At 68.8% G+C, this 55,794-nt stretch carries 58 protein-coding genes (2 of these 58 only partly in view); 31 read left to right on the top strand and 27 right to left on the bottom strand.

The window, feature by feature from the left end; translation table 11 throughout:
• Positions 1–434: the beginning of an MFS transporter gene (locus ACSHWB_RS09355; protein ID WP_439661691.1), read on the bottom strand. The gene continues 976 nt to the left of window position 1, outside the view; 434 of the gene's 1,410 nt are visible here — the first part of the coding sequence; it begins with the start codon at positions 432–434; its stop codon lies beyond the left edge, outside the window.
• Between the two features lie 76 nt (positions 435–510).
• On the opposite strand from ACSHWB_RS09355, the gene ACSHWB_RS09350 reads away from it, so the two are divergent.
• Positions 511–897: a hypothetical protein gene (locus ACSHWB_RS09350; protein WP_439661690.1), complete on the top strand. Its 387-nt coding sequence runs from the start codon at positions 511–513 to the stop codon at positions 895–897.
• 59 nt (positions 898–956) lie between these two features.
• Here the strand turns inward: ACSHWB_RS09350 and ACSHWB_RS09345 are convergent, their stop codons facing one another.
• Positions 957–1,187 carry an acyl-CoA carboxylase subunit epsilon gene (locus tag ACSHWB_RS09345; protein WP_439661689.1) on the bottom strand — a complete coding sequence of 77 codons (231 nt, stop codon included), beginning with the start codon at positions 1,185–1,187 and terminating at the stop codon, positions 957–959.
• Positions 1,184–2,830, bottom strand: coding sequence for an acyl-CoA carboxylase subunit beta (locus ACSHWB_RS09340; protein WP_439661688.1), 1,647 nt, complete (start codon positions 2,828–2,830; stop codon positions 1,184–1,186). The genes ACSHWB_RS09345 and ACSHWB_RS09340 overlap by 4 nt, the downstream gene beginning before the upstream one ends.
• A 117-nt stretch (positions 2,831–2,947) precedes the next feature.
• On the opposite strand from ACSHWB_RS09340, the gene ACSHWB_RS09335 reads away from it, so the two are divergent.
• The 3 genes from ACSHWB_RS09335 to ACSHWB_RS09325 are packed head-to-tail and all read left to right on the top strand — an operon-like array spanning position 2,948 to position 5,205.
• Positions 2,948–3,751, top strand: coding sequence for a biotin--[acetyl-CoA-carboxylase] ligase (locus ACSHWB_RS09335; protein ID WP_439661687.1), 804 nt, complete (start codon positions 2,948–2,950; stop codon positions 3,749–3,751).
• Positions 3,752–3,764: 13 nt separating this feature from the next.
• Positions 3,765–4,289, top strand: a complete 525-nt coding sequence (locus ACSHWB_RS09330; RefSeq protein WP_439661686.1) for a PH domain-containing protein — start codon at positions 3,765–3,767, stop codon at positions 4,287–4,289.
• Positions 4,276–5,205, top strand: a complete 930-nt coding sequence (locus ACSHWB_RS09325) for a hydroxymethylglutaryl-CoA lyase (RefSeq protein WP_439661685.1) — start codon at positions 4,276–4,278, stop codon at positions 5,203–5,205. The genes ACSHWB_RS09330 and ACSHWB_RS09325 overlap by 14 nt, the downstream gene beginning before the upstream one ends.
• A 42-nt stretch (positions 5,206–5,247) precedes the next feature.
• Here ACSHWB_RS09325 and ACSHWB_RS09320 read toward each other — a convergent pair whose 3' ends face one another.
• Positions 5,248–5,685 carry a MaoC family dehydratase gene (locus tag ACSHWB_RS09320; RefSeq protein WP_439661684.1) on the bottom strand — a complete coding sequence of 146 codons (438 nt, stop codon included), beginning with the start codon at positions 5,683–5,685 and terminating at the stop codon, positions 5,248–5,250.
• A gap of 96 nt (positions 5,686–5,781) precedes the next feature.
• Between ACSHWB_RS09320 and ACSHWB_RS09315 the strand changes: the two genes are divergently transcribed.
• The 4 genes from ACSHWB_RS09315 to ACSHWB_RS09300 are packed head-to-tail and all read left to right on the top strand — an operon-like array spanning position 5,782 to position 9,431.
• Complete coding sequence (locus ACSHWB_RS09315) at positions 5,782–6,270, top strand: YbaB/EbfC family nucleoid-associated protein (RefSeq protein WP_439661683.1); 489 nt, start codon at positions 5,782–5,784, stop codon at positions 6,268–6,270.
• Positions 6,267–6,581, top strand: a complete 315-nt coding sequence (locus tag ACSHWB_RS09310) for a WXG100 family type VII secretion target (RefSeq protein WP_439661682.1) — start codon at positions 6,267–6,269, stop codon at positions 6,579–6,581. The genes ACSHWB_RS09315 and ACSHWB_RS09310 overlap by 4 nt, the downstream gene beginning before the upstream one ends.
• Position 6,582: 1 nt before the next feature.
• The gene (locus ACSHWB_RS09305) at positions 6,583–9,180 is read left to right on the top strand and encodes a TNT domain-containing protein (RefSeq protein WP_439661681.1); all 2,598 of its coding nucleotides are present in this window, start codon (positions 6,583–6,585) and stop codon (positions 9,178–9,180) included.
• Entirely contained in the window at positions 9,177–9,431 is a 255-nt protein-coding gene (locus tag ACSHWB_RS09300; RefSeq protein WP_439661680.1) for a hypothetical protein, read from the top strand. Before ACSHWB_RS09305 ends, ACSHWB_RS09300 begins: the two co-directional genes overlap by 4 nt.
• On the opposite strand, the gene hisN is transcribed toward ACSHWB_RS09300, so the two are convergent.
• Positions 9,412–10,191 (bottom strand): histidinol-phosphatase, encoded by a 780-nt coding sequence (gene hisN, locus ACSHWB_RS09295; protein ID WP_439661679.1) that lies wholly within the window; start codon positions 10,189–10,191, stop codon positions 9,412–9,414. The genes ACSHWB_RS09300 and hisN overlap by 20 nt on opposite strands.
• Positions 10,192–10,223: 32 nt before the next feature.
• Between hisN and ACSHWB_RS09290 the strand changes: the two genes are divergently transcribed.
• Both ACSHWB_RS09290 and ACSHWB_RS09285 read left to right on the top strand, forming a co-directional pair.
• A complete protein-coding gene (locus tag ACSHWB_RS09290) occupies positions 10,224–10,898 on the top strand; it encodes a response regulator transcription factor (protein WP_439661678.1) in 675 nt (224 codons plus the stop codon).
• Complete coding sequence (locus ACSHWB_RS09285; protein ID WP_439661677.1) at positions 10,898–12,172, top strand: ATP-binding protein; 1,275 nt, start codon at positions 10,898–10,900, stop codon at positions 12,170–12,172. The genes ACSHWB_RS09290 and ACSHWB_RS09285 overlap by 1 nt, the downstream gene beginning before the upstream one ends.
• On the opposite strand, the gene ACSHWB_RS09280 is transcribed toward ACSHWB_RS09285, so the two are convergent.
• From ACSHWB_RS09280 to ACSHWB_RS09270, 3 genes are all read right to left on the bottom strand, one after another.
• Positions 12,169–12,684 (bottom strand): GtrA family protein, encoded by a 516-nt coding sequence (locus ACSHWB_RS09280; protein WP_439664552.1) that lies wholly within the window; start codon positions 12,682–12,684, stop codon positions 12,169–12,171. The genes ACSHWB_RS09285 and ACSHWB_RS09280 overlap by 4 nt on opposite strands.
• The gene (locus ACSHWB_RS09275; RefSeq protein WP_439664551.1) at positions 12,632–13,231 is read right to left on the bottom strand and encodes a GtrA family protein; all 600 of its coding nucleotides are present in this window, start codon (positions 13,229–13,231) and stop codon (positions 12,632–12,634) included. The genes ACSHWB_RS09280 and ACSHWB_RS09275 overlap by 53 nt, the downstream gene beginning before the upstream one ends.
• A 112-nt stretch (positions 13,232–13,343) precedes the next feature.
• Entirely contained in the window at positions 13,344–15,563 is a 2,220-nt protein-coding gene (locus ACSHWB_RS09270) for a sigma-70 family RNA polymerase sigma factor (RefSeq protein ID WP_439661676.1), read from the bottom strand.
• A gap of 142 nt (positions 15,564–15,705) precedes the next feature.
• Here ACSHWB_RS09270 and ACSHWB_RS09265 point away from each other — a divergent pair, with 142 nt between their 5' ends.
• From ACSHWB_RS09265 to ACSHWB_RS09235, 7 genes are all read left to right on the top strand, one after another.
• Complete coding sequence (locus ACSHWB_RS09265) at positions 15,706–16,473, top strand: GGDEF domain-containing protein (protein WP_439661675.1); 768 nt, start codon at positions 15,706–15,708, stop codon at positions 16,471–16,473.
• A 113-nt stretch (positions 16,474–16,586) separates the two neighbouring features.
• A complete protein-coding gene (locus ACSHWB_RS09260) occupies positions 16,587–16,967 on the top strand; it encodes a GntR family transcriptional regulator (protein WP_439661674.1) in 381 nt (126 codons plus the stop codon).
• Positions 16,964–17,758 (top strand): ABC transporter ATP-binding protein, encoded by a 795-nt coding sequence (locus ACSHWB_RS09255; protein WP_439661673.1) that lies wholly within the window; start codon positions 16,964–16,966, stop codon positions 17,756–17,758. Before ACSHWB_RS09260 ends, ACSHWB_RS09255 begins: the two co-directional genes overlap by 4 nt.
• Entirely contained in the window at positions 17,755–18,846 is a 1,092-nt protein-coding gene (locus ACSHWB_RS09250) for a hypothetical protein (protein ID WP_439661672.1), read from the top strand. Before ACSHWB_RS09255 ends, ACSHWB_RS09250 begins: the two co-directional genes overlap by 4 nt.
• Before the next feature lie 33 nt (positions 18,847–18,879).
• Positions 18,880–20,076, top strand: a complete 1,197-nt coding sequence (locus ACSHWB_RS09245) for a 5-(carboxyamino)imidazole ribonucleotide synthase (RefSeq protein ID WP_439661671.1) — start codon at positions 18,880–18,882, stop codon at positions 20,074–20,076.
• Positions 20,073–20,561 carry a 5-(carboxyamino)imidazole ribonucleotide mutase gene (purE, locus tag ACSHWB_RS09240; protein ID WP_439661670.1) on the top strand — a complete coding sequence of 163 codons (489 nt, stop codon included), beginning with the start codon at positions 20,073–20,075 and terminating at the stop codon, positions 20,559–20,561. Before ACSHWB_RS09245 ends, purE begins: the two co-directional genes overlap by 4 nt.
• A gap of 78 nt (positions 20,562–20,639) precedes the next feature.
• Positions 20,640–21,803, top strand: a complete 1,164-nt coding sequence (locus tag ACSHWB_RS09235; protein ID WP_439661669.1) for an acyl-CoA dehydrogenase — start codon at positions 20,640–20,642, stop codon at positions 21,801–21,803.
• Here ACSHWB_RS09235 and ACSHWB_RS09230 read toward each other — a convergent pair.
• The 6 genes from ACSHWB_RS09230 to ACSHWB_RS09205 form a co-directional block, all read right to left on the bottom strand.
• On the bottom strand, positions 21,800–22,423 hold the full coding sequence (locus ACSHWB_RS09230; protein ID WP_439661668.1) for a hypothetical protein: 624 nt from the start codon (positions 22,421–22,423) through the stop codon (positions 21,800–21,802). The two genes, ACSHWB_RS09235 and ACSHWB_RS09230, sit on opposite strands and share 4 nt — an antisense overlap.
• A 66-nt stretch (positions 22,424–22,489) precedes the next feature.
• Positions 22,490–23,254 (bottom strand): GntR family transcriptional regulator, encoded by a 765-nt coding sequence (locus ACSHWB_RS09225; protein WP_439661667.1) that lies wholly within the window; start codon positions 23,252–23,254, stop codon positions 22,490–22,492.
• Positions 23,255–24,080: 826 nt separating this feature from the next.
• On the bottom strand, positions 24,081–28,775 hold the full coding sequence (locus tag ACSHWB_RS09220; protein WP_439661666.1) for an eIF2A-related protein: 4,695 nt from the start codon (positions 28,773–28,775) through the stop codon (positions 24,081–24,083).
• Positions 28,775–29,260, bottom strand: coding sequence for a toll/interleukin-1 receptor domain-containing protein (locus tag ACSHWB_RS09215; RefSeq protein ID WP_439661665.1), 486 nt, complete (start codon positions 29,258–29,260; stop codon positions 28,775–28,777). Before ACSHWB_RS09215 ends, ACSHWB_RS09220 begins: the two co-directional genes overlap by 1 nt.
• Before the next feature lie 116 nt (positions 29,261–29,376).
• The gene (locus tag ACSHWB_RS09210; protein ID WP_439661664.1) at positions 29,377–29,859 is read right to left on the bottom strand and encodes an SRPBCC family protein; all 483 of its coding nucleotides are present in this window, start codon (positions 29,857–29,859) and stop codon (positions 29,377–29,379) included.
• The gene (locus tag ACSHWB_RS09205) at positions 29,856–30,182 is read right to left on the bottom strand and encodes an ArsR/SmtB family transcription factor (protein ID WP_439661663.1); all 327 of its coding nucleotides are present in this window, start codon (positions 30,180–30,182) and stop codon (positions 29,856–29,858) included. Before ACSHWB_RS09205 ends, ACSHWB_RS09210 begins: the two co-directional genes overlap by 4 nt.
• Before the next feature lie 312 nt (positions 30,183–30,494).
• Between ACSHWB_RS09205 and ACSHWB_RS09200 the strand changes: the two genes are divergently transcribed.
• The 3 genes from ACSHWB_RS09200 (at position 30,495) to ACSHWB_RS09190 (ending at position 33,050) form a co-directional block, all read left to right on the top strand.
• Positions 30,495–31,427, top strand: a complete 933-nt coding sequence (locus ACSHWB_RS09200; protein ID WP_439661662.1) for a trypsin-like serine peptidase — start codon at positions 30,495–30,497, stop codon at positions 31,425–31,427.
• A gap of 85 nt (positions 31,428–31,512) precedes the next feature.
• Positions 31,513–32,274 carry an META domain-containing protein gene (locus ACSHWB_RS09195; RefSeq protein WP_439661661.1) on the top strand — a complete coding sequence of 254 codons (762 nt, stop codon included), beginning with the start codon at positions 31,513–31,515 and terminating at the stop codon, positions 32,272–32,274.
• An 8-nt stretch (positions 32,275–32,282) separates the two neighbouring features.
• Positions 32,283–33,050 carry an META domain-containing protein gene (locus ACSHWB_RS09190; RefSeq protein WP_439661660.1) on the top strand — a complete coding sequence of 256 codons (768 nt, stop codon included), beginning with the start codon at positions 32,283–32,285 and terminating at the stop codon, positions 33,048–33,050.
• 61 nt (positions 33,051–33,111) lie between these two features.
• Here the strand turns inward: ACSHWB_RS09190 and ACSHWB_RS09185 are convergent, their stop codons facing one another.
• Positions 33,112–33,618: a hypothetical protein gene (locus tag ACSHWB_RS09185; protein ID WP_439661659.1), complete on the bottom strand. Its 507-nt coding sequence runs from the start codon at positions 33,616–33,618 to the stop codon at positions 33,112–33,114.
• A gap of 161 nt (positions 33,619–33,779) precedes the next feature.
• Between ACSHWB_RS09185 and ACSHWB_RS09180 the strand changes: the two genes are divergently transcribed.
• Positions 33,780–34,196 carry a DoxX family protein gene (locus tag ACSHWB_RS09180; protein WP_439661658.1) on the top strand — a complete coding sequence of 139 codons (417 nt, stop codon included), beginning with the start codon at positions 33,780–33,782 and terminating at the stop codon, positions 34,194–34,196.
• Here ACSHWB_RS09180 and ACSHWB_RS09175 read toward each other — a convergent pair.
• The 3 genes from ACSHWB_RS09175 to ACSHWB_RS09165 all read right to left on the bottom strand — a co-directional run bounded on the left by ACSHWB_RS09175 (position 34,177) and on the right by ACSHWB_RS09165 (position 37,670).
• Entirely contained in the window at positions 34,177–34,860 is a 684-nt protein-coding gene (locus ACSHWB_RS09175; protein WP_439661657.1) for a TIGR03089 family protein, read from the bottom strand. The two genes, ACSHWB_RS09180 and ACSHWB_RS09175, sit on opposite strands and share 20 nt — an antisense overlap.
• Positions 34,861–34,869: 9 nt before the next feature.
• Positions 34,870–36,057 (bottom strand): LCP family protein, encoded by a 1,188-nt coding sequence (locus ACSHWB_RS09170; protein WP_439661656.1) that lies wholly within the window; start codon positions 36,055–36,057, stop codon positions 34,870–34,872.
• A 68-nt stretch (positions 36,058–36,125) separates the two neighbouring features.
• Positions 36,126–37,670 carry an LCP family protein gene (locus ACSHWB_RS09165; RefSeq protein ID WP_439661655.1) on the bottom strand — a complete coding sequence of 515 codons (1,545 nt, stop codon included), beginning with the start codon at positions 37,668–37,670 and terminating at the stop codon, positions 36,126–36,128.
• 129 nt (positions 37,671–37,799) lie between these two features.
• Here ACSHWB_RS09165 and rfbB point away from each other — a divergent pair, with 129 nt between their 5' ends.
• A complete protein-coding gene (gene rfbB, locus ACSHWB_RS09160; RefSeq protein WP_439661654.1) occupies positions 37,800–38,786 on the top strand; it encodes a dTDP-glucose 4,6-dehydratase in 987 nt (328 codons plus the stop codon).
• Between the two features lie 5 nt (positions 38,787–38,791).
• Positions 38,792–39,640 (top strand): dTDP-4-dehydrorhamnose reductase, encoded by an 849-nt coding sequence (gene rfbD, locus ACSHWB_RS09155; protein WP_439661653.1) that lies wholly within the window; start codon positions 38,792–38,794, stop codon positions 39,638–39,640.
• A 237-nt stretch (positions 39,641–39,877) separates the two neighbouring features.
• Here the strand turns inward: rfbD and ACSHWB_RS09150 are convergent, their stop codons facing one another.
• The 4 genes from ACSHWB_RS09150 to ACSHWB_RS09135 form a co-directional block, all read right to left on the bottom strand.
• A complete protein-coding gene (locus tag ACSHWB_RS09150; protein ID WP_439661652.1) occupies positions 39,878–40,969 on the bottom strand; it encodes a glycosyltransferase family 4 protein in 1,092 nt (363 codons plus the stop codon).
• Positions 40,970–43,456 (bottom strand): glycosyltransferase, encoded by a 2,487-nt coding sequence (locus ACSHWB_RS09145; RefSeq protein WP_439661651.1) that lies wholly within the window; start codon positions 43,454–43,456, stop codon positions 40,970–40,972. It abuts the gene before it with no gap.
• Between the two features lie 3 nt (positions 43,457–43,459).
• Positions 43,460–44,011, bottom strand: coding sequence for a hypothetical protein (locus ACSHWB_RS09140; RefSeq protein ID WP_439661650.1), 552 nt, complete (start codon positions 44,009–44,011; stop codon positions 43,460–43,462).
• A gap of 70 nt (positions 44,012–44,081) precedes the next feature.
• Complete coding sequence (locus ACSHWB_RS09135; protein ID WP_439661649.1) at positions 44,082–44,984, bottom strand: glycosyltransferase family 2 protein; 903 nt, start codon at positions 44,982–44,984, stop codon at positions 44,082–44,084.
• A 20-nt stretch (positions 44,985–45,004) separates the two neighbouring features.
• Between ACSHWB_RS09135 and ACSHWB_RS09130 the strand changes: the two genes are divergently transcribed.
• The 3 genes from ACSHWB_RS09130 to ACSHWB_RS09120 all read left to right on the top strand — a co-directional run bounded on the left by ACSHWB_RS09130 (position 45,005) and on the right by ACSHWB_RS09120 (position 48,084).
• Positions 45,005–45,976 carry a glycosyltransferase family 4 protein gene (locus ACSHWB_RS09130; RefSeq protein WP_439661648.1) on the top strand — a complete coding sequence of 324 codons (972 nt, stop codon included), beginning with the start codon at positions 45,005–45,007 and terminating at the stop codon, positions 45,974–45,976.
• Positions 45,977–46,056: 80 nt separating this feature from the next.
• Positions 46,057–47,184 (top strand): glycosyltransferase family 4 protein, encoded by a 1,128-nt coding sequence (locus ACSHWB_RS09125; RefSeq protein WP_439664550.1) that lies wholly within the window; start codon positions 46,057–46,059, stop codon positions 47,182–47,184.
• A gap of 48 nt (positions 47,185–47,232) precedes the next feature.
• The gene (locus ACSHWB_RS09120) at positions 47,233–48,084 is read left to right on the top strand and encodes a glycosyltransferase family 2 protein (RefSeq protein ID WP_439661647.1); all 852 of its coding nucleotides are present in this window, start codon (positions 47,233–47,235) and stop codon (positions 48,082–48,084) included.
• Between the two features lie 341 nt (positions 48,085–48,425).
• Here ACSHWB_RS09120 and ACSHWB_RS09115 read toward each other — a convergent pair whose 3' ends face one another.
• Entirely contained in the window at positions 48,426–48,833 is a 408-nt protein-coding gene (locus ACSHWB_RS09115; protein WP_439661646.1) for a hypothetical protein, read from the bottom strand.
• Between the two features lie 101 nt (positions 48,834–48,934).
• Between ACSHWB_RS09115 and ACSHWB_RS09110 the strand changes: the two genes are divergently transcribed.
• From ACSHWB_RS09110 to ACSHWB_RS09100, 3 genes are read left to right on the top strand one after another with little or no spacing between them, the layout of a single operon-like run.
• Positions 48,935–50,002 (top strand): sugar phosphate nucleotidyltransferase, encoded by a 1,068-nt coding sequence (locus ACSHWB_RS09110; RefSeq protein WP_439661645.1) that lies wholly within the window; start codon positions 48,935–48,937, stop codon positions 50,000–50,002.
• The gene (locus ACSHWB_RS09105) at positions 49,995–50,876 is read left to right on the top strand and encodes a DNA-3-methyladenine glycosylase family protein (protein ID WP_439661644.1); all 882 of its coding nucleotides are present in this window, start codon (positions 49,995–49,997) and stop codon (positions 50,874–50,876) included. Before ACSHWB_RS09110 ends, ACSHWB_RS09105 begins: the two co-directional genes overlap by 8 nt.
• A gap of 8 nt (positions 50,877–50,884) precedes the next feature.
• Positions 50,885–51,073, top strand: a complete 189-nt coding sequence (locus ACSHWB_RS09100) for a hypothetical protein (protein WP_439661643.1) — start codon at positions 50,885–50,887, stop codon at positions 51,071–51,073.
• 110 nt (positions 51,074–51,183) lie between these two features.
• On the opposite strand, the gene ACSHWB_RS09095 is transcribed toward ACSHWB_RS09100, so the two are convergent.
• The 4 genes from ACSHWB_RS09095 to ACSHWB_RS09080 are packed head-to-tail and all read right to left on the bottom strand — an operon-like array spanning position 51,184 to position 54,765.
• The gene (locus tag ACSHWB_RS09095) at positions 51,184–51,711 is read right to left on the bottom strand and encodes an NUDIX hydrolase (RefSeq protein WP_439661642.1); all 528 of its coding nucleotides are present in this window, start codon (positions 51,709–51,711) and stop codon (positions 51,184–51,186) included.
• Positions 51,708–53,087 carry a coenzyme F420-0:L-glutamate ligase gene (locus ACSHWB_RS09090; protein WP_439661641.1) on the bottom strand — a complete coding sequence of 460 codons (1,380 nt, stop codon included), beginning with the start codon at positions 53,085–53,087 and terminating at the stop codon, positions 51,708–51,710. The genes ACSHWB_RS09095 and ACSHWB_RS09090 overlap by 4 nt, the downstream gene beginning before the upstream one ends.
• Positions 53,023–53,976 (bottom strand): 2-phospho-L-lactate transferase, encoded by a 954-nt coding sequence (gene cofD / locus ACSHWB_RS09085; protein ID WP_439661640.1) that lies wholly within the window; start codon positions 53,974–53,976, stop codon positions 53,023–53,025. The genes ACSHWB_RS09090 and cofD overlap by 65 nt, the downstream gene beginning before the upstream one ends.
• A gap of 33 nt (positions 53,977–54,009) precedes the next feature.
• Positions 54,010–54,765: a site-2 protease family protein gene (locus ACSHWB_RS09080; RefSeq protein WP_439661639.1), complete on the bottom strand. Its 756-nt coding sequence runs from the start codon at positions 54,763–54,765 to the stop codon at positions 54,010–54,012.
• A 245-nt stretch (positions 54,766–55,010) separates the two neighbouring features.
• Here ACSHWB_RS09080 and ACSHWB_RS09075 point away from each other — a divergent pair, with 245 nt between their 5' ends.
• Both ACSHWB_RS09075 and ACSHWB_RS09070 read left to right on the top strand, forming a co-directional pair.
• Positions 55,011–55,316 (top strand): WhiB family transcriptional regulator, encoded by a 306-nt coding sequence (locus ACSHWB_RS09075; protein ID WP_051784712.1) that lies wholly within the window; start codon positions 55,011–55,013, stop codon positions 55,314–55,316.
• A gap of 31 nt (positions 55,317–55,347) precedes the next feature.
• Positions 55,348–55,794 carry the 5' end (the start) of a glycosyltransferase gene (locus tag ACSHWB_RS09070; RefSeq protein ID WP_439661638.1) on the top strand. Its footprint extends 2,745 nt past the window's final position, so only the first 447 of its 3,192 coding nucleotides appear in the window; its start codon is at positions 55,348–55,350; its stop codon lies off the right edge, out of view.

The raw sequence follows: 55,794 nt of genomic DNA, 5'->3' as shown, positions 1-55,794 counted from the left end.
ACCCCGCCGAGCAACGGCCCGGAGACCGTCGCGAGCCCCGCCACCGACCCCCACATGCCGAGCGCCGCGCCCCGCTTGTTCGCCGGGAACAGGTGCGTGATGAACGCCATCGTCTGCGGCGTCATGGCCGCGGCGCCCAGGCCCTGGAAGACGCGGGCAGCGATCAGCGTCTCCGCGCTGGTGGCGAGCCCGCAGGCCAGCGACGCCGCCAGGAACAGCACCAGCCCGATGCCGTAGAGCCGCTTGGGCCCGTACCGGTCGCCCAGCCGTCCGGTCAGCAGCAACGGCACCGCGAACGCGAGCAGGTAGGCGCTGACGACCCAGATGACGTCGTTCAGGGAGGCGTTCAGATCGGTGATCATCGACGGCAGTGCGACGTTGACGATGGTCGTGTCGAGCAGCGTCATGAAGAAGCCGACGCACAACGCGTACACGGTCCGCCAGTTCGCACGGTCCGTTTGAGTAGTACTGCTGATGCGCGATCACCTCTTCAGTCGGCACTCTCGCAGAGTGAAGCGCTGGGTGCTTGTCCTCACCGAACGCGGCTCCGATCGCGAAGGCAGGCGCAGACGGATCGCGGCACTGCTCGTCGTGCTCGGCGGGCTCATTGGATCACTCGGAGTTGGAAGCGTGCTCGCGAGTGACCCGATCGGCTACGGAGTACCCGTCTGGCCGTTCGCCGACACCGTCGACCGCGCGGAGAACGCGCTGCTCACGTCGGTCGTGCCCGCGGTGCGCGGAAACCTGCCCCTCGACCAGGCAGGCGTTGAGGTGCTGCGCAGGACCTCGGCCTACGGCAGCGCGTTCTGGACCCTGAAGCTGGAGGTCGACGGCGAGACCCGCTGTCGCGAGGTCGCCGTCGGCCTGAACGTCACCAGCCGCCGCATCCCCTGCTGACTCGTCGCACGCGGGGACCTTTCGTACCGACATGCAGTACGAAAGGTCCCCGCGTGCGGTCAAGCAGGGGGGAGACCTGAGGCGCGCCAGGCGCCTGGCCCGTGCTGGAGAGGCCTGCGGACCCGGCGTGCCGGGTTCGCCCACTCCGAACGCCGCTTCGGCTGCTCCTGCGCCGGGGCGGCCGAGGCCAGCCCGGCGATGACGGCGGCCAGCGCCGCCAGCTGGTGGTCGTCCGGAGTGCCCTTGACGATCTTCAGCAGTGGCTGGGGGTTCTCCTCCGGCGCGGTCACAGCGGGATGTTCCCGTGCTTCTTGGGCGGCAGCGTCTCCCGCTTGTCCTTCAGCATCGCCAGCGCCCGCGCCACGTAACCGCGGGTGTAGGACGGCGGGATCACCGAGTCGACGTAGCCGCGCTCGGCCGCGACGTACGGGTTGCACAGCGCGTCCTCGTACTCCTGCTGGAGCTTCGCACGCAGTGCGTCGACGTCCTCGCCGTTCTGCCCGGCCGCGGCGAGCGTCTTGCGGTGCACGATGTTCGCCGCGCCGGACGCGCCCATGACGGCGATCTGCGCGGTCGGCCACGCGAGGTTGATGTCCGCGCCGAGGTGCTTGGAGCCCATGACGTCGTACGCGCCGCCGTACGCCTTGCGCGTGATGACGGTGACGAGCGGGACGGTGGCCTCGGCGTAGGCGTAGATCAGCTTGGCGCCGCGCCGGATGATGCCGTTCCACTCCTGGTCGGTGCCGGGCAGGAAGCCGGGCACGTCGACGAACGTGAGCACCGGGATGTTGAACGCGTCGCAGGTGCGCACGAACCGCGCGGCCTTCTCGGAGGCGTCGATGTCGAGGCAGCCCGCGAACTGCGTGGGCTGGTTCGCGACGACACCGACGCTGTTGCCGTCCACGCGGCCGAAGCCGACGAGGATGTTCGGCGCGAACAGCGGCTGCACCTCGAGGAAGTCGCCGTCGTCGAGCACGCGGTTGATGACCTCGTGCATGTCGTACGGCTGGTTCGCCGAGTCCGGGATGAGCGTGTCGAGCTCGCGGTCGGAGTCGGTGATCGAGTCGGAGATCGACCCCTCGGCCAGCGTGCCCTCGAACGCGGGCGAGTCGCTGAGGTTGTTCGACGGCAGGTAGCTCAGGAGCTCCTTGACGTACGCGATCGCGTCCTCCTCGTCGCTGCCGAGGTAGTGCGCGTTGCCGGACTTGGTGTTGTGCGTGCGACCGCCGCCCAGCTCCTCCATCGTGACGTCCTCACCGGTGACGGTCTTGATGACGTCGGGGCCGGTGATGAACATGTGCGAGGTCTGGTCGACCATCACCACGAAGTCGGTCAGCGCGGGGGAGTAGACGTGCCCGCCCGCGTTCGAGCCCATGATCAGCGAGATCTGCGGGATCACGCCGGAGGCCTTGACGTTGCGGGAGAAGATCTCGCCGTAGAGGCCGAGCGAGACGACGCCCTCCTGGATGCGCGCGCCGCCGCCCTCGTTGATGCCGACGATCGGCCGGCCGGTCTTGATGGCCAGGTCCATGATCTTGACGATCTTCTCGCCGTACACCTCGCCGAGCGAGCCGCCGAAGACCGTGACGTCCTGGGAGAACACGCACACCGGACGGCCGTCGACGGTGCCGTAGCCCGTCACGACGCCGTCGCCGTACGGGCGGTTGCGCTCCTGGCCGAAGTTCGTCGAGCGGTGCCGCGCCAGCTCGTCCAGTTCGACGAACGAACCGGGGTCGAGCAGGAGGTCGATGCGCTCGCGGGCTGTCTTCTTGCCCTTCGCGTGCTGCTTTTCGACCGCGCGTTCCGAGCCGGCGTGAACCGCCTCGTCGTTGCGCCGGTAGAGGTCAACGAGCTTGCCCGCGGTGGTGTGGACGTCCGGGACGCCTGAAGCGTCGGCTGGGACGTGCCCGATCGGCTCGGTCGCACTGCTCATGGGCTCGCAGCCTAACGAGACCATTGCTGAACTGCCTCGTGCAGTTGTCCAGGTCACGGCAATCTGTTGGTCACCTCTCAACGCACGTACTCTCTTCCGTTCCAATAGCCTGGCGCGATGACCACCGCACTCGACGCCGAAGAGCTGCGCTCACGGCTTGTCGCCCCCAACGGCCCGTACGCCGCCCTCGACGTCGTCGAGACCACCGCGTCGACGAACGCGGACCTGGCAGGCTCCGGCGCCGCGGATCGCACCGTGCTGATCGCGCTCGAGCAGAGCGCGGGCCAGGGCCGTCGCGGCCGCTCCTGGTCGTCGCCAGAGGGTGGGCTCTACCTGAGCGTGCTGTTCCGTCCGGCCGGCGTGCCCGCCGCGCGGCTGCCGTGGCTGAACCTGATCGCCGGACTCGCCCTGGCGCGCGTCGCCTCCTCGGTCGGTGTCGAGGCGACGTTGAAGTGGCCGAACGACCTGCTGCTCGGCGCGGACGCGGGCAAGGGCGCCGGCATCCTGTCCGAGATCACCGCCGACGGCTCCGTCGTGGTCGGCATCGGCCTGAACGTGGCGAAGCTGCCCGCCGACGTCGAGCCCGCGCCGGGTGGCCTCGCCCCGACGTCGCTGGAGGACCAGGGCGCCGCCGAACTGGACCGCGGCGAGCTCGCGTTCCGGCTGCTGGTCGAACTGGCCGGCCTGGAAGGCGTGTGGCGCAAGAACGACGGCGACGCGGTCGAGTCCGGCCTGCTGGAGGAGTACCAGGAGCACTCGTCGACCCTCGGCTCGACCGTCCGCGTCGAACTCTCCGGCGGCGTTCAGCTTTCCGGGGTGGCGCAGCGCATCGAGCCCGACGGCACGCTCGTCGTGCGCGGGGCCGACGGGGTGGACCACGGCGTGTCCGCAGGTGACGTGGTGCATTTGCGCCCGGCGTAGTTAGGGTTGCTCCATGGCCTATCCCGACGACCTGCTGAGCTCCGGCGAGCACGTCGTGATCCACAAGCACCCCCACTGGAAGATGCTGATCTTCCCGGTGTTCTGGCTGCTGGTGGTGGTCGCGCTCGGCACCTATCTGGCGGGTCTCGTCGGGGACCAGTCGTGGGCGGGGATCGCGTGGATCGCCCTCGCCGTGATCGGCGTGGTGCTGGTCCTGTGGCTGACGGTCGCGCCGGTCGTGCGCTGGCGGACGACGCACTTCATCATCACGTCGGACCGCGTGATGTACCGCGAGGGCGTGTTCAAGCGCACAGGCCTCGACATCCCTTTGGCTCGTGTGAACAGCGTCCGCTTCGAGCACAGTCTGATGGACCGCGTGCTCGGCTGCGGCACCCTGATCATCGAGTCGGCCTCGGACGAGCCGCTCGAGTTCGACGACATCCCGTCCGTGGAGAAGGTGCACACGATGTTGTACCGAGAGGTCAACGACAACCCTGACGACGACTTCCTGCCTGGAGTGGTCGATGGGCGCGCGTGAGGTCGGGCTCCCGGATGTTGTCGGCTCCGGGGGTTTGCCCGCCGCCGTGACCATCTGGGAGGTCGGGGCTCGGGACGGGCTGCAGAACGAGTCCGTTGTGGTGCCTGTCGCGGTGAAGCTGGAGTTCTTGTCGCGGTTGGCTTCTGCTGGGCTGTCCGTTTTGGAGGCCACTTCGTTCGTGCACCCCAAGTGGGTGCCTCAGCTGGCTGATGCTGCTGAGTTGCTGGGTGGGTTGGAGCATCGTCCTGGGGTTGTCTACCCCGTGCTGGTGCCGAACGAGCGTGGGTTGGATCGGGCGCTCGAGGCCGGGGTCACGCACATTGCGATCTTCGCTTCGGCTACGGAGACGTTTGCTGCTCGGAACTTGAACCGGTCGTTGGAGTCTCAGTTCGAGATGTTCGAGCCGACTGTTTCCCGGGCCCTGGCTGCCGGGTTGGATGTTCGCGGGTACGTGTCGATGTGCTTCGGGGACCCGTGGGAGGGGCCGGTGGCCCGGTCCCAGGTTGTGGCCGTGGGCGAGAGGTTGCTGGAGATGGGGTGCTCGCAGCTGTCGCTGGGGGACACCATCGGGGTGGCCACGCCGGGGCAGGTCGAGGCGTTGATCGGCGGGTTCGGGGACGTTTCCCGGCTGGCCGTGCACTTTCACGACACCTATGGGCAGGCGTTGTCCAACACCCTTGCGGCTTTGCGGTGCGGGGTCACGACTGTGGACTCGTCGGCTGGTGGGCTGGGTGGGTGTCCGTACGCGGAGTCCGCTACCGGGAACCTCGCCACCGAGGACCTGGTGTGGATGTTGGACGGGCTGGGGATCGAGACCGGGGTCGACCTGGACAAGCTGGTCGAGACCTCGGTGTGGATGGCCGAGCAGTTGGGGCGGCCTTCGCCTTCCCGGGTTGTTCGGGCGTTGAGCAAGTAGCCGCCTTCGGCGGGTGCGCTCGTTTCGTAGGTGGTCGCTTGATCAGTCGCGTGCCGTGAACATGCCCGTCGCGATGAACTTGAAGACCATGTCCTCGCCCTTGTGCGCCGTCCCCGCGAACTCCACCAACCCCAGCTCCGGCCGCTTCTTCGACCGGCGGGCCGTCAGCACCTCGGCGGCGAACGTCAGCGTGTCACCGGGGTAGACCGGGGCCAGCCACGAGAGTTCCTTGCCGCCCGGCGAGCCCTGCGAGGTGGAGTCGGCGAGGACGACGTCCACCCAGCGGCGCATCCAGAGGGACGCCGTGTACCAGCCTGAGGCGGACAAACCGCCGAAAATCGAGTTCTTGCCCGCTTCCTCGTCCAGGTGGAACGGTTGCGGGTCGAACTTCTTCGCGAAGTCCAGCATGTCGTCCCGGTCGACGGTCAGCTCTCCGAGCGGGATGATGCGGCCTGCGGGCAGATCCTCGAAGGCGATCATCTCGTTGATTCTAGTAACTCAATCCGCTGGGAACCGATCTATGGGCGACGGCGTCCTAGAGCCCGAGCCCAGGGCTATGCGTGTGAGGGGGACTCGGTGGACGACCACCGTGCGCAGGTCGAGGAGTTGCTCGCCGACTATCGGCGCAGCCGTGAGCAGCTGGCCGGTGTCCAGCGCGAGCTGGCCGCTGTGTCCGGGCAGGCTTCCAGTCCTGACGGGACGGTCGTGGCGACCGTCGGGTCCGGCGGGAAGCTCGTGGCGCTCGAGCTCTCCGAGATGGCCTATCGCAGGCATCGGCCCGAGCAGTTGGCCGAGTTGATCGTGCGGACTGTCGCTGCTGCTGCGGCCAGTGCTGCTGAGGACACTTATCAGGCGTTGAGTGCTGTGTTGCCCTCCGCCACGGATCCTGCCGCGTTGGTGGCCGGGACCGCTGATCTGATGCCCTCGGAGTACGCGGCGGGCGACGAGTACGAGACCGTGGATCTGGGGCAGCAGGGTGTTCGTCGTCGTGTTGACGACGACGAGGACAACGAGCAGCGGGAGAGCTGGCTCGACTCCGAGCTCATCGACAGGAGGGTCCGATGACCGGGTACTCGGCCGACCTCGAGCGGTTGGACGCCGGGGCGCGTGAGCTCAAGGGGTTCGCCGGGCAGGCCACCGAGATCGCGGGGTCGCTCGAACGGGCGCTGGCCGCTTTCGGTGCCTGTTGGGGCGACGATGCGGTCGGGCGGAGTTTTGCCGCCTCGCACGAGAAGCCTGCTGGTGACGCGAACGGGGCGTTGTCCGGGCTTGCCTCGACGTTGGGGGACGTGAGCGACAAGCTCGCGGCCACGGCGTCGACGTACCGGCACGTTGAGGAGAGCAACGCGTCCGCGATGAGAAGGTTGGACGGCTGACATGGGCATCGAGCTTCCCGCCGAACTCGCCGCCGTCGCGGCCAAGGCCGGTGTCTCGTGGCCCAAGGCCGACGAGGACGCCATGCGGTCCAGCGCCACTGCCTGGCGCGAGGCCGGCGACAAGATCAAGAGTTTGGGCACCTCGTCCGACGGGGCCGCGTCCCGTGCGCTGCACGGCGTGTCCGGCGCTACCGGGGACGCCGCGCGTGGTCGATGGGCCAAGGTCGTGGCTCCTGACGGCGACTTCCACCGGGCTGCCCGCGGGTGTCATGCCGCCGCTGACCGGCTCGACCACGCCGCCAAGCAGGTGGGGGCGGCCAAGGTCGAGATCGTGCGCGAGCTGGTGACGCTCGCCAAGAACAACGACGCCGCGACGGCGTCTGCGAGTGCCGGCAACCCCAACGCGCTGCTCGGGCTGGACACGTTGACGAAGGGGGCCGCGGCCAACGTCGCGAACCTCCAGAACACGTTGAGCTCCGCCATCCGGCTGGACAGCGGCATCGACATGAGCCAGAGCACGCCGCCCGTCAACACCGCGCCCGGCTCCCACGGGGCCGGCGGTGGCGGTGGGCTGCTGAACCTCGTCGGTGGTGCGGTCGCACCGGTGGCGGGCGTTGTCGCTCCCGTCGTCGAGCCCGTTGCCGCTGTGGTCGCGCCGGTGACTGAGGCGGTGGCACCCGTTGTGGGTGCGGTGACGGCTCCGGTCGCGCCTGTTGTCGGAGCTGTGACGGCACCGCTGGCGCCTGTTGTCGGTGCTGTCACTGAGGTTGCCGCGCCGGTCCTTGACGCTGCCGCGCCCGTGACCGCGCCTGCTGCCGCTGTGGTGGCGCCGGTGCTGGACGCGGTGCCTGGTGGTCGTGACGCCGCCGGTCCGGTGTTCGACGGTCGTGGTGACGGCGACGGTCCCCGTGGTGACAACCAGGGCCAGGGGCCTGGGAACGGGCACGGTCGTGGCGGCGAGGGCAAGGGCGGTTTTGTGACCGGCATCGTCGCGGACGCCGGTCATGCGGTCGGACAGGTCGTCGCGCCCGTCGCGCAGCCGGTGGCCGACGTGATCCCGAGCGTTCAGGGCCACCTCGGACCCGTTGCCGACAACACGACGCAGGCCTCCGGTGCCGTGCTCGACCCGCCGATGGTGCGCGGGTCTGAAATGCCCGGTCAGGCTCCTTCCGCACCTCAGGCCGCGGCACCCGCCGCGCCGGCCGCACCCGCGGGTCCGGCGATGGCTGCTCCGGCCGGTGGGCCGATCGGTGGCGCCGTGGGTGCTGTCGGCGGTGCCGTGGGTGGCGCTGTCGGTGGTGTTCCGGCTGCGGCCTCCCAGGTCGGTGCCGTGGTGGGACAGCAGGGCCCGCAGGCGCCCGGCCAGCAGGGACAGGCTGGGCAGGCCGCTCAGCAGTCCCAGCAGGCCGCCAAGGCCACGGAGGCGAAAGCCGCCGAGGCGAAGGCAGCGGAAGCCAAGGTCGGCGAGGCCAAGGCCGGCGAGGCGAAGCTGGGCGACGCGAAGGCGGGGTCGCAGGCGGTGGCCGGCAAGACCGGCATGCCCGGCGCCGTGCCCGCCACCGCACAGCCCACCCAGTTCGGCGGCCAGGCCGGTACCCAGTCGAGCCAGGTGCAGGGGCCGGGGCAGAGCCAGTCCGGCACGCACACCTCGGCCCAGAGCTCGCAGGGTCCGGTGACGGCCAAGGACGCCGCCGCCAAGGACCTGTCCAAGGACGCCGCGGAGGCGTTGCTGGACGGCGACCTCGCGACCGTGGACGAACGCGGCGAGCGGCAGGTCGGCGACACCATCGCCACCCCGGCCGCGCCGGGTGCCGACGTCGACCTCGGCGCCGGGACCACGACCTCGGGGCCGCTGGCGACCGTCGACTCCGGCGGTCACCCCGGCTCGCACGCGCTCAGCGACCGCCTCGACAACCGGGTCGAGGCCCTGGGCGACCCCGGCCTCGCCGGCGAGATCCTCGGCCACACCTACACGGCGGCTGCGGCCGGAAGCTGGTTCATGGCCGTCTTCCTGAGTGCGGGACGGGCTCCGCGCCTGGCCCCGAAGCCCGCCCGTCAGCTCCCGCCGCCCCCGCAGGTGCAGGAGCAGGTCGTGCCGAGGTTCGCCCCGGACGACCACCCGCAGGCGGTCGACCTCTCCTCCGCGACGCCGTCGGTCCCGTCAGAGGGCCTCGGCAAGGATCACCCGATCGTGCAGGAGCTGCTGGAGGGCCACGACCCGCTCGCGGGCATGCACGAACGCGACTGGGAGAGCCTGTTCCAGCACGAGGACGGCACCCCGCGCTGGCCGGCCGAACGCGAGGGCGGCTACGAGGACAGCCGGCCGGAGGTCCTGGAGGCAGGCGCCGAACTGGACAGGTTCGGAACCCCGGAAGGCCGCGTCCTGAGCGCGGCGGGCACCCCGTTCGCCCAGCGTTCGCTGCCACCCCAGGCGGCGGAGGAGGGCTACCGGCGGTACCGCGTCGTCAGGGACCTGCCCGTCCACCGCACGATCAGCGCACCCTGGTTCGGACAGCCCGGCGGTGGCAGCCGGTACCGCACCACCTACCCCGTCGCGGACCTCGTCGCGCTCGGCTACCTCACGGAGATCACCGCATGAACGTCGAGTCGCTGCCCGAGTGGCTGACCAGGATCGGCGTGCCGGACGACGTCGTCAGCATCGGCGAGGAGGCGGAGGGGCGCTGGTGCCTGCTCGCCGACGAGACCGGGCACGAGGTCTTCTGGCAGGAGCAGGGCAACCGCTACGACTGGGCCCGGTTCGACGACGAGAGCGTGGCGTGCCACTACCTCTTCGGCCGGCTGGCCTGGGCCCAGGTCGCGCGCGGAAGTCTCAGCGTGCCAACAGCTTGAGCGCGGGCTCGTGCAGGTGGCCGTTCGACGTCAGCACGCTGCCGCCGTCGTAGCGCTCCTCGCCGTCGAGCGAGGTGAAACGGCCACCTGCCTCGGGCACCAGCACCTGGAACGGGGCGATGTCCCACGGGTTCGCCACGCACTCCGGTGCGAGGTCGATGGCGCCCTCGGCGACCAGGCAGTGCTGGTAGAAGTCGCCGAACGCGCGGCTCTCCCAGGTCGCGTCCACGAGCCGCAACCACGCCTCACGTGAGTGGTACTCCACCCACGACTTGATGTCCGTCGTGGACACGTAGGCGTCTTCGAGAGAGCGCACACCGGACACGGAGATGGCGCGCTCACCGGAGGCGTCGGACGCGAACGCGCCACCGCCCGCAGCAGCCCACCAACGGCGGCCCATGGCGGGCGCGGACACGACACCCACGACCGGCACGCCGTCCTCGACCAGGGCGATCAGCGTCGCCCAGATCGGCACGCCGCGCAGGAAGTTCTTGGTGCCGTCGATCGGGTCGAGCACCCAGACGCGCGCCGCGTCCAGCGTGCCGCCGCGTTCCTCGCCCATGACGACGTCGTCGGGGCGTTCGGCGGCCAGCACGGCGCGGACCGCGTCCTCCACCGCGACGTCGGCATCGGTGACGGGCGTGCGGTCCGGCTTGCGCTCCACGGCGAGGTCGTGGGCGCGGAACCGGGTCGCGGTGATCGCGTCGGCGGCGTCGGCGAGGCGGAGGGCGAGTTCGAGATCAGCATCGTGGCGTGACACGCGGCGATCGTTCCACGAATACGCTGGGGCCCGTGAGCGTGGTGTTGCTGGCCGAGGACGACCCGGCCATCGCCGAACCGCTTTCCCGCGCTTTGACGCGGGAGGGCTATTCGGTGCAGGTCGTCAGTGACGGGCCAAGTGCCTTCGAAGCCGCCATCGCCGGGGGAATCGACCTCCTGGTGCTGGATCTCGGCCTGCCGGGGATGGACGGACTGGAGGTGTGCCGCCGGCTTCGGCAGAGCGGCAGGAGCGTGCCCGTGCTGATGCTCACCGCGCGAGCGGACGAGGTCGACTTCGTGGTCGGGCTCGACGCGGGCGCGGACGACTACGTGGCCAAGCCGTTCCGGCTGGCCGAGCTGATGGCCCGCATCCGGGCTCTGCTGCGCCGCCGTGCACCGGGGACGCTGGAGGTCAACGGCGTGCGCGTCGACCTGGCCGCCCGCCGCGTCACGGTCGACGGCGGCGAGATCCAGCTGGCGAACAAGGAGTTCGAGCTGCTCAAAGTGCTGATCCAGCGCGCGGGGCAGGTCGTGAGCCGCGACGAGATCCTGTCCGAGGTCTGGAACGACCCGGACCTCAAGGGCAGCAAGACGCTCGACATGCACATGTCGTGGTTGCGCAGGAAGCTCAGCGACGGCACGCCGAACTCCGCGGAGAAGCGCATCGCGACCGTCCGCGGCCGCGGCTTCCGCTTCAACGCCGACTAGTGCGCCGCCGGATCCTGCGGGCGATCCTGCTCGCCGTCGCCGTCACGGGGATCGTGCTCGGTCTTCCCCTCGGCTACACCGCGCTGCAGCTCGTCGAGGACACGGCCCGCGGCGACCTGAGCGAGAGCGCCCAGCGGATCGCGACGACGTTCGACGACCAGCTCGCCAAGCAGCAGAGCCTCGACGTCGAGGCCGTCCGGATCGCCATCCCGACCGACGGCCGCCTCACGGTCACGTCGTCGGGCAGCACCAGCACCACCGGCCCCTCGCCGGGGGACGACCCGCTGACCGTCGAGCTGCCGATCGCGCAGCAGGGCACCGTCCGCCTGGAGATCCCGTCCGGGCCGATGCACACGCAGCAGGCCCAGGTGGCAGGCCTGGTGCTGCTCCTGCTGGCGCTCTCGGTGGGTACGGGCACCGTCGTGGCCCTGGTGACGGCGCAAACGCTTGCCAAACCGCTGGGGCACGTGGCCGCCCGCGCCTCCAGACTGGGCGCAGGCGACTTCCGCGCGGACGAACAGCGCTACAACATCCAGGAGCTCGACGCCGTCTCCGAGGCCCTCGACACCTCCGCCACGGCACTGGCGAGGCTCGTCCAGCGTGAACGCGAGCTCGTCGGCGACGTCTCCCACCAGCTCCGCAGCCGTCTCACGGCGCTTCAGCTACGTCTGGAGGCCCTCGCGGAGCACCCGGAACCGGAGACGGCCGCTGAGGCCCGAGCGGCCCTGGAACAGGCAGAACGCCTCGCCGCCGTGCTCGACGAGCTGCTCGCGGCGGCCCGTGCGGCCCGAGCCGTCGGCGCCGAACCGCTGGAGCTGCGGCCCGCGCTGACCCTGATCGCCGACGAGTGGCGTGAGCAGGTCAGGAGCCAGGGCAGGGCGTTGCGCGTCCGCGTCCCGGACGGCCTGCTGGCCCGCGCCACCCCCGCCCGCCTGCGCGAGGCCATCGGGGTGCTGCTGGACAACGCCCTGCGCCACGGCGAGGGATCGGTGGTCGTCTCCGCGCGCAGCGAGGAGGGCACGGTCGTCGTGGAGGTCAGCGACGGCGGAGCGGGTGTGCCGGACGACCTCGCGGCGCACATCTTCGAACGCGGCGTCTCCGGCGGTGGCTCGACCGGTGTGGGGCTGGCGCTGGCACGGGCGCTGGTCGACGCGGACGGCGGCAGGCTGGAGCTGTCCACGGCGCGGCCGGCGACGTTCGCCGTGTTCCTGCCGGTGCCGAAGGCGCAGGACGTGGTGGGCATCTCCTGGAAGACGCCGAACACACCGCGTTAGCTGTGGCCGAGCTCCTTCTCGTCGTCGATCGACCGGCTGTTGCGGGCGTTCTCCTCGGGGAAGACCCAGTTCTTGTAGCCGTACCACCGGAACGCCATCGCGATGAGCGTGCCGACGATCTGCGCGCTAAGGAAGTCCGAGATCTCCTCGGTGAGCCGCGACACGTGCGGTTCCTGGAGGTGGAACGCGTATCGCGCGATGTACAGCGGTGCCGAGTTCAGCACGATGCCGATGCCGTTGACCAGGAAGAACAGCAACGCCTCGTGGTGACGCTCGCGCCCGCCACGGGTGCGGAACGACCACTCCCTGTTCAGGATGTACGACACGATCGTGGCGACGAGCGTCGCGATGATCTTCGCCGTCACCGGGTTGTTCGGCAGGACCACGGTCTTGATCCCGAAGAACAGGACCGTGTCGATCACGAAGCAGGTGCCCCCGACCAGGGCGAACTTGACTAGTTCACGATGCTTCAGCGCGATCGACCGAATCGGTTCCGGGAACCGCGAGACCACTGTTTCGGCTAGGGACACGCGACGAGTCTACGGAGATCGGGTGAACGCGCCGGTCCGGTCGCGCGTCGGCGTCCGGGAAGACCCAGCGCCGCATCGCCCAGAACTTGAAGCCGGTGGCCAGCAGCATGCCGATGATCGAGCCGGAGACGAAGTCCGCGACCTCCTCGGTCAGCACCGAGACGAACGGGGCCTGCAGGCCGAAGAGGTGCCGCGAGAGCCACAGCGGCAGGATGTTGATACCCACACCGAGGCCGCTGACCAGGAAGAACAGGGCCGCTTCGTGGTGACGTTCGCGGCCGCCGCGGGTGTGGAAGGACCACTCGCGGGACAGCACGTACGAGGCGATGATCGCCACCAGCACGCCGATGACCTTCGCCGTGACGACCTTGTCGGTCAGCACGGTGAGCTTGAGCGCGTACCAGACGCCGTTGTCGATGAGGAACGTCGTGCCACCGACCAGGGCGAACCTGATCATCTCGCGGTGCTTGTGCAACAGGAACTGAAGCGGCTCTGGCATCCGGCTCATGGCGCGGCGAACGACTGGCAGCACCGGATCAGCGTACTGATCAAGGTAACGACGCCGGCCTCCGGGTGTTACATTCCGCCACCCTGAGGCGCGTGACCAGCACGTTCAGTGACGATCAAAGATCAACTTTTGATCAACTTCGCGGTGGTTCGCAGGACGGCTGCCCCAGCAGACCGCCGATCAGCCCAGGCAGCAGGCCGCTCGGTTCGCACGGTTCCTCCCGCGTCGGGGGCGTGGTCGACGGCGGTGTCGTCGGAGGCACTGACGGCTCCGTCGAGGACGGCGGCGACACGTCCGGGGTCGTCGTCTCCACCGGTTCGGTCGGCTTCGTCGGGACGGTCGGAGTGCCCGGCTTCGTCGGCTCGGTCGGCTGCGTCGGCCTGGTCGGCTGCGTGGTCGTGGTCGTCGGCGGCACCGTCGTGGTGGTCGTCGGCGGGTTCGGCGGTTCCTCGCCCGGCGGCTTCTCCGGCCAGCCCTTGAGCGGCACGGTCACGGACTTCGTCGCGTTGCCCAGCGTGGCCGTGACGCTGACGTTGCCGCCCTTGCGCCCGAACGCCCAGAAGGACATCCGGTACCGGTCGCCCTTGTCCAGGTCGGCGATGCAGCGGATCGACGTCTTGCTCGTCTGCGCGCACTGGCGGTACGGCGCGAAGATCACCAGGTCGTCGGTCGAGGAGATGTCCAGCTTCAGCGTGCCCGCGCGCGGGCCGTTGTTGCGCACCCCGACGTCCGCACGCGGGTGGTGCCACCACACGTCCTGCCACGTCTTCACGGTGAGGTCGATGTCGTCGTTCACCGGCGGCACGTTGACCTCGACGCTGATGTCGACGGAGATCGACGTGCCCGCGCTGATGACGCCCGTGATCCTGCCGGGCACCGCGCTGTCGGTCGCGCGCAGCTGGAAGCGGAACGTCGCCTGCCCGCCCGGTGCGATGCCCTGCGGCGTCACGCACGTGATCGTGCCGGTGCCCGCGGGGCAGTTCACGATCTGCTCCGCCGCGCCGTCCGGCTGCAGCAGGCGCGCGGCGCCGAACCCGGCAGGGGCGCCGGTCGACACGACGCCGGGAGGCAGGTTCAGCACCATGCTCGCGGGCGGTGCCGCGGTGCCACCGGTGTTCCGGATGGTGATCGGGAAGTCCTTGGGCTCCTCGCCCGGCGTCAGCGTGTACCCGCTCGGCGTCGTCGGCGTGAGCAACGGCGGTGCGGGCGCGGGCGGCTCGGGGGCCGGGGGTTCGGGAGCAGGGGCCGGCGCCGGCGGGGTCACCGAGGGCGGCGGCTCCGTGGTGGTGGTCGTCGGCGGTTCCGTCGTGGGGGTCGGGGCAGGCGGCACGGGCGCGGGCGGGACCGGCCGCGGCGTCTGGACCTGCGTCTGCGCGGGAGGCGGCTGGACGGCCTGGACCGCGGGCGCCTGCTGTTCGCCACCGGCGGCGGCCAGCGCGATCGCCACGGCGGCGGCCACGGCGGCAGCGGAGCCACCCACGGTCACCAGCTGACGGGGGATCGCGGCACCCACGGCGCCCGCGCCGCCCGCGGCCGCTCCGGCACCGACGACGGCCGTCGTCGTTCCGGCGGCCACCAGGTACGTCGTGGCACCGATGCCCAGCACCAGCGGGGCGACGAAGATCCGCAGCGCGCCGTTGACGTCCGCGAGCTCGGCGGCCAGCGCACGGCACCGCCCGCACTCGTCGAGGTGCGCCTCGACCTGGGTCGCCTCGCGCTTGGACAGGCCCGCGCGGGTCCAGGCGCCGAGCCGGTCGACCGTCGCGCGGCAGCGTTCGGCCTCCGTGTCGGCCAGGTGCATCTGCAGGTACTGCTGCTTGAGGCCCTCACGGGCGCGGTAGGCGAGCGCGGACACGCCGTTGGCCGTCAGCCCGAGCAGCGGGGCGACCTCGGCGGGCGACTGGCCCTCGATCTCGGTGTGCCAGAGCACCATCTGCCAGCGCTCGGGCAGTGCGGCGAACGCGCGGGCGGCCATCGACTTCTCGAGTCCGGCCACCGCGGTGTCGCTGAACTGCACGGCCGGCGCGACGTCGGTCATGTCCTCGGTGAGGTCGACCTTCTTGTCGCGGCGCGTCTTGTCGTACGCGGTGTGTCGCAGCGCCGTGAGCAGGTACGCGCGGAACGCCGAGTCGGGGCCGCGGCCACCGCGGAGCGTGTCCAGCACCTTCGCGAACGCCTCGGAGACGAGGTCGTCGGCCTCCGCCTGGGAGCGGGCCAGCTGGCGGGCGAGGTTGTAGGCCGCCGAGACGTGGCGTTCGTACAACTGGCCGTAGGCGTCGATGGTCCCACCGCGCACGGACTCGATGAGTTCCGCGTCGCTGGGCCCCTGGACGTCTGCAGGAACGATTGCCACAGTCTTCGTTTCCCTCCCTCGCGGCGCTCAGTGTGACTTACGGCGTGTGGAGGAGTCATCTCAATCCCCCGCGCGGGTTGCGTCACGAATCAGCGACGGACGCGTCTCCCACCTGGAATCGGGCGAACTGAAGGGAGACCGGGTGGGTGTCGCACAAGCGGAACGCCTGCTGAAGTCGAGGTGGCGGACCGCCACCATGGCTGCCGGCTGGGCGTTCCCCGCAGACTGGCCGCTCGCCGAGGTCGACGAGGTGTGCGCGGCGATGCTGGACGACGCCGACCCCGGCGACGCGCTGGTGCGGCTCGGCCGCGCCCGTGCCGAGGCGGGGGCGGGCCTGAGCGAGACGCTGCTGGACCTGGCCGCGCTGCACGCCGTGCTGACCGAGATGTCGCACATGGTGTCGCCGGACGTCGACGCGCTCCCTTCCCGGATGGTGCGCATGACAGCGCTGGGTTGGGCGGACGTCGTGACGAAGCAGGCGGGCGAGTGCTCGGCCGAGGACCCGTTGACGGGGCTCGCGACCGCCGCCTACCTGCGGACGCGGCTGGGCGAGGTGTACCGGGAGACCCCGGTCGCGCCGCTCGACTACGCCCTCGTCCTGCTGCGGCTCGACGTGCACCGCGCCACGGGCTGGTCCCGTGTCGTCGCGATGACGCTCGTGTCCGACGCGCTGCGCACCGTTTTCGACGGTGGCGAGACGGTGGCGACCCTCGGTCCGTGCGTGGCCGCGGTGCTGGTCAGACGCGATGGGCTGCTGGCGCGAAGAGTCTCGAACCTGCGGGTCCTGGCGGCCGACCGGCTCGCCGACGACCCCAACGTCCGGCCGGTCGGACCCGCCAAGGTCTGGGTCGAGCAGTTGCCGGACACGCACGCCGAGGCGCGTGCACTCCTCACCTCGCTCGGGCGCTGAACCCCCTGTCCCGCGCCCAGCGGATCTCCCCGTTTCCCCACCGGGGGTCTCTTCACAGCACGCTCAGAAGTGTTCTATTGTCCTAGTCCACTAGAACAATCTGGGGAGCGTGCGTGGTCGAGTTCCACGTTGACCGCGGCAGTGGCTATCCCGCGTACCTGCAGCTAGGGCAGCAGGTCAGGGAGGCTCTGAGGCTCGGCTGGTTGCAGCCGGGTGATCGCCTGCCGACGGTCCGCGACGTCGTCGCCACGAGTGGCGTGAACGCGAACACCGTGCTCAAGGCCTACCGCGAGCTCGAGCTCGCCGGCCTCGTCGAAGCCCGCCAGGGCTCCGGCACCTTCGTCAAAGCGTCCTTGGGGTCCGCCGCCCCCGAGGACCTGGACCCGTTGCGCGTCAAGCTCGCCGCATGGGTCGCGGAGGCACGCTCCGCCGGGTTGGAGGACGAGGACATCTACGCGCTGATGCGCGAAGTGCTGAGTGGGGGAGCGCAATGAGCGTGGTTGCGGCCGAAGTGTCGAAGTGGGCGTTACGAGACGTCTCCTTCGAGCTGCCGCCGGGCAGCGTCACCGCGATGGTGGGAGCCAACGGCTCCGGCAAGACGACGCTGCTCAACGTCCTGGCAGGGCACCTGATGCCCGAGTCGGGCCGCACGGCGATCGCGGGCAGGGTGGCCTATGTGCCCCAGCACAAGCCCATGTACAAGTCGTTCAAGGTCTCGGACGTGCTGGAGTTCGGCCGCCGCATGAACACCGTCTGGGACCACGACCGGGCGAACCAGTGGCTCAACCGCTTCCGGATCCCGCGCAAGCTCCACGTCGAGGACCTGTCCGGTGGTGAGCGCACGCACGTGGTGCTCGCGCTGGCGCTGGGGTCCCGCCCCGACGTCCTGATGCTGGACGAGCCGCTGGCCGAACTCGATCCGCTGGCGCGCAGGAAGGTCATGCGGGAGTTGCTGACCGAGGTCAACGACAGGGGCACGACGCTGATCTTCTCCACGCACGCCGTGGGGGAGATCGCCGGTGTGGCCGACCGGTTGCTGGTGCTCTCGCGCGGCCGGCTGCTGGTGGACGGCGACGCCGACGAACTGCTGGAGGAACACGTCCTCTACACCGGTCCGCACGCCTCGAAGTCGCCCGTGGACGGGCACGTGGTGCTGGCGAAGCACGGCAGGGCGCAGTCGTCGTACCTGGTGAGGTCGGGCGGCACGCGGATCGACGAACCGTGGACGGCCCGGTACGTGACGCTGGAGGAACTGGTCGTGGCGCACCTGGAGCGTGACCTGTGAAGCTGAACTCGCTCATCTGGCTGACCTGGCGCCAGCACCGCTGGGCCATCTCCGGCCTTTCGGTCGTCGCGCTGATCGCCATCTGGAACCTGTGGTCGATCGAGGCGATCACGTTCGCCGAGTCCTTGATGCCGATCGGCGGCTTCTACGCGTTGATCGTGCAGGTCGGGTTCGGCGCGTTGGTCGGCGCGTTCTGGGGTGCCCCGCTGATCGCTCGCGAGCTGGAGGAACGCACCTACTTCGTGGCGTGGGGCCAGGACGTCACGCCCGTGCAGTGGTTGCGCGGCAAGCTGATCGTGCTCGGCGGCCTGGCCGTGCTGCTGGCGGCGCTCATCGGCGGCGGCGACGGCTACTTCGGTTCCGTGCGGACGTGGAACAGCTTCGAGGCCAACTCGCTCGTGCAGGTCGGTTACGCCGCGCTCGGGCTCTCGATCGGCGTGCTCATGGGTTTGCTGAGCAGGAACGTCGTGACGGCGATCGCGGTGACGACGGTGCTCTTCGTGGCCGTGCGCGTCGTCCTGTCCGTGTTCGTGCGTTCCTTCTACTGGCCACCGGCACGCGTGATCGCCCGTTGGGAGGACACGGCGGTAGTGCCCGAGCGAGGCCTGGAGCTCGGCCACGGCTACGCCGGGGCAGACCTGGAACCGGTGTCTTCCCTGGGCGCCTGCCTGACGGCCATCAACGAGACCAACTGCATGCGCCGTACGAACGCCGCCATCGGTACGTACGTCGAGTACCAGCCGATCGAGCGGATGGTGTGGTTCCAGATCGCCGAGTTCGTGGTGTGCGCGCTGATCACGGCGGCCCTGCTGTTCGTGGTCTTCCGGCTGATGAGCAACGGCGGTGGGTGGAAGCCCTCCCGTGCGCACCGCCGCCTCGGTCCGCCGGTGCCCGAGCCTCAGCCGGTCCCGGAGGCCGGTTCGCCGACCGAGACCGAGACCGAGGCCATGGCCGAGTCCGCGCCCGAGCCTGCGGTCGACGAGGCTCCTGACCCGGACTCCGATCCCGCACCCGGCCCTGACCCTGACCCCGACGCCGATCCCGCCCAGGTCACCCAGGAGAGCGCCACCGCCAAGACCGAGGGATAGCGTGCAAGAAGCCGCAGGTAGAATGCCTGAACCGTGGACTCTCGTACCCGTCTCCCCGTCGTCGGAATGATCGGCGGCGGGCAGCTCGCCCGCATGACGCACCAGGCCGCGATCCCCCTCGGGCAGTCGCTGCGCGTGCTCGCAGTCTCCGAGAACGACCCCGCCGCGCTCGTCGCGCGGGACGTGGTGCTCGGCACGCACACCGACCTGGACGCGTTGCGCGCGTTCGCGAAGGGCTGCGAGGTCGTCACGTTCGACCACGAGCACGTGCCGCAGGAGCACCTGCGCGCGCTGACCGCCGAGGGCGTGAAGGTGTACCCCGGTCCGGACGCGCTGCAGTTCGCGCAGGACAAGCTGAAGATGCGCGTGCGGCTGGCAGAGCTGGGGCTGCCGGTGCCGCCGTTCGCCGAGGTGCACGAGGTGCGCGACGTGCTGAAGTTCGGCGCCTCGAACGGCTGGCCGTGCGTGCTGAAGGCGATCCGCGGCGGTTACGACGGCCGTGGCGTGTGGATGCTGAACACCCCGCAGAGCGCCGAGCGCGTCGTGCCCGAGCTGCTGGAGTCCGGCACGCCGCTGATGGTCGAGCAGTGCGTGCCGATGCGTCGCGAGCTGGCGGCCGTCGTGGCGCGCTCGCCGTTCGGGCAGGGCGCGGCGTGGCCGGTCGTCGAGACCGTGCAGTCCGACGGCATCTGCGTCGAGGTCCTCGCACCCGCGCCCGCGCTGGACGGCTCCGCTGCCCAGGAGCTGGCGCTGAAGGTCGCCGACGCGCTGGGCGTCGTGGGCGTGCTGGCGGTCGAGCTGTTCGAGACCGCGGACGGCGTGGTCGTGAACGAGCTCGCGATGCGCCCGCACAACTCCGGCCACTGGTCGATCGAGGGCGCGCGCACGTCGCAGTTCGAACAGCACCTGCGCGCCGTCCTGGACTACCCGCTGGGCCGCACCGACCTGATGGCGCCGGCCGTCGTGATGGCGAACGTCCTCGGGGCGACCGATGTGCCCGCGATGGGCCCGGACGAGCGCGTGCACCACCTGTTCGCCCGGTTCCCGGACGCGCACGTGCACCTGTACGGCAAGGAGGAACGGCCGGGCCGCAAGGTCGGGCACGTGACGTTCCTCGGCAAGGACATGACCGAGGTCCGTCAGCGCGCGCGGCTCGCCGCGGACTGGCTGTCCACGGGCGTGTGGTCAGACGGCTACGACATCCACGGCGAGAAGCGGAGTGCGGAGTGACTCAGGTTGGCGTGATCATGGGCAGTGACTCGGACTGGCCGGTGATGAAGGCGGCCGCCGAAGCCCTCGCCGAGTTCGACGTGGAGTACGAGGTCAGCGTCGTCTCCGCGCACCGCACCGTGCAGCGCATGATCGACTACGCGAACTCCGCCGCGTCACGCGGTCTGCGCGCGATCATCGCGGGTGCCGGCGGCGCCGCCCACCTGCCCGGCATGGTCGCCTCCGCCACCGTGCTCCCGGTCATCGGCGTCCCCGTGCCGCTCAAGTACCTCGACGGCATGGACTCGCTGCTCTCGATCGTGCAGATGCCCGCGGGCATCCCGGTGGCGACCATGGCCATCGGCGGCGCCCGCAACGCGGGCCTGCTGGCCGTCCGGATCCTGGCCGCGTCCGACCCGGCCCTGCAGGAACGCATCGCGCGCTTCCAGTCAGAACTCGAGCAGCTCGTACTAGACAAGGACGCGGCCCTGCAGAAGTCCCTCTGAGTGCTCAACAGCACAGCAGCGCCCGACGTGAACGGGCGCTAACATCGTGCCGAGTACTCGCTACTGGGAGGTAACAAGGTGAACCCGAGCTTCGGCACCTATCAGCTCGCCGAGGAGCACGAGGCGCTGCGAGAGGCCGTCCGCTCGCTCGCCGAGAAGGAGATCAAGCCGTTCGCGGCCGAGGTCGACGAGAACGAGCGCTTCCCGGTAGAGGCACACAACGCACTGGTCAAGGCGGGCTTCGCGGCCGTCCACGTGCCAGATGACTACGACGGCCAGGGCGCGGACTCCGTGGCCACCTGCATCGTCATCGAGGAAGTGGCCCGCGTCTGCGCGTCGTCCTCGCTGATCCCGGCCGTGAACAAGCTCGGCACCATGCCGATCCTGCTCTCGGCCTCCGACGAGCTCAAGCAGCTCGTCATGCCGTCCATCGCCTCGGGCGAGGCCATGGCCTCCTACGCCCTGTCCGAGCGCGAGGCGGGCTCCGACACCGCGTCGATGCGGACCAGGGCTTTGCTGGACGGTGACCACTGGGTGCTCAACGGCACCAAGTGCTGGATCACCAACGCCGGCGAGTCCACCTGGTACACCGTCATGGCCGTGACGGACCCCAACGCGCCGAAGAAGTCCCAGGGCATCTCCGCGTTCGTCGTGCACAAGGACGACCCGGGCTTCTCCGTGGGCCCGAAGGAGCGCAAGCTCGGCATCAAGGGCTCGCCGACCCGCGAGATCTACTTCGAGAACTGCACGATCCCGGCCTCCCGGATCATCGGCGAGCCCGGCACGGGCCTGAAGACGGCCCTGAAGACGCTGGACCACACGCGCCCGACGATCGGCGCGCAGGCGGTCGGCATCGCACAGGGTGCCCTCGAAGCGGCGGTCGCGTACGTCAAGGACCGCAAGCAGTTCGGCAAGTCCATTTCGGACTTCCAGGGCGTCCAGTTCATGCTCGCCGACATGGCGATGAAGATCGAGGCGGCCCGCCACATGGTCTACGTGGCAGCGGCCAAGGCCGAGCGCGGCGAGCCGAACATCGGCTTCATCACCGCCGCGGCCAAGTGCTTCGCCTCCGACGTGGCCATGGAGGTCACGACGGACGCGGTGCAGCTGTTCGGCGGCGCCGGCTACACGCGTGACTTCCCGGTCGAGCGGATGATGCGCGACGCGAAGATCACGCAGATCTACGAGGGCACGAACCAGGTGCAGCGCGTGGTCATGTCGCGCGCGGTCCTGAACGGCTAGAGGCTTCGCGTCATCGTCCCGCTCAACTCTTCGAGCGGGACGATGACACAGCCACGCAGTTCGCGGATAAGCGCGGAGGCGACAACCCTTCTTGTCGCGGGATCGTCGTAGGCGAAGTTCCCGGCCGTAGCGGCTGTAGGTGCCAGCAAGCTCTGCTTGTAGAACACGCCACGCACGCCCGCAATCGGGCAGTCCCTCACACGAACCGTCACAGCTCCTCGTTGCAGCGCAGGACACATGCGCGCCGCGATGGGCACACACGGCAGGCATATCGGCGGCTCGACCGAAGCCATCCCCTCAGGCCACTGCTGCCAGTCGTCGCGGTAGTCCCGTTGAAGCCATAGGACGCCGTCGTCGTTTCGATCCGCCGGCCCGCCGCAAACCTGACACAGCAACAGTTCCATCGCACGCCGCTGCCGCAACGGGTGAACCCGAGCGAACTCGGGCTGTCCGACCTGATGGCGCAGGGTTGTCTGGCGCCACAGCACGCCGTGCCGATCGCGATCGCTCAGCAACTCGTTCGCGTATCCGATGCTGCGGTCGGGCTGCTCCACCAGCGCGCACGGCAGATCCTGCTCGGCACTCCACGCGGTGATGTATGGCGCGATCCTGCTCGACATGTCGCCACCTGTTCTGTACAGAACTCTCGCGACGCAGTGAAGCGCAGTTCTGTATAGAAGCGCAAGTCAGTCTTGAGACGTGAACTTGTACTCGAGGACGTACGCAGCCGAGTCGAGGACCATCTCGTTGACCTCAACCGCCTGGTCATCGGCCGTGTAAGCCGTCCGAACGATCAAGATCACCGGCGTGCCCTGCGTCAGATCGAGGGCCTGGCGCTCGGCGTCTCGCGGCATCCGGGAGCGCAGCTCTTCGCGGAACCTGACAGGTTCGTGCCCAAGCTCCTTGAGCCTGGCGTACGCGCCGCCATCACCAGTGTCGATCTCGGTGATCGCGGACCCCGCGACGAGTGCCGCCGGATAGTAGGACGTCGCCAGCTGCACCGGCTTGGCGTCGACCACGTACGTCCGCCGTCGGGTCACGACGTGGGTTCCGTCGTCCAAGTTCAGCACCGCCGAGACGTACACCGGCGGCAACTCGACATCAACGGTGACGCTCTCGGTACGCGGGCGTGTACCGACGTCCGTGGTCCAGATCGGGCGGCCAGATCCCCACGACGTGCTGGCTTGCAACCGGTCTGGCGTCACGCGCCTGATCGGCCTGAACTCGCGGACGAACGTTCCGGAGCCGCGCTTCGCGACGATCAGGCCTTCGTTCTTCAGCACGTCCAGCGCGCGGCGAGCGGTCGGCTGCTCGACACCGTATTGACTCGTGAGGTCGTTCTCGCCTGGAATTTTGCTGCCAGGAGGCAGCTCGCCGGAGTCGATCTGCCGCCGCAGGTCGTCCGCGATCTCGCGATAGCCAACCCGCCCAGGCTGGGCGTTGCCGGTCACGAGCTACCTCCTTACCGGCGTGGTCCTGTGATGCGACCAAGCTACAGGGAGCTTGATCAGCACTCGTCGAGCGAACCGGTCCCCAAGCGCGAAGTCCGCGACGGCAAATCCGCCGATCTCCGCGTGTACCGCCCCGGACCCGCTGCCGAACATCCGCATCCGCCAGCTGTCCACCACCAGCCCACCCGTGTGCGCGACCACTGCACCGAGCCTGCGAGTCCACGGCGATGCCGAGCGCGGCCGCACGCACCGGGTCAGACTCCAGCACCGTCACCCGATACGGCGACTCCGCTATGGACCGAGTCACCGTCTCCCACGCCGTTCTCTTTATGCAGGGGAGTCTCGCAGGCGTCACGGCCTCCGTCGCCGAACTTTGTGAGCCGCTCGTCCTGCTAGACGGCCACGCAGGTGCAGCCAGCCTCGTCCACAGCGCTCTTCGCATCCCAGCACGCACGGCGATTCCGGAATGACCGACCTGTCGGATCGTTGCTGTGGGTAGGCAATAGCCACGCTCATCATCCGCGTCGGGCTGCCGCTGTCCACGGCAGCCTTCACCGCGGCGGAACGAGTTTCCTCAGTCGTGCACGAGCTCTCGATGCCGAAGCCCTTCACGCGCGGTAGCCACAGGCCTTCGTGCCAGCCTCGGGGGAGCGTGACCTGCCACCGGGTTGCCTTGAAGGCCTGGCTGGCAGGAGCCGACAACACCGCGAAACCGCTCATGATGGCCACAGCCAAGAGGAACGCCCCAAAGGTCCAACGTAACCCTGATCGTGGTCCTCGACCGAGCGAACCGTTGACACCAAAGGTGATCACGCTGACAGCGTGTTCACGGTGGACTGTCCTTGCCTGAATCACTCGGCTGCGCGCGTTGGACTGGAAGTGGGCCGAACGTCTCGGCTGGCAGGCGATCGATCCCATGCTCGTCGATGACGTTCCAGCCGATCCACCGCCACGCATCCGCGCCGCACTCGATCACCTTGTCCCTCTGCCTGTTGAACACGGCGAAGTCCTTGCCGGGAAGCAAAACGATGAAGGGGGCCAATGGCTCGCCAGTCGTGGCGTCCCAGACGCGGGCGGTGCCGTCGTCGCCGCCGGTGAGGATGCGGGTGTTGTCGGGTGACCAGGCGACGGATCTCACCCAATCGTCGTGTCCGGTGAGTTTGTGGAGTTGTTTGCCGGTGGTGGCGTCCCAGACGCGGGCGGTGTTGTCGTGGCTGCCGGTGAGGATGCGGGTGTTGTCGGGTGACCAGGCGACGGATCTCACCTCGTCGTCGTGTCCGGTGAGCTGGAGGAGTTGTTTGCCGGTGGTGGCGTCCCAGACGCGGGCGGTGTTGTCGTCGCCGGCGGTGAGGATGCGGGTGTTGTCGGGTGACCAGGCGACTGCGTTCATCTCGTCGTCGTGTCCGGTGAGTTTGTGGAGTTGTTTGCCGGTGGTGGCGTCCCAGATGCGGATGGTGTTGTCGTGACCGGCGGTGAGGATGCGGGTGTTGTCGGGTGACCAGGCGACGGATCTCACGTGGCCGTGGTGTCCGGTGAGCTGGAGGAGTTGTTTGCCGGTGGTGGCGTCCCAGACGCGGATGGTGTTGTCGTCATCGGCGGTGAGGATGCGGGTGTTGTCGGGTGACCAGGCGACTGCGTTCATCTCGTCGTCGTGTCCGGTGAGTTTGTGGAGTTGTTTGCCGGTGGTGGCGTCCCAGATGCGGATGGTGTTGCCGTGGCTGCCGGTGAGGATGCGGGTGTTGTCGGGTGACCAGGCGACGGATCTCACCCAATCGTCGTGTCCGGTGAGCTGGAGGAGTTGTTTGCCGGTGGTGGCGTCCCAGACGCGGATGGTGTGGTCATTACCGGCGGTGAGGATGCGGGTGTTGTCGGGTGACCAGGCGACCGCGTTTATCCAGTTGCTGTGCTTGGCGAGTTGGTGGGGCCGTTGGCCGGCGACGGCGTGCCAGAAGCGAGCAGCGCCAGCGGTGAGGATGTGAGCGTTAGCGCGAGAGTAGACAGCTGCATTGACGCCGTCACCACTACTGGACAGTTTGTGGAGTTGTTTGCCGGTGGTGGCGTCCCAGACGCGGATGGTGTTGTCGTCGCCGGCGGTGAGGATGCGGGTGTTGTCGGGTGACCAGGCGACGGATCTCACCCAATCGTCGTGTCCGGTGAGTTTGTGGAGTTGTTTGCCGGTGGTGGCGTCCCAGACGCGGATGGTGTTGTCGTGGCTGCCGGTGAGGATGCGGGTGTTGTCGGGTGACCAGGCGACGGATCTCACCTCGTCGTCGTGTCCGGTGAGCTGGAGGAGTTGTTTGCCGGTGGTGGCGTCCCAGACGCGGGCGGTGTTGTCGTCGCCGGCGGTGAGGATGCGGGTGTTGTCGGGTGACCAGGCGACTGCGTTCATCTCGTCGTCGTGTCCGGTGAGTTTGTGGAGTTGTTTGCCGGTGGTGGCGTCCCAGATGCGGATGGTGTTGTCGTCGCCGGCGGTGAGGATGCGGGTGTTGTCGGGTGACCAGGCGACGGATCTCACGTGGCCGTGGTGTCCGGTGAGCTGGAGGAGTTGTTTGCCGGTGGTGGCGTCCCAGACGCGGATGGTGTTGTCGTGGCTGCCGGTGAGGATGCGGGTGTTGTCAAGGGAGCAGTCAATTGCGTTGATGCCGCTGCCATGTCCAGTCAAGCGGTGGAGTTGTTGGCCGGTGGCGACGTCCCAAACGTAAGCAACGTTGTCGTTGCCCCCGGTGAGGAGCCGCAAGTGGTCAGGTGACCACGTGATGACGTTCACCGGTCCCGACGGCCCCGAGAAGTAGTTGAGCTTGGCGCCTGATGGCGGCTGTCCACTTGAGAATTCAGGTGACGGCGCGATCTGGAAGTCTGCGTGCAGGTCCGGCGACGGTGTGCAGCAGAGCAACTGAGTTCGGTAGGCGTTCGATCGGTCGAAGTCGGCATCGGTGATCTCGCAGTGTCTGAAGATCACCCCCCTGATGTTCGCGCTCTGCCACTTCGACTGCGCCAGTAACGATTTGTGGAACTCGGCGTTGCTGACGTCAGCTTGTGTGAAGTCGGCGCCGGTCAGATTCACGTCGACGAAGGACACTTGCGACAGATCCGCGCTGCACATGTTCGCTTTTGCCATCGAGAGCCCTGTGAAATTCCATCCAGCCAAGGCCGCACCGACCAGGTTCACCCCGATCAGCGACTGGTGCGGGTAGCCAGCGCGGGTGGCCTGAAGGGCGTAAGCGACCGCCAATTCCGAGACCTGGGGCCGGTACTGGCGTCCGATGAGTTCGAGGGTGGCGCAGGCTGCGTCAGGGGCGGCCGCGATGGACTGTCCGAGGAAGTCGACGGTCTCCCTGCTGGGTACCGGCATCGCGAGGGGATCGAGGTGGCCTTCGTTGAGCTGCCTGAACAGGTAGCGCGCCAGGAAGTACTCGAAGAGCGAGCGGTGAGCGAACTCGAAAGTGTCGCCTTCGCGCTTGAGGAACGTCGCGGTGCGGAAGTCCGCCGTCCACAGGTCGGGTACGTGCTGACGGTAGTGGCGGCGGAGGTCCGGTCGCTGGTCGAGCAGTTCGAGCAACCAGTCGTCGAGCTCGGCCGGGTCCCAGGCGTTCTTGCCCGAACGCCAGAGCGCCGCTGCGATCTCCTCCATGAGCAGGCGTTTGTGGTCCGCGGTCAGCGTGTGCTTGCCCTCGTCCCTCGTGATCCAGCGGTTGACCACCTCGGCGTAGATGTCGACCGAGCGGAGTTCTGTGCCTTCGAGTTTCGCGTTCTCGATGAACTCGACCTGGTCGGAGATCAGCCGGAGCGTGATCGGGCGCTGTGCCAGCTCGGTCAGGTTGTGGACGGCGCGGATGGTGTCGAGGAAGCGGTCGACCCATTCGGTGTCCCGGTCGAGGTTTCCTTCCAGGTACTCGCGGATCTGCGCGTTGGTGAACGGCAACATCAGCAGCGCGAGGTAGTCGCCGCTGCGCAGGCCTTGCCTGGTGTGGCCGTGGAAGAAGTCGGCTTCGTCTCGGATCGTGCGGAAGTACTGTGTGCGGCAGGTCAGCAGCATCCGCGCGTTCGACTCGGCGGGGAGTGCGCGCCAGAGTTGACGGGTGAACAGTTGACGGTTGTGCGGGCTGAGGTGCACGAGCACTTCGTCGAGGCCGTCGAATACGATCACCGTGCGGTCTTCGAGTCGTTCGCGAACGACGTCTGCGTTCAATCTCTCGGGAGACACGCCTATCGGGCGGGTCGCGTCGAGCATGTCGTTGAGGATGCGGTCCAGCGTCATCGATCCCGACAGGCTGCTGACCTGCACGTCCCTCAGATCGAACAAGATCGGAAACGGTAAGGCCGGATCTTTCTCATGTTGCACCAGAAGATGGGTCGTGAACAGCTTTGCTGTCGTGGTCTTGCCCATGCCCACATCGCCCAGCAACGCGCACAGCCTTGGTGCGTTGGGCTCTTCCGACATCGCCCACTCTGTCAGGCGATCGATGGCGGAAAGGGAAACGCCGGTCGGACTCTCGCCTTCGCTGGCCAGCAATGACTCCTGTAGGGCGGCTTCCCGCAACCGCGCTGGGACGAGGACTGCGCTGTCCTCACCGGTCAGGATGTGCGCTTTCGCGGCCGTGAAGGCTTTGAGAACCGTCATCGGATCGTCGTCCCGGCGAGGGGAGCGCACCAGTTCGGAGTGCCCGAAGCCGTCACGCGGCTTGCGGACGATCAGCAGGATCTCTCTGATGACCTCGTCGATGAACACTTTGCGTGCCGAGGGTGAGCGCAGTTCCTCCCATGGCATGCCACGCAGGGCTATCTCGTGCTGCTGCAACGGCTTCAGGGCGACCGGGAAGTTCGGCAGGCCTGCGAACGTGACGGCGGCGAGCTTGTGGGAGCTGGAGAGGACGGCTTCGCGTTCCGGCGAATCGATGTACGCGGGGGTGATCAGGCAGACACAGACGTCGGCCTCGTCGAGGAGTTGGGTGTGGGTCTGTGCGGTGTCCTCGCCCAGGCCGACCGAGCTGGTGTCCCTGACGCTCCACTCCGGACCGGAGAGCAGGCGCAGCCTGGTCGTCAGCTGCTCGATGAGCGTGGCGGCGTTACGCGAGGCCGGCGGGTGGAAGCTCACGTAGAGCCGCAGTGGGCGAGGTTCGCCCAGTTCCCTGACCTCGGGTGCGATGGGCCGGACGATGTCGGTGACGGTCGCCTTGCCCTCGGAGTAGGCGACCAGGCTCTTCTCCACCGGGTTGCCCGCGAACCAGCCGTGCCTGTGGTCTGGGGTGGACTTGCGGGACTCGAGCTCCAGGATCAGGTCGACCTCGGCCGCAGCAGCCACTTCATTGACCTTGTTGCGGAAGTCTCGGAACGCGTCCTGGGCGCGGTCGTCGCCCTCCGGGAACTCCCCGGCGATCAGAGCCTGACGCAGCTGGAACCGGCCCGACTCGTCGACGATGTCGCTGATCGCGGTGAGGCGGGCCAGTTGCATCGTCGTCAGCGACGAACGGAGAGTCTTGATCCGGTCGGTGATCTCGTTGGGGCGCAACGGAGTCGTCATCAGACGTACCCGTTCTGGCCGAGAGCGCGGAGGCGGATCGCCTCGGTGAGACGGTTGGAGAAGTCGGTGTGGCGGTTGCGGCTCACCTCGGTGAAAGCCTTGCCGGCCAAGGAGAACATGTTCAGCTTGTCCAGGCCGCCGAAGTTGTAGGCCGGGCCAAACGGGGGCAGCGGAGACAGCTTCACCGGGAGGGGAGCACGATCCGCCGCTGCTCCCGAGAACCGCGGCAGCTCGTGCTCGCGGATGAACTCACTCGCCAGGTAGTGCGGAGTGATCAGCAGCAGGCCGAAGTCGGCCTCGTCGATGCGGTCGCGGATCGCGGGGGTGAACTCCTCGCCGCACATCAGGTGGGAGTCCTGCCACCACTCGACCTTCAGGTCGGTGAAGAGCCGCAGCGTCGGCCGCAGGTCGTGCAGGAGTGCCTCGACGGCGGACCTGTCGCGGTGGCACCAGCTGAGGAAGATCCTGACCGTTTGGGTCGTCATGACCGCCGGACAGTACGCCCCGGAAGGCCCCGGATCGAATCCCGGAACGAGAAGCGCATCGAGCGATCGAATAACGACTGCTCAGGCCGCCTCGTGTGAGGCGGCCTGAGCTGGAATCACGACAGTGAGGCCAGAACCTCGCCCAGTCGCTCGTACGAACGCCCAGCCCCATCAGACATCCCGGTGGCCAGCACCGCGTCCCGGGCCTCCTGCGACACCAGCCGCATCGTGGTGGTCATCGTCGTGTGCCCGTCCTCCTCGACGAACTCCACGGTCGTAACCGCCGGCGGGTTGTCCTCGAAGATCTCCGTGTTGACGATTCGCGAGTGAGGCGTGACCTCGGTGTACTCGCCGTACATCTCGAACGCCGCGGAGCCGTCCGGCTGCGCCCAGCCGTAACGCCACTTGCCGCCCACGCGCAGGTCGACCTCGCAGATCGGCATCTCCCAGCCGTCGGGGCCGAGCAGCCAGCGGCGCAGCAGTTCGGGCGTGGTGAAAGCCTTCCACACCAACGAGGCCGGGGCGTCGAACGTGCGCGACATCGCGATCTCGGTGTCGGACGGGAGGGTGACAGTCGTGCCGAACTTCACCGTGGTCATTTCTCGTTCTCCTTCATCTCGGTCAAGAGTGCGTCCAGGCGCTCGTAGCTCGCATCCCAGAAGCGGCGGTAGTTCTCGGCCCACACGGTGACCTCCTGGAGAGGTGTCGCGTCGAGCTGGCAGGGGCGCCACTGGGCCTCCCTGCCGCGCGTGATCAGGCCTGCCTTCTCCAGCACACGCAGGTGTTTGGAGATCGCCGGGCCGCTGATGTCGAACGGCTCGGAGAGCTCCTTCACCGTTGCCGGGCCCTCGGTGAGCCGCGCGAGGATCGCCCGGCGGGTCGGGTCCGCCAGTGCGGCGAAGGTGGCACTCAGCTGGTCCATCTCGTACCTAACCACTTGGTTATCTAACCACTGGGTTAAGTACAGCGACCGGCGCTGCGCCTGTCAACCCCCAGTTCAAGATCGACTTGCTGGATAGCGCTTTCCGATCCGGCACATTTGGCAAAGAAATAGGCCGTACGGACCTCTTTCTAAAGGGCATGGAATGCGGGCGGGGCCGAACAGAGCAACTTCAAGAAACGGGTGGACACCAGGTCAGAGGCCTCGCTACGTTCGAAAAGCCGCAAGTTAACCTCGTTTAATGGGGTATTTCGAATGAGAGCGAAAAGAACTGTTTCGTTAGCGTTTGGATTTGTGCTGGCTGTTTCCGTGTTGGTGCCGACCGCGCAGGCGGCACCGAACGGCAGCGCTGCCAGCCTGGCCAGAACCTCCGACAACAAGATCCAGTCGGCCGCCGCAGCCGAGGCGTACTGGACCCCGGAGCGCATGGCCGCCGCGATCCCGGCACAGGCACCTGCCACCGTTCAGGCCGCTTCCCCACGCCAGCCCTCGGGTCGTGCGGGCAGCATCGACGGGGTCGCACCTGCGGTGAAGGTCAAGACCGAGCAGGCGCAGGGCATCGGGACGATGCTCAACGAGTCGGCGACGGTCGGCAAGGTGTTCTTCACCAACCCCGCCAACGGCCTGAACTACGTCTGCTCGGGCGCGACGGTGAGCAGTGCCAAGCGAAAGCTGGTCCAGACGGCGGGGCACTGCGTGCACGGCGGTGCCGGCGGCCAGTGGATGACCAACTGGGTGTTCGTGCCTCGCTACCGGAACGGCGCGCGCCCGTTCGGCACGTGGAGTGCCTACCAGCTCACGTCCCGCACCGCCTGGATCAACTCCAGCAACAGTGACGAGGACATGGGCATCGTCATCATGCAGACCCTCGGCGGCAACTCGATCGCCAACGTCGTGGGTGGCAACGGGTTGCGCTGGAACTGGGGCTACTCGGTGTTCGTCACGATCCTCGGTTACCCCGCGGGTGCGCCGTTCACCGGTGAGCTGCAGTACTTCTGCCAGGGCACGACCTGGAACGGCCACGGCCAGCAGGTGCGGGCCTGGTGCAACATGACCGGCGGGTCGTCCGGCGGTCCGTGGCTGCAGGAGTACAACGACCAGAACGGGCTGGGCTACATCAACAGCGTGGTCAGTCACCGGCACGCGGACGCGAGCCAGATGGACGGGCCGTACTTCGACAACGACATCAAGAGTCTCTACGACTTCGCCGAGTCGCTGTCCCCGTGACGTCGAATCCTCCGTCGGCCGGACGCGGAGACCCCGCGTCCGGCCTTCGGGCAACCACAACACCACGACGTTCCGTCCTAAGCGCATGAGCAACCGAATCGCCCTCGCAGTCCTGGTGCTGGCCGTCGCGACGGGCTGCGGCAGCCCCTCCGCAGGCCGGGGAGCCGACCTGCAGGGCAAGGTGTACGTCTCGTCCTCCGTCTCCGAACAGGGCAAGCCGCGCGCCATGGTCGAAGGCACGAGGGTGGAGCTGAGATTCACCGACGACGGCCGGCTCATGGCCTCCGCGGGCTGCAACCAGATGCAGGCCCCGGTACGGCTCGACGACGGCAAGATCTCCGTCACCGACCTCAGCATGACCGCGATGGGCTGCCCCAAACCCGAGCTGCACCAACAGGACGAGTGGTTGTCGAAGCTGCTCGGCGCGACGCCGAACTGGAAGCTCGACGGCACGAACCTCGTCGTCACCGGATCGAGCTCGGAGATCGTCCTCGCGACCGAACAACCCGCCACCCTGGAGGGCACCTGGACCGTCGACGGCATCACCACGCAGGACGCCGTCTCGTCGGTGCCGGCCGGCGTGAAGGTCACGATCTCCTTCAAGGGCGGCACCATGACGGTGGACACCGGCTGCAACATGAACGGCGCCGAGCAGCCCTACCGGCTGGACGGCCAGACGATCAAGACCAAGCTCGGGACCAGCACCCTCAAGTCGTGCGGCCCGGTCGACGAGGTGGAGAACGCCGTGCGCGCGACGTTCGAGAACGACCAGGCCACCCACGAGATCAACCGGTCCACGCTGAGCCTGACGAACGCGTCGGGCGCGGGCCTGAAGCTCAAGAAGTAGGGCCGCACATGGGCTTCCGAGTTCTCGTCGTCGCCGTCGCGCTGATGGCCACCGGATGCGGCAGCGGATCGGCAGGAGGGAACGGCGTGCAGGGCAAGGTGTTCACGTCCACGTCCGTCACCGAACAGGGCAGGCCGCGCGCCCTCGTCGAGGGAACGAAGATCGAGCTGCGGTTCATCGACGACAGGCTCGTGGCCACTGCCGGGTGCAACCAGATGCAGGGCCAGGTGAAGCTCGACGACGGCAAGCTCGCGGTCACCGACCTCAGCACCACGGACATGGCCTGCACCACCCCTGGCTCGCAGGAGCAGGACGAGTGGCTGGCCAAGCTGCTCACCGCGACACCGGCCTGGAAGCTCGACGGCACCAGCCTCGTGCTCACCGGACCGGACGCGGAGATCGTGCTGGCGCAGGAACAACCCGCCACCCTGGAAGGCACCTGGACCGTCGAGGGCCTCATCGACAAGGACGTCGTCTCGTCCGCACCGGAAGGCGTGACGGGCACGGTCTCATTCAAGGAGGGCTTCATCTACGTGCGGGGCGGCTGCAACAGCGGCTCGACGAAGGTCACGGGCGCCGACGAGTACGAAGTGGACGGTCAGACGATCGCGTTCGGCGAACTGGTCGTGACCGCGATGATGTGCGCGGAGGACAAGATGAAGGTGGAGAGCGCCATCCTCGACACGCTCGGCCTGCGCAAGGTCACCTTCGAGATCGAAGGCAACACCATGACTCTCAAGAATGCGGACGGCGTCGGCCTGCAGCTCAGGAAATGATGCACCGGGCCTGCTGTGCCGACGCGGCGGAGGCCTGTGCAACTGCGTCAGCTGTGACGGGTCAGGACTCCGCCTGCCCGCGCAGTGCCCGCTCGACCCGCCTCGCCCGGGTCTCCTCGAAGCGCTTGCCGTCCTCCGCGCTGATCGGGACGGCGTCGTAGTACTCGCGCCCGGAGTCGATGCGGTGGATCAGATCCGTCCGCACCCACGTCAGCCTGCCGCCGAAGTGCTCGTCGTACTCGCCGCCCTGGCGCACCACCGTGTGCGGATCGTCCACCGTGTTCGAACGGCCCACGATCGCGAAGTACGAGCGGTTCCTCCAGTCGCGGTCCTCGTCCTGGACCCGCTTCGCCTGGGTCTCCTCGAAGCGCCTGGCGTCCTTCTCCTTGATCGGCACGACGTCGTCGTACCCGCGCATGGGGTCGTCGCGGTGCAGCAGGCCGGTCCGCTCCCACCGCAGGTTCGTGGAGAAGACCTCGTCGTGCTCGCCGCCCGTGCGCACGACGGTGAACGGGTTCTCCACCGTGTCCCACTGCCCCACGAGCGCGAAATAGGCGTACTGACCCATCTGACCCCCAGAAACTCGTCCTTGCTCTTCTACCAGACCTGCGAACCTAAGGACTCGCTGTTGGCTTCCTGTCGAAATCATGAGGTTGTTCAAACCTGCACTAGTTTTGGTTCGAGGTTGAACGACCTGCAGCTGAACGACAGGATCGGGGAGCAAACGTCATGGTCAAGGACATCGCCGCACTCATCGGGCGGATCGCCGTCGGCATCGTGTTCATCGCGCACGGCTGGCAGAAGTTCACCGAGTTCGGCATGGCCGGCACCGCCGGATCGTTCGACAAGATGGGCGTGCCGCTGCCGACGCTCTCCGCGTGGTTCGCCGCGTCCGTCGAGCTCGCCGGTGGCCTCGCGCTGATCGCCGGGGTGGCGCTGCCGGTCGTCGGCGTGCTGCTCGCCGCCGACATGCTCGGCGCGTGGCTCCTCGTCCACCTGCCGAACGGCCTGCTCGGCGAGGGTGGCGCCGAGCTGGTGATCGTGCTCGGCGCGGCGTCCCTCGCGCTCGGCTTCAACGGTGGTGCCTACTCGCTGGACCGCGTGCTGTTCAAGAACAACAAGGTGCTCAACCCAGCAGCTGTGTGACCTTCTCGCTGTCCCGGCGCGCGGCCAGCAGGCCCGCGTCGGGACTGGTCACCTGCACCAGGGAACCACCGGCCGCGAGCACGGCCAGAAAGCCTTCCAGCACAGCGGAAGTCGAGTTCCACTCCAGAGTGGACAGCACGCGCGGCTCGGGGCCGAGCTTCGCGCCGAGTTCTCGGGCCTGAGCGACCACTTCATCCACAGTGGACTCGGCTAGTGCGAGCGTCGAACCCGCGACCGGTTCCCACGGCATGAAGTCGTCGCCGTGCACGCGCACGTCGTCGGCGTAGTCCACCGGCGCGCCGGAGCCCAACCCCATGGGGTGCAACGAGGCCACCGCCACGACGTCCGCGTCCGCCGTGCCAACGGGCGGCACCACGGCCACCTTCGCGTCAGCGCCGGCGCCGACCACGCGGGCCCCGCACCACCAGGCGCCGAGCAGCAGGCCCACGGTCTGCCAGTGTGCGGGCAGCAGCACCGCCACCGGGTCACCCGGTTCGACGTCGTGCTCGTCGCGCAGCCAGTTCGCCGTCTTCGCGGCCCAGTTCTTCACGGTCGCGCGCGACAGCTCGACCCGCGTGCCCGCCGCGTCGTCGTAGTGCGTGATCAGCGGACGCCCCGGATCGGCCTTCAGCAGGGGCGTGAAGAGGATCTCGGTCACGCTCACGCGGAACTCCTAGTCGACGCAGGGCACATCCTGTTGCGCTGCGACGGCGTGCGCGCCGTCCAGCGAGAGCAGCTTTTCAGGACCGAACCGCGCGGGCGTACTCGGGGTCGTCGACGAGGGAGCGGGCTTCGGGGTCTCCCCGATCAGCTGCGCCACCCACGCCTTCACCGCCGCGGGGTCGACCGTCACGATGCTCTGACCGCGTTCGTTGCGGCCGTCGATGTTCGTCACCGGGATCGTGGCGAACTCCACGTTGCCCGACGCGAGGCCCTGCGCCTGCGTCGCCAGCGTCGCGATGTCGAGCTTCTGGTCCACGACCACGGACTTCGACACCGCGTCGAGCAGGCCGCTCATCTTGCCCGGATCGGTGAACGTGCCGGCGGACAGCAGCTGCTTCATCGCCTGCGACATGAACACCTGCTGCCGCGCGATGCGACCGAGGTCACCACCGGGCATGTTCCGCTGCCGCACGAACGACAGCGCGTCACCGCCCGAGATCGTCTGCGGGCCCGCGCGGAAGTTCGCACCGGAGTTCGGGTCCGACGTGCCGGCCTTCAGGCACACCTGCACGCCGCCGATCACCTCGGTCAGCAGGTAGAACCCGTACAGGTTGATCTCCGCGTAGTGGTCGACGCGCATCCCCGTCAGGTCCTGCACCACCTGCACCAGCGCCTTGCGCCCGGCCTCGTCGGACCTGCGCTCGCGCTCCTGCTGGTCGCTCACGCCCTCGGCCAGCAACCGTTCGGCGGTCAGGTACTTCACCGCGCCGTACGCGGAATTGATCTTGTCCTCGCGGTATCCGGGGATCGGGACGTACGTGTCGCGCGGGATCGAGATGGCGCTGGCCTTGCCGCCGTTGCGGGGCACGCGCATCGCGATGATCGTGTCCGTGTTCACCGTGTCCGTGCCCTCGGTGCGCAGCTTGCGCAGCACGTCGGCGGGAAGTGGCCTGCCCTGCGCGTCCGTCCGGCTGTCGCTGCCCACCAGCAGGATGTCGATCGCGCCGTCCTCGACGGGCGGCGAGTTCGGGATGTCCTCCAGCACCTGGAGGATCTGCGTGGTGTTGGTGTTCTGCTTCACCAGTCGCAGCGCTGTCCAGAAGTAGCCGGAGAACACCAGCGTTGTCACGGCGACGAGCGCTACCACCGTACGGCCGATGACCCGTGCGGTCTTTTTCGCGCGTGCGGCAGTGCTCAACGTCTGACCCTCCGTGTACTGGACTTGCGTGCTCAGCGTAACTATCGGAAGCCCGTTACGCCGGGGTTTCAGTTCACGCAGACCAGTCCGCCCGCCGTGATCGGCGGGGTGCTGCTGGAGCTGACGGCCGTCGACGTGCCGGGAACGCCCTGCGGTTCGACGTCCTCGGAGTCGCCACCCTGCGCCTGGTAGTCACCGCCGACGTAGACCTGGATCTGTCCCTTTCGGACGGACGCGTCCTCCTCGACCGTCACGCCGGCCCCGAGCTCCGCGGCGACCTTGCGCGCCGAGCCCTCCTCGCCGGTCGCGTACCGCACGACGGTGGTGTCGCTGTTCTGCTGCGCCGACCCCACGGGCCCGCGCTGGAAGCCCTTGGCCACCAACGTGTTCATCACCTGCGTCGCGAGCCCCTGGACGCCCGCCGCGTTGTAGACCTGCACGGTGATCGAGGAGTTCGGCGGCGCGGGCAGGGTCGTGGTCGTCGTCGGCGGCTTGCTCGTCGTGTCCTTGTCCGAGGCCAGGGTGGTGAGGAACTTGCGCACCTGCGCGGGGTTCACCGGCAGCACGTTGCCGTCGCTGTAGGTGTCCGTCGGGTCACCGACGGGGATGGTCTTGAACTCGAAGTTGCCGCCGACGAGGCCCTGCATCTGCTCGGCGAACGTGGTGATGTCCCAGCCGTCGCTGAGGATCACCGACTTCTGCACGGCCTCGACCAGCCCGTTGAGCTTGCTCGGGTCCGTCAGCGTGCCGGTCGACAGCACCTTCTTCGCCAGCGCCCCGATGAACACCTGCTGGCGCACGATCCGGTCGAGGTCGCCGCCGGGCAGGTTCTTGCGCTGCCGCACGAACGACAACGCGGCCGCGCCCTCGATGGTCTGCTGGCCCGCCTGGAAGTTGGCGCCGGAGTCGCGGTCGGAGGTCGGTTCCCGCAGACACACCTCGACGCCGCCGATGGCCTTGGTGACCTCGTAGAAGCTGGCGAGGTTGACCTCGGCGTAGCGGTCGATCCGCACGGCGCCGCCGGACAGGTTCTCGATCGTCTTGATCAGCGTCTTGCGGCCGGCGGCCATCGACTCGTCGCGGATCCGCTGCTCGTCGGTCACGCCCTGTGAACGCAGCTCCTGGTCGATCGTGTTGCGCTGGCGGGCGAACGCCGAGTTGAGCTTGTGCTTGCCGAACCCGTCCGCCATCTCGACGTAGGAGTCGCGGGGGAACGAGATCGCGACCGCGCGGGTCCCGTCGACCGGGATGTGCACGAGGATCATCGTGTCGGTGTTCTGCTCGCCGTCGGCGTAACCGCCGTTGAGCAGGTTCAGGACTTCCTTCGACAACGGGTTGCCCTGGGCGTCGGTGCGGCTGTCGATGCCGACGAGCAGGATGTCGACCGCGCCGTCGAGCGGCTTGGGTCCCTGGACCGTCACGTCGTCGGCGATGACCTTGGTCTTGACGATTCCGTCATTGGCCGACCGCAGCTGGTTCCAGCCGTAAGACGTGACCAGGAGCACAGCGGCGGAGAAGAGCGAAACGAAGATCTTCCCGGTGACCAGGAAAGCGCGGAAAGCCGAAGAAGGCCGGGCTGCCCCGACCCTGACCGGCAGGCTTCTGCCTTCCACTGCTGATTCCTCCCCGTACCATGCACAGCTTATGTCGTTTATAGGTCAGACGACGTGACGTTGCTGTGGGTTGCAGCGATCAGCTACGTGACAGACTGCTAGCGGGGAATCACCACGGGAGGAAATGGCATGCGCGTACTGGTGACAGGTGGGGCCGGTTTCATCGGCTCGCACTACGTGCGGGAGTTGGTGAGCGGGTCCTACCCGGCGTTCGCCGGTGCGGAAGTGGTGGTGCTGGACAAGCTCACCTACGCGGGTAGTGAGACCAACCTCGCGCCGGTCGCCGGCAAGTTCGAGTTCGTCCAGGGCGACATCTGCGACGCCGCCGTGGTCGCCGAGCAGATGCGCGGCGTCGACGTCGTCGTGCACTTCGCGGCCGAGTCGCACGTCGACCGCTCCATCGAGGGCTCGGCCGACTTCGTCCTCACGAACGTCCTGGGCACGCAGACGCTGCTGCAGGGCGCCCTGAACGCGGGTGTGGGCCGGTTCGTCCACGTCTCGACGGACGAGGTCTACGGCTCGATCGAGGAGGGCTCCTGGACCGAGACGCACATCCTCGAGCCGAACTCGCCGTACTCGGCCTCCAAGGCCTCGTCGGACCTGCTGGCGCGCGCGTTCCACCGCACGCACGGGCTGCCCGTGAGCATCACTCGGTGTTCGAACAACTACGGGCCGTACCAGTTCCCCGAAAAGGTGATTCCGCTCTTCGTCACCAATTTGATCGACGGCAAGAACGTGCCTCTCTACGGTGACGGCCTGAACGTGCGCGACTGGCTGCACGTGGCCGACCACTGCCGCGGCATCCAGCTCGTCGCCGAGGCCGGCCGCGCTGGTGAGATCTACAACATCGGCGGCGGCACGGAGCTCACGAACCGCGAGCTGACCGAGAGGCTGATCGCCGCGACGGGCCGCGACTGGACGGCCGTCGAGCCGGTGCAGGACCGCAAGGGTCACGACCGCCGCTACTCGGTCGACATCTCCAAGATCTCCTCTGAGCTCGGCTACGCGCCGCAGGTCGACTTCGAGGTCGGCCTCGCGGACACCGTCGAGTGGTACCGCGAGAACCGCGCGTGGTGGGAACCGCTCAAAGAGCGCGCCGCGCTGGCGAAGGGCTGAGAAAGTTGATCCTCGTTCCCGGTGGTCGTGGCCAGCTCGGTCACGACCTCGCCGCACTGTCCGATGACGTCCGCGCGGTGTCGTCCGCCGAGCTGGACATCACCCAGGTCACGCCCGAGGCGCTGGAAGGCGCCTCCGCGGTGATCAACTGCGCCGCGTACACCGCGGTCGACGCCGCGGAGACCGACGAGGAGCGTGCCTTCGCGGTCAACGCCGTCGGTCCCGGTCTGCTGGCGCAGGCGTGTGCCTCCCTCGGCATCCCGATGATCCACGTCTCGACGGACTACGTGTTCTCCGGCGACGGCACCCGGCCGTACGAGACCACCGACCCGGTCGGCCCCAAGTCCGCGTACGGCCGCACGAAGCTCGAAGGCGAACACCGCGTGCTGGAAGCGGGCGGGTACGTCGTGCGCACCGCGTGGGTGTACGGCGTGCACGGCTCGAACTTCGTGAAGACCATGGCAGCGCTGGAGTCCTCGCGGCCTTCACTGTCCGTTGTGGACGACCAGGCCGGTTCGCCGACGTGGTCGCACGACCTCGCGGCAGGGCTGCTCGAGCTGGCCTCGGTGCTGCCGGAGACGCGCCTGCTGCACGCGACCGGTGGCGGCCAGACCACGTGGTTCCGGTTCGCCCAGGCGATCTTCGAGGAGCTCGGCGCCGACCCGGCCCGCGTCCAGCCGTGCACCACGGCGGACTTCCCGCGCCCGGCCCCGCGACCCGCCTACTCGGTGCTGTCGGGTGCGGCGTGGGAGGCAGCCGGACTGCGCCCGTTGCCGCACTGGCGAAGCGCCCTTTCGGAGGCAGTCAGGGCCGGGGTGGTAGCTCCCCGTACCGATGCTGCGCCATTGGAGTGAGCGGTCTGGCACGGTAGTCCCAAGTACGGGAACCTGTTCGGCATGTTCGATTCCGGGCGCAAACCTCAGCGTCCCGCGACAACGGATTCCGATCGGCAGCGCTTCCTGAAGTGCGTTGCTGTTGTCACGGGCTCGCGGCAGGTGTCGATGAGCCAGCTCGACAAGTCGTCCCCGAGGCCGCGCTCTCGGTGAAGTCGTTGGGGCGTCAGGATTTCCTGACGCCCTCTGCCGCCAATGTCAGGCCCTGCTCCGCCGGTACGCCTCGACCGTGCGTTCCGCGCACCGCCGCCAGGTGAACCCGGACGCGTACGCCCGTCGTTCGGACTGCGCCTCGGGAGTGGTCGGCGCCGCGACAGCCCGAGCCAGCCCGTCGGCCAGCGCCTCGACGTCCCCGACCGGCACGTGCAACGCGTGCCCGCCGGCGACCTCGCGCAACGCGGGCACGTCCGAACACACCACGGGCACGTTGCACGCCAGGGCTTCCAGCACCGGCAGCCCGAAGCCCTCGTCCCGCGACGGCAGCACCAGCGCCGTGGCACCCGCCACGACGGACCGCAGGTGCACGTCCGACAGGTATCCGGTCCGCAGCACCCTGCCCTCGACGCCGGCCCGGCCGGGTCCGACGATCACGAGCGGTGGCAGCGAAGGATCGGACGCGTGCGCCTTGACCAGGTACTCCAGGCCCTTGCGCGGCCCGTCCGCACCCACGAACAGCAGGTACTCCGAGCCCAGTCCCAGCCGCCCGCGCAACGTCGGCGACGGCGGCCGCGAGGCGAACCAGGCGGGGTCGACGCCCAGCGGCGTCACCACGATCTTCTCCAGCGGCACCGAGAATCGGTCCGCCACCACGGAGGCGACGGCCGCGGTCGGCGTGCAGATGACGTCCGCGCGCTGCGCCGAGAGCCGGACCAGCTCCGGCAGCCGGCGATCCGACGGCGGCAGGTCATCGGGGGCGTCCAGGAACGCCAGGTCGTGGATCGTGACGACCTTGCCGGCGCTGATCGTCGGCGGCAGCACGAAGTTCGTGGCGTGCATGACATCGGTGAACCCGGCCAGCATCTCCACCGGCGGGAACGGGGCACGCAACCACATCTGGCGCAACGCCCGTGCCGAGACGGGCAGCCCGCGCGCCGTCACGTCGTGCGGCAGGATCGTGCGCAACGCACGCCAGCCGCGCAGTGTGAACGCCACCGCCCGCAGGTCGACGTCGTCCGCCATCGACGCCAGCTCCTCGGCCAAAGCCGATGTGTAGCGCCCGATTCCGGTGCGGTTTCCTAGCAGTGGGGTGCCGTCCAGCAGCACCCTGAGGGGTTTCGGGGTTCTCGCCATTTACCTGCCACCACGCGCGATTTTCCGCAGACGCCCCGTCGCCCGCTTGGCCAACTCGGTCGGGCCACCCGCGTCCAGGTACTCGCGCACCAGGTGCAGGTCCCGCTTCACCTTGTCCGCTGTGCTGAGCCCCGGTGTGCGCACCATGGGGGCCGAGCCGGGCAGACGGTCCGCGGCGGGCCTGGGGTTGCGGCAGAACTCGGCCAGTGGCGCGAGAGCCGTCTCCCAGGTGAACCGTTCGCGTACAACGGCGATGCGCTCACGGCACGCGGCCGCGAACTCCTCGTCGTAGAGCACCTTCTCCAGCGCGTCGGCCAGTGCCTCCGGGTCCTCCGGCTGCACGACCACGCCCAAACCCTCGCGCTCCACCAGGTCCGCGAACGAGTCGCCGGACGTGGTGACGATCGGCAGGCCCGCCCACAGGTAGTCGAGCACCCGCGTGCGGAACGCGAACGTGGTCTCCACGTGCTCGTAGTGCGTGGTGACACCGCAGTTCGCGTCGAGCAGCCAGTTCTGCCGGTCGGTGTAGGTCACCCACCCGTCGTTGAAGAACACGTTCGTGCCGGTCAGCCCCAACTGTGCGGACAGCGCCCGCGTCTGGCCGGCGATGTCCATGTCCGGGACCTCGGGGTTCGGGTGCTTCATGCCGAGGAAGTACAGCTTCGCGGACGGCTGCCGCTCGCGCAGGTGGGCCATCGCCTCGATCAGCGACAGCGGGTCGAACCAGCTGTAGACGCCACCGGCCCAGATCACGACCTTGTCCGCGTCCGTGACGCCCGGCACCACGCCCTTGATCGCCGGGCCGGTGCGCTGCGGCGGCTTGCCCGACAGTCCGAAGGGGACGATCCCGAGCAGCGACTGCGTCGTCGGGTCGTTGTCGTACAACGTCGGCGTCAACCGGCCGAGCGCGGCCAGGTGGCCCAGCCAGAAGTGGCGCTGCCGCTCCGACGCGCACAGGAAGAAGTCGCCGCGTTCGAGCTGCGTGTTGAGCACCTTGGTGACGGCGGCGAGGTCGAGGGCGCGCTTGTCGTCTGCCTTGTCCTTGCCCTGTTCCAGCAGTTCCAGGTGCATCGGGTCGTACATGTCGCAGACCACGATCTTGGTCGACGACTCCTTCTTCAGCTCGCCGACCATCTCCAGCGCGTGGCCCTGCAGCACGACGACGTCCGCCCACGCGACGTGCGGCGGCAGCTCCTTCGGCCGGGCGCGCTCGATGCCGAACGGGGCGTCCGGCGGTGCGCACAACGGGTTCGTCGTGACCAGCCGCACCTGGTGCTCGCCGGACAGCACGTCGGCCATGTGCCAGGCGCGGATCGCGGGGCCGGCCATCCGGTCCGAGATCGCGTCGCCGGTGATCACCAGGATCTTGCGCGGCTTGCCGAACACCTCGTCCAGTCCCAGCACGTCCACGAGGATGTCGTGCGCGGCGAGGTAGCGCGGCAGGGGATAGGCGGGCTCGAGTGCCTTGCGCATCAACGGAACCAGGTCGGTGTCCGACATCCGGCGCGCGGCCTGCTCGATCTTGCGGGACTTCTCCAGCGACGGCATCAGCTCGACGAACTGGTCGATCGCGAGGAACCCTGCGAGCGACTTGCGGGACATCCCGACGGGCTCGCGGTCGAGCGCGGGGTCGGAGGGGCGGCGGGTGATCTCCAGCTGCGTGGGATCGATCTCACCGCGTGCCGTGGCCCTGCGCACGCACAGCGCGAGCGCGGCCGGCAGCACCTTCGCCAGCGTCTCGTCGGAGAAGTTCTTGTAGAGCGACGCGAGTGCGTTGCGCTCCAGCAGGTACAGCTCGCGGCTCTCGTCGATCGAGCTCATCGACGCGTGGTGGCGGTGGAACGTGAGCGACGCCGGTTCGTAGCGGACCCGCCAGCCGCGCAGGTTGAGCCGCCAGCCGAGGTCGACGTCCTCGTAGAACATGAAGAACCGCTCGTCGAACCCGCCGAGCAACTTGTAGAGGTCGGTGCGCACGAACATCGCCGAGCCCGTGCCGAACAGCACGTCCTTCGGGCCGTCGTGGCTGCCGTCGTCGTCCTGACCGGCGTGCCGCTTGTAGCCCATGCCGAACCAGGTCAGCCCGCCGTCGACGAAGTCGATCTTCTGGCCGTCCCAGTCCAGGACCTTGCTCGCGACCGCGCCGACCGCCGGTTCGGTGTGGAACACCCTGATCGCGGCCTTGATCCAGTTCCGGTCCGCGCGGGCGTCGTTGTTGAGGAACGCGAGCACCCCGCCCGTGGCGTGCTCGACGCCGAGGTTGCAGCCGCCCGCGAAGCCGAGGTTCTTGTCCGAGGTGATGATCTCGGCGCCGGGCAGTTCCGCCTTCAGCCGTGCGGTGTCGTGCGCCTCGTTGTCGACGACGATCACCTGGAGCAGTTCGGCGGGGTAGTCCACCTCGGCCAGGCCGCGCACGCACGTGATGGTGTCTTCCGCGCCGCGGTAGTTGACGACGACAACGGACACGACGGGCAGTGAGGCTCGTTCCACGCGCTAAGCCTGCCTCATCACTCTGCGCGCCCGCAGTGTGGTTGCACAGATCAGCAGCAACAGGACAGCCAGAGGTACCCCGAAGACCCACTCGCCGGACCAGTCGTTGCGCTCGGCGAGCAACGGCCGCATCAGCGGATGCCGCAGCACGGTGGCCGGACCCGGCTGCATCCGCTTGTCCTGCTCACCTCGCACGACGATCCGCAGCTGGGCGCCGTCAGGGCAGGTGACGCGGTGCGCGAACACCGGGTTGTCCGGTCCCGGCACGTCCTCGACGCTGGTGATCACGCACGTCTGGGGCGTGGCGAGCACGTCCATCAACGCGCGGTGACCGTCGCCGACCAGCACCGCTGTGCCGGGGATCACGACCATGAACGCGGGCAGCACGAGCCACGCGGGCCCGAGCTTGCCGAGACCCCACGCGAACGCGAGTGACAGCAGGCAGCACGGCATCAGCACCGCGAGCTCGAACTGCTCGGGCACGACGGCGCCGAGCAGGATCGCGGCGACGACGGCGGCGAGCCCGGTCACGATGAGTGGTACTGGCCGGCTCACGGCCGCTTCCTGAGGTTCATCGTCACGGGGGACGCCTGTGGGCGGCAGGAGGTTCCATCGCCGCCCGACATCAGCGGCCGGCCCACTCCTGCCAGACCCTCCCGCGCGGGAGGGTGGTCCTGATCCTCAGGCGCTGGACGAGTGTGACGGGCAGCCGGAGCAGCACCTCTGCCAGCACTCGCAGGCGGAGCCCGAGCCGGAAGTTGGCCGCGTCCGGAACGTTCTTGCGGAAGGGCAGCATCGCGGTGATGGCGAGGAATTTCGCGAGCTGGGTGACCGCCACCGACGCCGGGGCGCACCGCAGCAGCATCAGCAGGCGGTTGCGCTCGTTCCAGCGGTGGAAGAGCGCCGAGCCCGGTCGCGAGCTGGCGCCGTGCCGGTGCCGGACCCGCGCCGGGCCGACCGAGATCACCCGGTGCCCGGCCAGCCGCAGCCGCCAGGCCGTGTCGGTGTCCTCGTAGTAGCAGAAGAAGCTCGCCGGCACGCCGCCCACCGCCCTGAGCACGTCGGTCCTGAGCAGCGCCGCGCCACCGCAGAAACCGAACACCTCGCGTCCGGCGAGCACAACGTCCCTGCCGTGGCCGTCCGCGGTGAGCGCCACGCCGACGGACTGCGTCGAGCCGTCCGTGAGCAGGATCGAGGAGGTCGCGGCCGCCGCTTCCGGCTCACCCGCGAGAGCGCTCTCCAGCTCGGCGAGCCACGACGGGTCCGGTGCCGCGTCGTCGTTGAGCCACGCCACGTACGGGGTGTCCACCATGTCCAGAACGGCGGCGAGTCCGCCCGCGTAGCCCCGGTTGCGCGGCAGCCTGACGACCTCGTGTCCGCTGATCAGCTCGGCCGTGCCGTCGTCGGAGGCGTTGTCGACGATGATCGTCCTATGTGGACTCTTCTGGGCTCTGAGGCCGTCCAGGCACGCCGTGATGTGGTCACGGCCCCGCCACGTCACGACCACCACGGTGCTGACTGCCGACACGGCGTGAGACGGTACGCGACGTGCCCGAGCTAGTAGTGCTGACCGAGCAACTGAACGCGCCGGTCCCCGGCGGTACCGGCCGCTACACCGCGGAGCTGCTCGCCGCGCTGCAGGAGTCCGCTCCTGACGGCTGGTCCGTCACGACCGCGGCGACGTCCCGTGCCGACCGCGTGATCAGGGTGCCGCGCCGGGTGCTGGTGGCGTTGTGGGAGCGCGGTCTGCCGCCGAAGCTCGGTCCGCACGTGCACGCCCCGACGCCGCTCGCCCCGTTGCCGGGCGCGGTCGTCACCGTGCACGACGTCGTGCCGTGGACGCATCCCGAGACGTTGACGCCGCGCGGAGTCGCCTGGCACCGCAAGGTGATCGCGCGCGCTGCCCGCGAGGCGCGCGCTCTGGTCGTGCCTACACAGGCTGTTGCGTCTCAGTTGGCCGGGTGTGTGCGCGTCGAGGTTCCTGTGCACGTGGTGCCCAACGGCGTGACGCGACTGGTCGCACCGCCTGCCGACGACCTGCCCTCGTCGTACGTGCTCGCGGTCGGCACCATCGAGCCGCGCAAGGGTTTCGGGCTGCTGGTGCGGGCGACCGAACGCCTTCGGGTGCCGTTGGTCGTGATCGGTCCGCAGGGCTGGGGCGGCGTCGATCTGAGCGCGCCGCACGTGACGTTGCTGGGCAAGGTCTCGGACCTGCGGCTCGCCTCGGTGCTGGCCGGCGCCACCGTGCTCGCGGCGCCCAGCCTGGCGGAGGGGTTCGGGCTGCCGGTGCTGGAGGCGATGGCCGCTGGAGTGCCCGTCGTGCACTCCGACGACCCCGCTCTGGTGGAGGTCGCGGGTGGCGCCGGAACCGTCGTGCGGCGGGGCGATCTGGCCTCGTTGACGGAAGGTCTGCGTGCCGTGCTGGCGGATCCACGTCACACCGTCGAGGCCGGAATCACCCGCGCGAGTGAGTTCACCTGGGAAAAGACCGCGAGGGGTGTCTGGGACACACACGCTTGACGACCGGATTAGTGCATTCCCGCTTAACGCATTCGCAAATGACATTACGCTAGCTGATCGTGGCCACCGTCGAACCCAGCGTGCTGATCGACGCCACCGCGATCCCCGCAGACCGTGGTGGTGTCGGCCGTTACGTGGATTCGCTCGTAGCGGCACTGGACGCGGACGGGGCCAAGCTCTCCGTCGTGTGCCAGCCGCGCGACGAGGAGCTCTTCAGCAAGATCGCACCGAACGCCCGCGTGGTCCGCGCCGCTGACGCCGTCGCCACCAGGACAGCCCGCCTGGCCTGGGAACAGACGACACTGCCGCGCCTGATCCGCACACTGGGCGTGGACGTCGTGCACTCACCGCACTACACACTCCCGCTGGCCGGCAAGGCCGCCTCCGTCGTGACGCTGCACGACGCGACGTTCTTCACCGACCCGGTGCTGCACTCCTCGGTGAAGGCCCGCTTCTTCCGCACGTGGACCCGAGCGTCTCTAAGACGTGCGGACCTGTGCGTCGTGCCGTCCCAGGCGACCGCCGACGAACTGGTCCGAGTAGCCGGAGCCGACCGCCGCGTCCTGCACATCGCGCAGCACGGCGTGGACACCGAACGCTTCCACCCGCCCTCGCCCGACGAGGTGATGGCGGTACGTCGCACCCTGCAGCTGGGCGACGCCCCCTACGTGGCGTTCCTCGGCGCTTTGGAGCCGCGCAAGAACGTCCCGGCCCTGATCCGCGGCTTCGCCCAGGCGATGGTGGGCCGTTCGGAAACTCCTGCTCTGGTGCTGGCCGGGCAGCCGGGCTGGGACAGCCAGGTCGAACGAGCCCTGGACGCCGTGCCGCACCGCATCCGCGTGATCCGCGCCGGCTACCTGCCGTTCGAGCAGCTGGCCGGTTTCCTGGGCGGTGCCCAGCTGGTCGCCTACCCGTCGTTGGGTGAGGGCTTCGGGCTGCCAGTCCTGGAAGCCATGGCTTGTGGTGCCTGCGTGCTGACCACCCGCCGTCTCTCGCTGCCCGAGGTGGGCGGGGAGGCGGTGGCGTATTGCGGCGTCGGGGCGGGTGACATCGCCGCGGCGATCGCCGACCTGCTGGACGACCCGGCGAGGCGCTCTTCGCTGGCGGCTTCGGGTCAGCAGCGGGCCAAGGAGTTCTCCTGGGCCGTCAGCGCTGATCGTCACCGGCTGGCCTACGAACGCGCGCTGCTGGTGCGTCGCCGGCGGTGAAGCTGGTGCGTGGCCGACGGTGAACCGGGCGACGCTAGGGTGACGCGCGTGAACTACGGCGACGGACTTGGTGTCGTGACAGTCACGTACTCGCCGGGCGAGACGCTGGCTCCCTTTGTGGACACCCTTGCGAAGGCCACCACCCGTCCGGTGCAGGTGGTCCTCGCCGACAACGGGTCCACCGACGGTGTTCCCGAGTCGGTCGCCTCGACACGAGACCACGTGACCTTCCTGCCCACCGGGGGGAATCTCGGTTATGGCGGCGGGGCCAACCGTGGTGTGGCGGCGTTGGGTGACGACGTCGGGTGGGTGCTGATTTCCAACCCCGACATCGAGTTCGCTCCCGGCAGCGTCGACGTGTTGATCGAGGCGGCTTCGCGGTGGCCCCGTGGGGGCATGTTCGGGCCGTTGATCCGGGAACCCTCCGGGGAGGTCTACCCGTCCGCCCGGTTGTTGCCCTCGCTTTGGCGTGGGGTCGGGCATGCGTTGTTCGCCGTGGTGTGGAAGTCCAATCCCTGGACCCGTGCCTATCGGCAGGAGAAGACTCCTGTGGAGCGCACTGCGGGGTGGTTGTCCGGGTCCTGTTTTTTGATGCGGCGTGAGGCTTTCGACTCCGTCGGTGGGTTCGATGAGCGGTACTTCATGTACTTCGAGGATGTTGACCTCGGGGAACGTGTTGGGGCTGCTGGGTGGTTGAACGTCTACGTCCCTGAGGCCGAAGTTGTGCACATCGGAGGGCACTCGACTGCCCGGTCTTCTGATCGGATGCTTCGGGAGCATCACTTGAGTGCTTATCGGTACATGGCTGATCGGCATGCTGGGGTTGGGTGGGCTCCGTTTCGGGGGTTGTTGAAGGTGGGGCTGGCTTTGCGGGTGAAGTTGCTTACCCGGAGGGCCTGACGCCTTCGCCGTGGTCGCGTGGGTTGCGGGCGTCTCGTGGCGGCTGGTTCCTGGGGCTCCGCCCCAGACCCCGCCAATCTGATCAAAAGCCGGGGTTCACGCCATGCGCAGGTTGATGGCACGCCTGTTGCTTCGGGCGAAGTGGCGTTGCGTAGATGCGCGGCTTGGCGGCCACCCCGCCCCTCGGGCTTGGCAAGGACGGCTCGCCTTCGGCTTCGCGGGAGTGTCAGACCTGCTCGCCAGGTTGGGTCGCGGGGGATCCAACATCCAAGGGGACCTCCGCGTCAGCCTGCCGAACGCGCGCGCCGGGACCCGTCAGCCTGCCCGCCGCGCGCCGCTCCTCACATGTCCCCGCTGAGCCTCTGCGTCAGCGAGTTCCGAGCCTGCTGGTGGTTCGACACCGTCGGAATCAACCCGGGCTGCACGACCTGAGTGATCTCCGCGTCATCCGCGGGCGCCTGCTGCACCGGCATCGGCTGCGTCGGTCGCGCCTGACCCGGGGCGTGGTGCTGCGGACGCTGCTGCTGTTGCTGCTGCCCCGACTGGCCCATCTGGCCCATCTGCGCGGGCTGCAGGATCATGGTCGAGTCCGGGTCTCGGCGCGGGTCCACGGCGTTGACCAGCGAGCGAGGGATTTGTTGCGTGTCCGAGGAGTCCATCGGGGACGTCATGTTGTCCGGCGTCACGATGTTCCGCCCACGTGCGCGGGCGCGGGCGAGCATGGCGTCGGCCCGGTCGCGGGGGTCCATGTCGGATTTAGCTCCTTGCCGGGACCAGATCCCGTATGACGATCTGCTTCGTGTCAGAGTATTCCGTCGAACGGCTCGCTGTAACGCGGAGGAGGAAAAAGGTGCACGGCGTCGAAGCTGTGGTGCTGGTCGGGGGCAAGGGCACCCGTCTTCGCCCGCTGACCCTGTCCGCTCCCAAGCCCATGCTCCCGACCGCGGGGGTGCCATTTTTGACTCATCTGCTGTCGCGGATCAAGGAGGCCGGCATCACTCACGTGGTGCTGGGTACCAGTTACAAGGCCGAGGTGTTCGAGGAGTACTTCGGGGACGGGTCGCGGCTCGGGCTGGAGCTCGAGTACGTGGTCGAGGAGGTTCCGCTGGACACGGCGGGGGCGATTCGCAACGTGGCGGACAAGCTGCGTGAGCCCGACGTGATGGTCTTCAACGGTGACATCCTGTCGGGGGTCGACCTGACGGGGATCGTCGACACGCACCGCAAGCACGAGGCGGACGTGACGTTGCACCTGGTCAAGGTGCAGGACCCCAGGGCGTTCGGGTGTGTGCCGACGGACGACGAGGGGCGCGTTCAGGCGTTCCTGGAGAAGACCGAGAACCCGCCGACCGACCAGATCAACGCCGGTTGTTACGTGTTCCGGCGTGAGGTGATCGACGCGATTCCCGCCGGGCGGCCGGTGTCGGTGGAGCGCGAGACGTTCCCCGGGCTGCTGGAGGCGGGCAAGCGGTTGCAGGGGCACGTGGACGCCACGTACTGGCTGGACCTCGGCAAGCCGGAGGCGTTCGTGCAGGGGTCCGCGGACCTCGTGCGCGGTGTTGCGCCGTCGGCTGCAGTTGCACAGCCCGGTGACTACCTGGTGCTGGACGGATCGAGCGTGCACGAAGGTGCCACGCTCCGAGGCGGCAGCACGGTCGGTGCGAACTGCACGGTTGCGGACGGCGCTGTGCTCGATGGCGCGATTCTGTTCGACGGTGCGGTTGTCGGCGAGGGTGCCTTGGTCGAGCGTTCGATCGTAGGTGCTGGTGCGCTCGTGCAGGCCGGTGCGGTTCTCAAGGACGCCGTGGTCGGCGACTCCGCGGTGATCGGTGCGCGGTGCGAGCTGATCGGGGGAGCGCGCGTGTGGCCGGGTGTGGTGCTGCCCGAGGCCGGTGTGCGCTTCTCGACGGATGCCTAGCAGAGCATGGACTCCACCGTTCCCACTCGACCTGGGCGCGGTGCTCGGCAGGCTGCGCCGCGGGCCCGGCGATCCGTCCTTCAGCGCGGAGGGCGGCGTCTGGTTCGCGGCGAACACTCCGTGCGGGCCCGGGACGATCCACATCACCAGGACCAGCGGTGACGTGCTCGCGGAGGCGTGGGGTGAGGGCGGGCTGTGGCTGTTGGACGGCCTGCCCGCCCTGCTCGGTGCCGACGACACGGTGGACGAGTTCGTCGCCCACCACCCGATCGTGGCCGAGGCCAGGAGGCAACGGCCAGGGCTGCGGCTCGGCGCCACGAACAGGGTCTGGGACCTGCTGTTCGCCTCGATCCTGGAGCAGAAGGTCACCGGCGTGGAGGCCTTCCGCACGTGGCGTGAGCTGGGCCGCAGGTTCGGTGAGAGCGCTCCCGGACCGAAGCCGCTGAAGGTTCCCCCGACGCCGCAACGGTTGCTGGGCCTGCAGGACTGGGAATGGCACCAGTGCGGGCTCGACGGCGCGCGCCGCAGGACGCTGATCAACGTCGCGCAGGTGGCGCACCGGCTGGAGAAGGCCGCCGAGATGCGCAGCCGCGAACTGCTCGAGAAGGTGCCCGGCGTCGGCGTGTGGACCTCGGCCGAGGTCGCACAACGAGCCTGGGGCGATCCGGACGCGGTGAGCGTCGGCGACTACCACGTCGCCAAGAACGTCACGTGGGCGTTGACCGGCACCCCTGGCGACGACGACGGCATGATGGAGCTGCTGGAGCCCTACAAGCCGCAACGCCACCGCGCGGTCATGTACCTGGAGGCGGCGGGCCTGCGGAGGCCGCGCAGGGCACCGAGGTTCTCGCCGCGCGACTACCGCAGGTTCTAGGAGATCCGATGGCGAAGCGGCAGTACGTGGCGAGGGGCGTGCCCGGCGGTTACCGGATCTGGAACAACAAGTCGCGGAGCTGGTGGGGCGACCACTACGAACTGTGCCCCGACGACCTGCTCGCCGAGCTGAACGGTGCGGCCGACCCCGCGCGGATCACCGCCCTGCTCAAGCGATACCGGGCGCTCCGGCGCTGAGCTCGGTCCAGCGCGGGCATGGGAACTCACCGCTCATGAGCGCTCATCCGGCCTCATGGAGACCTTGGTCGGCTGCGGTCGGAACTCGGCCGCGAAGGCCTGGAGATGTTCTAACGCAGCCGGGCGAGCGCGCTCTCGATCAACGGGTGCAGGTCGTCCACGTTGTCCGGCAACGAGTCCAGCGGCCACCACTGCAGGTCCACCGACTCGGCTGAACGGACCGGCTGCGCGCCGACGGGCGCCCGCACCAGGAACCGCACGTCGAAGTGCCGCGTCGGCTTGCCGAGCGAGCACGTGATCGGGTGCACGTCGAGGTGGATCGGCGTCGGCTCGATGCGCAGGCCTCGCATGCCGGACTCCTCCGTGGCCTCGCGCAGCGCCGCGGCCGCCAGCGACACGTCCTCCGGCTCGCAGTGGCCGCCCAGCTGCAGCCACCGGCCCACGCGCGGGTGCAGCGTCAGCAGTGCGTGCTCCGCGGTGGCGTCCAGGACCAACGCTGAGGCCGTGAGGTGCCCCGGTTCGCAAGATCGCATGCAGGCGTCCTCGCGGGCCGCCAGGAAGCCCAGGTAGGCCTCGCGCAGTGCGTCCTGTCCCGAGAACCGGCTCAGCGTCGAGACGGCGTCGGCGTGCAGCGTCACAGCTCGATCAGTCCTTCCAGCGGTTCGCGCGGCGTGAGCGGCTCGGCGGGGTGTCCGATCGCGACGGCGCCGAGAGGCTCCCAGTCGGCCGGCACACCCAGCACGGAACGCACCAGGTCCGCGCAGAAGATCGTCGACGACACCCAGCACGAGCCGAGCCCCTCGGCGGCGAGCGCCACCAGCAGGCCCTGCACGGCGGCGCCACCGGCGACCGTGAACATCGTCTTCTCGGCGTCCGCGCGGCGTTCGTCGGGATAGGAGTGCGCCCCGTCGCGGACGAGGAACGGCACGACGATCTCCGGCGCCTCCACCAGCAGGTCGCCCCTGCGCACCCGGCGCGTGATCTGCTCGGGGGTGAACCCGTCGGCGCGCAGGTCGCTCTCCCACTGCTCGCGCATGGCCTTGAGCAGCTCCGCGCGCTTCTCCCGCACCAGCACGAACCGTAGCGGCTTCGTGTGGTGCGGTGCGGGTGCGGTCAGTGCCGCACCGACGGCCCTGCGCACCACGGCGAGATCAACGGGCTCGTCCGAGTAGAACCGCACGGACCTGCGCATCAGCACGGCCTGGGCGCGGCCCTGGGCCATCGCCTCCTCCGTGCCGAGGCTGAACAGGTCGTCCTCGACCGGCCGGTTCAGGTCGCGGGCCGTGGAGCCGTCGTCGACCACCTCGAACCCGCGCAGCACCGCCACCGGCACCGAGCCGAGCTTGCCCTTCACCAGGTCCGCGGCCGCCGCGATCTCGTCGGCCACCGCGACCATCGTCACCGCGAGCTCGTTGCCGTGCTCGTCGACCGCGCCCGCGTAGTCGTGCAGCACGCGGATGCCGGACGCGCCGATCGCGGCGTCGGTCTGGCCCATCCGCCACGCGCGGCCCATCGTGTCCGTGATCACCACGGCGACCTCGACGCCCAGCAGGTCCTTCAGCGCGCCGCGCAACGAGGCCGCGGAACCGTCGGGGTCGACCGGGAGCAGCGCGATCTCGTCGCCCGCCACGTTCGAGGCGTCCACACCGGACGCGGCCTGCACGATGCCGAGCTTGTTCTCGGTGATCAGCGTGCGCATCTTGCGGGCGAGCACCCGCACCGACTCCGCGTCGACGTGCTCGCGCCGGATCCTGTCCCGTTCCTCGGGATCGGCCGGCACGCGGACCAGCCTTCCCTCCACTTTGGACAGCACCTTGGACGTGACGACCAGCACGTCGCCGTCGCGCAGCCAGGGCGCTGTCCTCGCGATCGTGCCCGCCAGGTCGTCTCCGGGGCGAAATTCCGGCAGGCCCGTGACCGGCAGCAGCTCCAGCGCCGCCGCGGCGTGGTCAGCCAACGTCGACTCCGGCCAGTTCCAGCGCGTCACGGGCCATCTGCGCCGTGGTGTCCACATCGGACATCAACAGCGGGACCGCGCGAACAGCGACTCCGGGCACGTCCGCGCGGTCGCCGGTGTGCACCAGCCACGCGTCGAGGATGCCGTCCTCGGAACACTTGCGGGAGCCGTAGAGCCGCCCGACGGCCTCGGCGGAGGTCTCCACGCCGATCGCGTCCAGGCAGGCGTCCGCCATGCCCCGCAACGGTTTCCCGCCGATGATCGGCGACAGGCCGACGACCCCGGCCTCGGTCTTGCGCAACGCGTCGCGCACGCCGGGCACGTTGAGGATCGTGCCGATGCTCACCACGGGGTTGGACGGGGCCAGGATCACCGCGTCGGCCTCCCCGATCGCGTCCAGCACGCCGGGCCCGGCCGTCGCGGTCTCGGCACCGACGAACGCGAACGACTGCGCGGGCACACCGGCCCGGTGCTTGACCCACCACTCCTGGAAGTGGATGGCCTTCGTCTCACCGTCGAGCTCCACGACGACGTGGGTCTCCACCCGGTCGTCCGACATCGGCAGCAGCCGCACGCCCGGCTTCCACCGGTCGCACAGCGCCTCCGCGACGGCGGAGAGCGGGTAGCCGGCGCGGAGCATCCGGGTGCGGACGAGGTGGGTCGCGATGTCGCGGTCGCCCAGGCCGAACCACGTCGGCTCGGCGCCGTAGGCGGCGAGCTCCTCCTTGACGGTCCACGACTCCTCCGCACGGCCCCAGCCGCGTTCGGTGTCGATCCCGCCGCCCAGCGTGTACATGCAGGTGTCGAGGTCAGGGGTGATGCGCAGCCCGTGCATCCACACGTCATCGCCGGTGTTGACCACCGCGGTGACATCCGCTCCGAGCGCTTTGAGTCCCTGGAGGAACTTCGCGCCGCCGACCCCGCCGACCAGTGCTACGACCTTCACGCCCGCCCATGCTTCCACAGCGCCGGTTCGCCCTTACAGGTAGCGCCAGAACATGAACGCGGCCGAGCCGGCGCCCGCGTAGCCGCGGTCACCGCCGATGAGCTCGAACAGGCCGGCCGACACCTCGAAGAACAGCAGGCTGACCTGGCTGAAGCCGATCAGGACGGCGAACAGGACGAGCGGCGCCCACGGCCGCGCCTTCGCGCCGAACCGCTGTGCGCTGTAGGGCAGGAACGGCTCGATCGCGCCCCAGCCGTCCAGTCCGGGGACCGGCAGGATGTTGAGCACGAACGCGAACACCTGCAACAAAGCAAGGTACGAAATGGCGGAGGCGAGCGCGATCGGCGGCGAGAGGATCGCGACGACGAGTGCGAGCACGACGCCGATCACGAGGTTCGAGATCGGTCCCGCGAGTGAGACCAAGGACTCGATCTTCTTCGAGCGCAGGGCGTGGTGGTTGATCCAGACGGCACCACCCGGCAGGGGGATTCCGCCGAAGACCAGCAGCACGAGCGGCAGGACGATGCTGAGCACGGGGTCGGTGTAGCGGCGGATGTCGAGGGTCAGATAACCCTTGTCACGTACGGAGAAATCGCCACCCTTGTACGCGACGGCGGCGTGCCCGAACTCGTGCAGGCACAGCGTCACCGCCCACCCGGCGAGTACGAAGAGGATGGTGCCCGAGATGATGGCGACGTCACCTTCGAGCAGGGTGAGCGCGGCTCCGGCGACGGTAGCCGCGAGCAGGCCGAGGAACAGTGGGCTGGGGCGAACCGCTGATCGCTTCACCCCTCCAGTGTGGCGTGTCGGCTGGTGTCGTGGGCCGTTCGGGGACACGTTGCGACACGTGAATCACTGTCCGTGCAGTACGTCAAGGTTTTTGCGGCCATCCGCGCGAATATCCCCCGACGTGTGGACTCCGCTTGACCGCCCGCTGTGACGCAGGTGTAATCACATCGGTGTCATTCGTCGTTGTGGGAACGGCGACTGGCGTCCGCCAACCGGGGAGAGCGGAAGGCGAGGAGGCGGACGAAATGCAGGAATTCGAAGAGCTCGAAGAAGATCACGTCACTCAGCCGGTCGTGCAGGGCGAGCTGTCGTACCTGTTCGACCCTGCCGACGAGCAGGACTGGCAGGAGCGCGCGCTCTGCGCCCAGACGGATCCTGAGGCGTTCTTCCCTGAAAAGGGTGGTTCGACTCGGGAGGCCAAGCGCATCTGCCTGGGCTGCGAGGTGCGCTCGGAGTGCCTGGAGTACGCACTCCAGCACGACGAACGCTTCGGCATCTGGGGCGGTCTCAGTGAACGAGAGCGCCGCAAACTGAAGAAGCGAGCCGTCTAGAAGCGTGATCTTTGTGCCCTAACTTGGGGACGTGACAAGTCCTCAGCCGAGGCTCCGGACCGCGCCGGTGCTGTGCGTCCTGGTCTGCCACGACGGAGACCAGTGGCTCAGCACGGCGCTGTCCGCGTTGCGGCGTCAGCGAATCAGCCCCCGGCACGTGATCGCGGTCGACACCGGATCAACCGACCGGACGGCAAAAGTGCTGGCCGAGGCGGGGGATCTGCTGGACGGCGTGCTGACCGCGCCGCGCGGAACGGGCTTCGGCACCGCCGTGCGCCTCGCGGTCGAGCACGCCGTCGAACGCTGGGGTGACCCCGGCAAGTGGCTGTGGCTGCTGCACGACGACAGCGCGCCCGAACCCGACTGCCTGACCGCTCTGCTGACCGCGGCCGAGGTGTCGCCGTCGGCTGCGGTGCTGGGTCCTCTATGCCTCGATTGGGTGGATTCTCGTCTGGTCGTCGAGGCAGGTCTGTCGACG

This window comes from Lentzea sp. HUAS TT2, assembly GCF_051853195.1.
In the GTDB taxonomy this organism is placed as follows: Bacteria; Actinomycetota; Actinomycetes; order Mycobacteriales; family Pseudonocardiaceae; genus Lentzea.
The sequence above is the reverse complement of the archived record's forward strand: the minus strand, read 5'-3'. Positions and strand labels throughout refer to the sequence as shown.

What these genes read in the sequence shown, in the direction of transcription:
- ACSHWB_RS09340 (WP_439661688.1), bottom strand. Translation starts at nt 2,830, where the DNA reads ATGAGCAGTGCGACCGAGCCGATCGGGCACGTCCCAGCCGACGCTTCA.
- ACSHWB_RS09335 (WP_439661687.1), top strand. Translation starts at nt 2,948, where the DNA reads ATGACCACCGCACTCGACGCCGAAGAGCTGCGCTCACGGCTTGTCGCC.
- ACSHWB_RS09330 (WP_439661686.1), top strand. Translation starts at nt 3,765, where the DNA reads ATGGCCTATCCCGACGACCTGCTGAGCTCCGGCGAGCACGTCGTGATC.
- ACSHWB_RS09325 (WP_439661685.1), top strand. Translation starts at nt 4,276, where the DNA reads ATGGGCGCGCGTGAGGTCGGGCTCCCGGATGTTGTCGGCTCCGGGGGT.
- ACSHWB_RS09320 (WP_439661684.1), bottom strand. Translation starts at nt 5,685, where the DNA reads ATGATCGCCTTCGAGGATCTGCCCGCAGGCCGCATCATCCCGCTCGGA.
- ACSHWB_RS09310 (WP_439661682.1), top strand. Translation starts at nt 6,267, where the DNA reads ATGACCGGGTACTCGGCCGACCTCGAGCGGTTGGACGCCGGGGCGCGT.
- ACSHWB_RS09305 (WP_439661681.1), top strand. Translation starts at nt 6,583, where the DNA reads ATGGGCATCGAGCTTCCCGCCGAACTCGCCGCCGTCGCGGCCAAGGCC.
- ACSHWB_RS09300 (WP_439661680.1), top strand. Translation starts at nt 9,177, where the DNA reads ATGAACGTCGAGTCGCTGCCCGAGTGGCTGACCAGGATCGGCGTGCCG.
- ACSHWB_RS09255 (WP_439661673.1), top strand. Translation starts at nt 16,964, where the DNA reads ATGAGCGTGGTTGCGGCCGAAGTGTCGAAGTGGGCGTTACGAGACGTC.
- ACSHWB_RS09230 (WP_439661668.1), bottom strand. Translation starts at nt 22,423, where the DNA reads ATGTCGAGCAGGATCGCGCCATACATCACCGCGTGGAGTGCCGAGCAG.
- ACSHWB_RS09220 (WP_439661666.1), bottom strand. Translation starts at nt 28,775, where the DNA reads ATGACGACTCCGTTGCGCCCCAACGAGATCACCGACCGGATCAAGACT.
- ACSHWB_RS09215 (WP_439661665.1), bottom strand. Translation starts at nt 29,260, where the DNA reads ATGACGACCCAAACGGTCAGGATCTTCCTCAGCTGGTGCCACCGCGAC.
- ACSHWB_RS09210 (WP_439661664.1), bottom strand. Translation starts at nt 29,859, where the DNA reads ATGACCACGGTGAAGTTCGGCACGACTGTCACCCTCCCGTCCGACACC.
- ACSHWB_RS09205 (WP_439661663.1), bottom strand. Translation starts at nt 30,182, where the DNA reads ATGGACCAGCTGAGTGCCACCTTCGCCGCACTGGCGGACCCGACCCGC.
- ACSHWB_RS09195 (WP_439661661.1), top strand. Translation starts at nt 31,513, where the DNA reads ATGAGCAACCGAATCGCCCTCGCAGTCCTGGTGCTGGCCGTCGCGACG.
- ACSHWB_RS09190 (WP_439661660.1), top strand. Translation starts at nt 32,283, where the DNA reads ATGGGCTTCCGAGTTCTCGTCGTCGCCGTCGCGCTGATGGCCACCGGA.
- ACSHWB_RS09185 (WP_439661659.1), bottom strand. Translation starts at nt 33,618, where the DNA reads ATGGGTCAGTACGCCTATTTCGCGCTCGTGGGGCAGTGGGACACGGTG.
- ACSHWB_RS09180 (WP_439661658.1), top strand. Translation starts at nt 33,780, where the DNA reads ATGGTCAAGGACATCGCCGCACTCATCGGGCGGATCGCCGTCGGCATC.
- rfbB (WP_439661654.1), top strand. Translation starts at nt 37,800, where the DNA reads ATGCGCGTACTGGTGACAGGTGGGGCCGGTTTCATCGGCTCGCACTAC.
- ACSHWB_RS09150 (WP_439661652.1), bottom strand. Translation starts at nt 40,969, where the DNA reads ATGGCGAGAACCCCGAAACCCCTCAGGGTGCTGCTGGACGGCACCCCA.
- ACSHWB_RS09115 (WP_439661646.1), bottom strand. Translation starts at nt 48,833, where the DNA reads ATGGACCCCCGCGACCGGGCCGACGCCATGCTCGCCCGCGCCCGCGCA.
- ACSHWB_RS09105 (WP_439661644.1), top strand. Translation starts at nt 49,995, where the DNA reads ATGCCTAGCAGAGCATGGACTCCACCGTTCCCACTCGACCTGGGCGCG.
- ACSHWB_RS09100 (WP_439661643.1), top strand. Translation starts at nt 50,885, where the DNA reads ATGGCGAAGCGGCAGTACGTGGCGAGGGGCGTGCCCGGCGGTTACCGG.
- ACSHWB_RS09090 (WP_439661641.1), bottom strand. Translation starts at nt 53,087, where the DNA reads ATGTGGACACCACGGCGCAGATGGCCCGTGACGCGCTGGAACTGGCCG.
- ACSHWB_RS09075 (WP_051784712.1), top strand. Translation starts at nt 55,011, where the DNA reads ATGCAGGAATTCGAAGAGCTCGAAGAAGATCACGTCACTCAGCCGGTC.